General features: G+C 66.8%; 52 protein-coding genes and 1 tRNA gene (1 of these 53 cut by a window edge). 32 read left to right on the top strand and 21 right to left on the bottom strand.

Features of this window, described 5'->3' with window-relative positions; all coding sequences use genetic code 11:
- Both smc and zipA read left to right on the top strand, forming a co-directional pair.
- Window positions 1-1899: the 3' portion of a chromosome segregation protein SMC gene (gene smc / locus CKW06_RS15345; protein WP_024957231.1), read on the top strand. Its footprint begins 1605 nt before the window's first position; the window shows 1899 of its 3504 coding nt (coding positions 1606-3504); its start codon lies off the left edge, out of view; it ends in the stop codon at window positions 1897-1899.
- Window positions 1900-1945: 46 nt separating this feature from the next.
- Complete coding sequence (zipA, locus tag CKW06_RS15340; protein WP_024957230.1) at window positions 1946-2686, top strand: cell division protein ZipA; 741 nt, start codon at window positions 1946-1948, stop codon at window positions 2684-2686.
- Window positions 2687-2800: 114 nt separating this feature from the next.
- On the opposite strand, the gene CKW06_RS15335 is transcribed toward zipA, so the two are convergent.
- The gene (locus tag CKW06_RS15335; RefSeq protein ID WP_024957229.1) at window positions 2801-3925 is read right to left on the bottom strand and encodes a pyridoxal phosphate-dependent aminotransferase; all 1125 of its coding nucleotides are present in this window, start codon (window positions 3923-3925) and stop codon (window positions 2801-2803) included.
- A 248-nt stretch (window positions 3926-4173) separates the two neighbouring features.
- Here CKW06_RS15335 and ligA point away from each other — a divergent pair, with 248 nt between their 5' ends.
- The 8 genes from ligA to CKW06_RS15295 all read left to right on the top strand — a co-directional run bounded on the left by ligA (window position 4174) and on the right by CKW06_RS15295 (window position 16431).
- A complete protein-coding gene (gene ligA, locus CKW06_RS15330) occupies window positions 4174-6645 on the top strand; it encodes an NAD-dependent DNA ligase LigA (protein WP_024957228.1) in 2472 nt (823 codons plus the stop codon).
- 49 nt (window positions 6646-6694) lie between these two features.
- Window positions 6695-7180, top strand: a complete 486-nt coding sequence (locus tag CKW06_RS15325) for a GNAT family N-acetyltransferase (protein ID WP_024957227.1) — start codon at window positions 6695-6697, stop codon at window positions 7178-7180.
- Complete coding sequence (epmA, locus tag CKW06_RS15320; RefSeq protein ID WP_024957226.1) at window positions 7177-8133, top strand: EF-P lysine aminoacylase EpmA; 957 nt, start codon at window positions 7177-7179, stop codon at window positions 8131-8133. Before CKW06_RS15325 ends, epmA begins: the two co-directional genes overlap by 4 nt.
- Window positions 8134-8271: 138 nt before the next feature.
- Window positions 8272-9000 (top strand): DUF3011 domain-containing protein, encoded by a 729-nt coding sequence (locus tag CKW06_RS15315; RefSeq protein ID WP_024957225.1) that lies wholly within the window; start codon window positions 8272-8274, stop codon window positions 8998-9000.
- A gap of 47 nt (window positions 9001-9047) precedes the next feature.
- Window positions 9048-10112, top strand: coding sequence for an S-methyl-5-thioribose-1-phosphate isomerase (gene mtnA / locus CKW06_RS15310; protein WP_005413901.1), 1065 nt, complete (start codon window positions 9048-9050; stop codon window positions 10110-10112).
- Window positions 10113-10330: 218 nt separating this feature from the next.
- Complete coding sequence (gene gyrA / locus CKW06_RS15305) at window positions 10331-13045, top strand: DNA gyrase subunit A (RefSeq protein ID WP_024957224.1); 2715 nt, start codon at window positions 10331-10333, stop codon at window positions 13043-13045.
- 130 nt (window positions 13046-13175) lie between these two features.
- The gene (locus tag CKW06_RS15300; RefSeq protein WP_024957223.1) at window positions 13176-15704 is read left to right on the top strand and encodes a membrane-bound PQQ-dependent dehydrogenase, glucose/quinate/shikimate family; all 2529 of its coding nucleotides are present in this window, start codon (window positions 13176-13178) and stop codon (window positions 15702-15704) included.
- 244 nt (window positions 15705-15948) lie between these two features.
- Entirely contained in the window at window positions 15949-16431 is a 483-nt protein-coding gene (locus CKW06_RS15295) for an REP-associated tyrosine transposase (RefSeq protein WP_024957222.1), read from the top strand.
- 151 nt (window positions 16432-16582) lie between these two features.
- Here the strand turns inward: CKW06_RS15295 and CKW06_RS15290 are convergent, their stop codons facing one another.
- Window positions 16583-16984: a DUF3037 domain-containing protein gene (locus tag CKW06_RS15290; RefSeq protein WP_024957221.1), complete on the bottom strand. Its 402-nt coding sequence runs from the start codon at window positions 16982-16984 to the stop codon at window positions 16583-16585.
- Complete coding sequence (locus CKW06_RS15285) at window positions 16962-17738, bottom strand: HipA family kinase (protein WP_024957220.1); 777 nt, start codon at window positions 17736-17738, stop codon at window positions 16962-16964. The genes CKW06_RS15290 and CKW06_RS15285 overlap by 23 nt, the downstream gene beginning before the upstream one ends.
- Window positions 17739-17977: 239 nt before the next feature.
- Here CKW06_RS15285 and CKW06_RS15280 point away from each other — a divergent pair, with 239 nt between their 5' ends.
- From CKW06_RS15280 to CKW06_RS15270, 3 genes are all read left to right on the top strand, one after another.
- Complete coding sequence (locus CKW06_RS15280) at window positions 17978-18307, top strand: hypothetical protein (protein WP_005413891.1); 330 nt, start codon at window positions 17978-17980, stop codon at window positions 18305-18307.
- 167 nt (window positions 18308-18474) lie between these two features.
- Entirely contained in the window at window positions 18475-20937 is a 2463-nt protein-coding gene (locus CKW06_RS15275; protein ID WP_024957219.1) for a S9 family peptidase, read from the top strand.
- Between the two features lie 166 nt (window positions 20938-21103).
- Window positions 21104-21424: a hypothetical protein gene (locus tag CKW06_RS15270; protein ID WP_005410210.1), complete on the top strand. Its 321-nt coding sequence runs from the start codon at window positions 21104-21106 to the stop codon at window positions 21422-21424.
- A 10-nt stretch (window positions 21425-21434) separates the two neighbouring features.
- On the opposite strand, the gene CKW06_RS15265 is transcribed toward CKW06_RS15270, so the two are convergent.
- Entirely contained in the window at window positions 21435-22418 is a 984-nt protein-coding gene (locus tag CKW06_RS15265) for a hypothetical protein (protein ID WP_024957218.1), read from the bottom strand.
- A gap of 138 nt (window positions 22419-22556) precedes the next feature.
- Here CKW06_RS15265 and CKW06_RS15260 point away from each other — a divergent pair, with 138 nt between their 5' ends.
- Window positions 22557-23522: a DUF2268 domain-containing putative Zn-dependent protease gene (locus CKW06_RS15260; protein ID WP_024957217.1), complete on the top strand. Its 966-nt coding sequence runs from the start codon at window positions 22557-22559 to the stop codon at window positions 23520-23522.
- A gap of 49 nt (window positions 23523-23571) precedes the next feature.
- Window positions 23572-24360 (top strand): SGNH/GDSL hydrolase family protein, encoded by a 789-nt coding sequence (locus tag CKW06_RS15255; RefSeq protein ID WP_024957216.1) that lies wholly within the window; start codon window positions 23572-23574, stop codon window positions 24358-24360.
- Here the strand turns inward: CKW06_RS15255 and CKW06_RS15250 are convergent.
- Window positions 24335-25219: a LysR family transcriptional regulator gene (locus CKW06_RS15250; protein ID WP_024957215.1), complete on the bottom strand. Its 885-nt coding sequence runs from the start codon at window positions 25217-25219 to the stop codon at window positions 24335-24337. The two genes, CKW06_RS15255 and CKW06_RS15250, sit on opposite strands and share 26 nt — an antisense overlap.
- A 104-nt stretch (window positions 25220-25323) precedes the next feature.
- Between CKW06_RS15250 and CKW06_RS15245 the strand changes: the two genes are divergently transcribed.
- The gene (locus CKW06_RS15245) at window positions 25324-26457 is read left to right on the top strand and encodes an agmatine deiminase family protein (RefSeq protein WP_024957214.1); all 1134 of its coding nucleotides are present in this window, start codon (window positions 25324-25326) and stop codon (window positions 26455-26457) included.
- A 6-nt stretch (window positions 26458-26463) separates the two neighbouring features.
- Here the strand turns inward: CKW06_RS15245 and CKW06_RS15240 are convergent, their stop codons facing one another.
- A complete protein-coding gene (locus CKW06_RS15240; protein ID WP_024957213.1) occupies window positions 26464-27009 on the bottom strand; it encodes a thioesterase family protein in 546 nt (181 codons plus the stop codon).
- 69 nt (window positions 27010-27078) lie between these two features.
- Between CKW06_RS15240 and CKW06_RS15235 the strand changes: the two genes are divergently transcribed.
- Window positions 27079-27654, top strand: coding sequence for a TetR/AcrR family transcriptional regulator (locus tag CKW06_RS15235; RefSeq protein WP_024957212.1), 576 nt, complete (start codon window positions 27079-27081; stop codon window positions 27652-27654).
- 34 nt (window positions 27655-27688) lie between these two features.
- Here the strand turns inward: CKW06_RS15235 and CKW06_RS15230 are convergent, their stop codons facing one another.
- Window positions 27689-28000 (bottom strand): hypothetical protein, encoded by a 312-nt coding sequence (locus tag CKW06_RS15230; protein ID WP_225792049.1) that lies wholly within the window; start codon window positions 27998-28000, stop codon window positions 27689-27691.
- Between the two features lie 275 nt (window positions 28001-28275).
- Here CKW06_RS15230 and CKW06_RS23625 point away from each other — a divergent pair, with 275 nt between their 5' ends.
- Genes CKW06_RS23625 through CKW06_RS15215 form a run of 4 tightly spaced genes read left to right on the top strand, consistent with a single transcriptional unit; the run spans window position 28276 to window position 30729 of the window.
- Window positions 28276-28428 (top strand): hypothetical protein, encoded by a 153-nt coding sequence (locus CKW06_RS23625; protein ID WP_005410201.1) that lies wholly within the window; start codon window positions 28276-28278, stop codon window positions 28426-28428.
- A 51-nt stretch (window positions 28429-28479) separates the two neighbouring features.
- Complete coding sequence (locus tag CKW06_RS15225) at window positions 28480-29325, top strand: hypothetical protein (RefSeq protein ID WP_024957211.1); 846 nt, start codon at window positions 28480-28482, stop codon at window positions 29323-29325.
- Window positions 29325-30197, top strand: a complete 873-nt coding sequence (locus CKW06_RS15220; protein ID WP_038646165.1) for a hypothetical protein — start codon at window positions 29325-29327, stop codon at window positions 30195-30197. Before CKW06_RS15225 ends, CKW06_RS15220 begins: the two co-directional genes overlap by 1 nt.
- Before the next feature lie 13 nt (window positions 30198-30210).
- Window positions 30211-30729 (top strand): hypothetical protein, encoded by a 519-nt coding sequence (locus CKW06_RS15215; RefSeq protein WP_024958850.1) that lies wholly within the window; start codon window positions 30211-30213, stop codon window positions 30727-30729.
- Between the two features lie 46 nt (window positions 30730-30775).
- On the opposite strand, the gene CKW06_RS15210 is transcribed toward CKW06_RS15215, so the two are convergent.
- The 6 genes from CKW06_RS15210 to hutI all read right to left on the bottom strand — a co-directional run bounded on the left by CKW06_RS15210 (window position 30776) and on the right by hutI (window position 39943).
- Entirely contained in the window at window positions 30776-32887 is a 2112-nt protein-coding gene (locus CKW06_RS15210; RefSeq protein WP_038646168.1) for a TonB-dependent receptor family protein, read from the bottom strand.
- Window positions 32888-33080: 193 nt separating this feature from the next.
- Complete coding sequence (locus CKW06_RS15205) at window positions 33081-34517, bottom strand: serine hydrolase domain-containing protein (protein WP_024956377.1); 1437 nt, start codon at window positions 34515-34517, stop codon at window positions 33081-33083.
- 149 nt (window positions 34518-34666) lie between these two features.
- On the bottom strand, window positions 34667-36334 hold the full coding sequence (gene hutU, locus CKW06_RS15200; RefSeq protein ID WP_005410194.1) for a urocanate hydratase: 1668 nt from the start codon (window positions 36332-36334) through the stop codon (window positions 34667-34669).
- Window positions 36331-37185 (bottom strand): N-formylglutamate deformylase, encoded by an 855-nt coding sequence (gene hutG, locus CKW06_RS15195; RefSeq protein ID WP_024956378.1) that lies wholly within the window; start codon window positions 37183-37185, stop codon window positions 36331-36333. Before hutG ends, hutU begins: the two co-directional genes overlap by 4 nt.
- Window positions 37182-38723, bottom strand: a complete 1542-nt coding sequence (gene hutH / locus CKW06_RS15190) for a histidine ammonia-lyase (protein ID WP_024956379.1) — start codon at window positions 38721-38723, stop codon at window positions 37182-37184. Before hutH ends, hutG begins: the two co-directional genes overlap by 4 nt.
- A complete protein-coding gene (gene hutI / locus CKW06_RS15185; RefSeq protein ID WP_024956380.1) occupies window positions 38720-39943 on the bottom strand; it encodes an imidazolonepropionase in 1224 nt (407 codons plus the stop codon). The genes hutH and hutI overlap by 4 nt, the downstream gene beginning before the upstream one ends.
- Window positions 39944-40010: 67 nt before the next feature.
- On the opposite strand from hutI, the gene CKW06_RS15180 reads away from it, so the two are divergent.
- The 4 genes from CKW06_RS15180 to CKW06_RS15165 all read left to right on the top strand — a co-directional run bounded on the left by CKW06_RS15180 (window position 40011) and on the right by CKW06_RS15165 (window position 42815).
- Window positions 40011-41381, top strand: a complete 1371-nt coding sequence (locus CKW06_RS15180; RefSeq protein WP_024956381.1) for a formimidoylglutamate deiminase — start codon at window positions 40011-40013, stop codon at window positions 41379-41381.
- A 28-nt stretch (window positions 41382-41409) separates the two neighbouring features.
- The gene (hutC, locus tag CKW06_RS15175; RefSeq protein WP_005410189.1) at window positions 41410-42138 is read left to right on the top strand and encodes a histidine utilization transcriptional repressor HutC; all 729 of its coding nucleotides are present in this window, start codon (window positions 41410-41412) and stop codon (window positions 42136-42138) included.
- A gap of 94 nt (window positions 42139-42232) precedes the next feature.
- Entirely contained in the window at window positions 42233-42409 is a 177-nt protein-coding gene (locus tag CKW06_RS15170) for a type II toxin-antitoxin system HicA family toxin (protein ID WP_076738546.1), read from the top strand.
- A 13-nt stretch (window positions 42410-42422) separates the two neighbouring features.
- Window positions 42423-42815, top strand: a complete 393-nt coding sequence (locus CKW06_RS15165; RefSeq protein ID WP_005410188.1) for a type II toxin-antitoxin system HicB family antitoxin — start codon at window positions 42423-42425, stop codon at window positions 42813-42815.
- Window positions 42816-42961: 146 nt separating this feature from the next.
- Here the strand turns inward: CKW06_RS15165 and CKW06_RS15160 are convergent, their stop codons facing one another.
- The 3 genes from CKW06_RS15160 to CKW06_RS15150 all read right to left on the bottom strand — a co-directional run bounded on the left by CKW06_RS15160 (window position 42962) and on the right by CKW06_RS15150 (window position 45057).
- The gene (locus CKW06_RS15160; protein ID WP_024956382.1) at window positions 42962-43972 is read right to left on the bottom strand and encodes a restriction endonuclease; all 1011 of its coding nucleotides are present in this window, start codon (window positions 43970-43972) and stop codon (window positions 42962-42964) included.
- A gap of 237 nt (window positions 43973-44209) precedes the next feature.
- Entirely contained in the window at window positions 44210-44701 is a 492-nt protein-coding gene (locus tag CKW06_RS15155) for a phasin family protein (RefSeq protein ID WP_024956383.1), read from the bottom strand.
- Between the two features lie 80 nt (window positions 44702-44781).
- Window positions 44782-45057, bottom strand: a complete 276-nt coding sequence (locus tag CKW06_RS15150) for a polyhydroxyalkanoic acid system family protein (RefSeq protein WP_005410185.1) — start codon at window positions 45055-45057, stop codon at window positions 44782-44784.
- Between the two features lie 125 nt (window positions 45058-45182).
- On the opposite strand from CKW06_RS15150, the gene CKW06_RS15145 reads away from it, so the two are divergent.
- The 4 genes from CKW06_RS15145 to aroA all read left to right on the top strand — a co-directional run bounded on the left by CKW06_RS15145 (window position 45183) and on the right by aroA (window position 49910).
- Entirely contained in the window at window positions 45183-45989 is an 807-nt protein-coding gene (locus tag CKW06_RS15145) for an FHA domain-containing protein (RefSeq protein WP_024956384.1), read from the top strand.
- A gap of 194 nt (window positions 45990-46183) precedes the next feature.
- Window positions 46184-47269, top strand: coding sequence for a 3-phosphoserine/phosphohydroxythreonine transaminase (gene serC / locus CKW06_RS15140; RefSeq protein ID WP_024956385.1), 1086 nt, complete (start codon window positions 46184-46186; stop codon window positions 47267-47269).
- A 51-nt stretch (window positions 47270-47320) separates the two neighbouring features.
- Window positions 47321-48526 carry a prephenate dehydratase gene (gene pheA, locus CKW06_RS15135; RefSeq protein ID WP_024956386.1) on the top strand — a complete coding sequence of 402 codons (1206 nt, stop codon included), beginning with the start codon at window positions 47321-47323 and terminating at the stop codon, window positions 48524-48526.
- A gap of 76 nt (window positions 48527-48602) precedes the next feature.
- Window positions 48603-49910 (top strand): 3-phosphoshikimate 1-carboxyvinyltransferase, encoded by a 1308-nt coding sequence (aroA, locus tag CKW06_RS15130; RefSeq protein WP_024956387.1) that lies wholly within the window; start codon window positions 48603-48605, stop codon window positions 49908-49910.
- Window positions 49911-50084: 174 nt separating this feature from the next.
- Here aroA and CKW06_RS15125 read toward each other — a convergent pair whose 3' ends face one another.
- Both CKW06_RS15125 and CKW06_RS15120 read right to left on the bottom strand, forming a co-directional pair.
- Window positions 50085-50657, bottom strand: a complete 573-nt coding sequence (locus tag CKW06_RS15125) for an energy transducer TonB (RefSeq protein WP_024956388.1) — start codon at window positions 50655-50657, stop codon at window positions 50085-50087.
- A gap of 119 nt (window positions 50658-50776) precedes the next feature.
- The gene (locus CKW06_RS15120) at window positions 50777-51415 is read right to left on the bottom strand and encodes an energy transducer TonB (RefSeq protein WP_005410179.1); all 639 of its coding nucleotides are present in this window, start codon (window positions 51413-51415) and stop codon (window positions 50777-50779) included.
- 113 nt (window positions 51416-51528) lie between these two features.
- On the opposite strand from CKW06_RS15120, the gene serS reads away from it, so the two are divergent.
- Entirely contained in the window at window positions 51529-52809 is a 1281-nt protein-coding gene (gene serS / locus CKW06_RS15115; RefSeq protein WP_005410178.1) for a serine--tRNA ligase, read from the top strand.
- Between the two features lie 158 nt (window positions 52810-52967).
- Here serS and CKW06_RS15110 read toward each other — a convergent pair whose 3' ends face one another.
- The gene (locus CKW06_RS15110) at window positions 52968-53318 is read right to left on the bottom strand and encodes an SH3 domain-containing protein (protein ID WP_024956389.1); all 351 of its coding nucleotides are present in this window, start codon (window positions 53316-53318) and stop codon (window positions 52968-52970) included.
- 186 nt (window positions 53319-53504) lie between these two features.
- Window positions 53505-54092, bottom strand: a complete 588-nt coding sequence (locus tag CKW06_RS15105; protein WP_024956390.1) for an FMN-dependent NADH-azoreductase — start codon at window positions 54090-54092, stop codon at window positions 53505-53507.
- A 127-nt stretch (window positions 54093-54219) separates the two neighbouring features.
- On the opposite strand from CKW06_RS15105, the gene CKW06_RS15100 reads away from it, so the two are divergent.
- Complete coding sequence (locus tag CKW06_RS15100; RefSeq protein WP_005410175.1) at window positions 54220-55212, top strand: LysR family transcriptional regulator; 993 nt, start codon at window positions 54220-54222, stop codon at window positions 55210-55212.
- Window positions 55213-55284: 72 nt separating this feature from the next.
- On the opposite strand, the gene CKW06_RS15095 is transcribed toward CKW06_RS15100, so the two are convergent.
- Window positions 55285-56631 (bottom strand): DUF7256 domain-containing protein, encoded by a 1347-nt coding sequence (locus tag CKW06_RS15095; RefSeq protein ID WP_024956392.1) that lies wholly within the window; start codon window positions 56629-56631, stop codon window positions 55285-55287.
- A gap of 198 nt (window positions 56632-56829) precedes the next feature.
- Here CKW06_RS15095 and CKW06_RS15090 point away from each other — a divergent pair.
- A tRNA-Ser gene (locus CKW06_RS15090) sits at window positions 56830-56917 on the top strand.
- Window position 56918 lies beyond the last annotated feature (1 nt).

The following is a 56918-nucleotide window of genomic DNA, read 5'->3' as shown; positions in this document are numbered from 1 at the left end:
GGTTGGGAAAACGCGGTGGAAAGCGCGCTCGGCCAGTTGATCGAAGGCGTGCTGGTCGATGACCCGGCCAGCCTGGTCGACGCGCTGGGCGAACTGGGCGAGGGCCACATTGCGCTGGTCGCCAACGATGGCGCGGACCTGAAGGTCGCGCCGACCTCGCTGGCTGCACGCGTGCGTGGCCCGGCAGCGATCCGGCGCCTGCTGGCGCACCTGCACGGTGCCAGGGATCTGTCCGAGGCCAAGGTGCTGCAGGCCAGCCTTCCGGAAGGCGATTCGATCATCACCCAGAGTGGCGAGCGTCTGGGCCAGGGGTGGCTGCGTGTATCGCGCTCCGGTGCCGCCGCGCAGGGCGCGCTGCTGCGCGAACGTGAGATCCAGGAACTGCGTGAGCAGATCGAGCAGCTGCAGGACCGCGAGGCCGAGCTGGAAGAACAGCTGGCCGGCTTCCGAGAGCAGCTGCAGGCTGCCGAACAGCAGCGCGAAGACGCGCAGCGTGCGCTGTACCAGGCCCATCGCGCGGTGTCCGAACTGGCCGGCCAGCTGCAGGGCCAGCAGGGCAAGGTGGAGGCAGCGCGCACGCGCATCGATCGCATCGAAGGCGAGCTGAAGCAGCTGCAGGAAACCATTGAAGCCAACAACGAACAAGCGCGTGAAGCGCGCTCGCGGTTGGAGAACGCGGTCAGCAGCATGGGCGACCTGGAATCGACCCGGCAACGGCTGGAGGGCGAGCGCCGCCAGTTGACCGAGGCGCGCGACCTGGCTCGCGACGCCGCCCGTGCGGTACGCGAGCGCGCGCACTCGCTGGCCCTGACCCTGGAATCGCAGCGTGCGCAGCTGGCCTCGTTGAGCCAGGCGCTGGAGCGCATGGGCACCCAGCGCGGGCAGCTGGATTCGCGGCTGGGCGAGCTGCATTCGCAGCTGGACGAAGGTGATTCGCCGGTCGAAGCGCTGCAGGCCGAACACCAGAATGCGCTGGAAGAGCGCGTGCGCGCTGATCGCGTGCTGACCGAGGCGCGCACGCTGCTGGACGGCATCGACGCCGAGCTGCGCAACTACGAACAGACCCGCCACCAGCGCGACGAACAGGCATTGGCCCAGCGTGAGCGTATTTCGCAGCGCAAGCTTGACCAGCAGGCGCTGGTGCTCAGCGCGGATACCCTGCAGGCGGCGGTTGAAAAGGCCGGTTTCGTGCTGCAGGACGTGCTCAACGCGCTACCCGAGGACGCCCGCCTGGGCGACTGGGAGCAGGCCGTGCACCAGATCGATGGCCGCATGCGCCGGCTGGAGCCGGTCAACCTGGCTGCTATTCACGAGTATGGCGAGGCCTCGCAGCGCTCGGACTACCTGGATTCGCAGCACGCCGACCTCACCACAGCGCTGGAAACCCTGGAAGATGCCATCCGGAAGATCGACCGCGAGACCCGCGGCCGCTTCAAGGACACTTTCGACCGTGTCAACGCCGGCGTGCAGGCGCTGTACCCGCGCCTGTTCGGTGGCGGCCACGCCTACCTGGAATTGACCGGTGAAGACCTGCTCGACACCGGCGTGACCATCATGGCGCGCCCGCCGGGCAAGCGCGTGTCCAGCATCTCGCTGCTGTCCGGCGGCGAAAAGGCGATGACCGCAGTAGCGCTGGTGTTCGCCATCTTCCAGTTGAATCCGGCACCGTTCTGCCTGCTGGACGAGGTGGACGCACCGCTGGATGAAGCCAACGTCGGTCGCCTGGCCAACATGGTCAAGGAAATGAGCGAGAAGGTGCAGTTCCTGTTCGTCAGCCACAACAAGGCGACGATGGAGGCTGCGCACCAGCTGTCGGGCGTGACCATGCGCGAACCGGGCGTCAGTCGGCTGGTCAGCGTGGACCTGGAAGAAGCCGCACGATTGGCGGGCGCGGCCTGACGTGCCATCCTAATTACCTGAATGAACTAGCCGGAGAACCTATCGAATGTCCGACACGGCACTGTTGCGCATCGGCATCCTGGCCGCCGGCCTGCTGTTGATCGCTGCGATCTTCCTGTTTGGCCGTCCGAAGAAGAAGCCCCAGGGGCGTCGCGTGGAAAGCGCGGAACCGACCGGCGGCGAGCGTCGCGAGCCGGTGCTGGGCGATGATGGCGTCACTGTGGCCGATGGCCGCGTAGAGCCGGGCATGGGCTCGGAAGGCGAGCAGGCCGAGCTTGGCCTGGCCGACACCGACGCCGGCGCGGCCAGCGACCTTGGCAAGCGCGCCACCCAGGACTTCGACAAGATCGTGTCGCTGTTCGTGGCCGCTCGCGCCGGCGAACAGCTGCGTGGCGAAGACATCGTGGTGGCGGCGGAGAAGACCGGCCTGGTGTTCGGCCACATGAACGTGTTCCACCGCCTGGTGGAAGGCCACCCCGAGCGCGGCCCGATCTTCTCGATGGCCAGCATCATGAAGCCGGGCAGCTTCGACATGGCCAACATCCGCGCCATGGAGACCCCGGCCATCGCCTTCTTCCTGACCCTGCCGGGGCCGCTGACCGCGCTGGATGCCTGGGAGAAGATGCTGCCCACCGTGCAGCGCATGGCCGAGCTGCTCGACGGCGTGGTGCTGGACGACAGCCGCAACGCTCTCGGCCGGCAGCGCATCGCGCACATCCGTGACGAACTGCGTGCCTATGATCGCCAGCACCAGGCGCCGCCGCTGACCAAGACCCCGCGCTGGTGAGCGCCATGGTGTGCCGACCAACGGTCGGCACCCACCCCGACCAGCGGTCGGCACCCACAACAGTAGATCCACGCCATGCGTGGGGCGAACCAAGGCTCGCCCCCACCAACAGGGTCAGGCCGGTACGCCGGCGACCTTGGCAAATGCCCTGCGGAACGTGGCCATCTCGTCCTCGGTGCCGACGCTCACGCGCACGCGCTGCGGCCAGATCGGCCAGCTGCGGCCGATGATCACGCCGTTGTCTGCCATCGCCTTGGCAAAGGCGGCACCGTCGCGCTGCACATCCACCACGAAGCAGTTCGCTTCCGACGGCACGCAGCTGAAACCACGCTTGCCCAGCCACGCGATGGTGGCCTGCCGCACCTTGGCATTCTGCAGGCGCCGCTGCGCGATCAACTGAGGATCCTGCAGGCTGGCCAGTGCCGCGGCCAGTGCTGGCACGGGTAGCGGGTTGTCGCCCAGGCTGGCCAGTTCGCGCAGGCGGTCGGGATGCGCGGCCGCCACGCCTAGGCGCAGGCCGGCCATGCCATAAAGCTTGGAGAACGTGCGCAACACGATCAGGTCATCGCGCTGCGCCACCTGCGCGATCAGGCTCGGCTGCTCGCTGTACTGCAGGTAGGCCTCGTCGACCAGTACGCGGGTGGACGCAGGCTTGTGGGCCAGCAGCCAGGCGAGCTCATCCGGCGGGCTGATCGAGCCGGTCGGGTTGTTCGGGTTGCACACATACAGCAGGCCGGTCGAGCGCGCGTGTGCGGCGGCCACCATCGCGCGCAGGTCATGTGCGCCGTCGTCGTGCAATGGCACTTTCTGCACGTGCGCACCGTGTGCGGCCGCGACCTCGCCCAGCGTCTCGAAGGTCGGATCGGCGACTACCAGTCCCGCCTGCGGGCGGGTCCACAGCACGGCGGCACGGTTCAGCGGTTCGCTGGAACCCGGATAGAGCCGCACGTGATCGGCCGGAATGCGCCCCTGTTCGATGAAGGCGTCGCGCACCTGACCGGCCAGTGCGAAACGGTAGCGGCCGCAACCGGCGATGCTGTCGCGTGCCGCCTGCTGGGCTGCGGGCGAGGGGCCGTAGGGGCATTCGTTGAAATTCAGCAGCACCGCACCTTCGGCGGGGCCCGGGGCGACGGCTGTCGCGGGTTGGGCATGGCCGGGCCGCGGCAGCCCGCTGCCGGCGACGGCGAGGCCGGCTCCGGCCAGTTGCAGGAAGCGTCGACGGGAAGCGGGCAGGGTCACGGGCAGGATTCCGAAGGGCAGACCGTCGCACGCTAGCGCCGGCGAGGGTGGGCGGCAAGCTGCTTTTTGTGGCGTCGCGCCATGCAGATGTGCCAACCAAGGTTGGCACCTGCCGGAACGAGGGAGAAGGTTGGCACCTGCCGGAGCGGGGAGTGCCCGTCGAGCACGCTCGACGCTGCAAAGGCGGAGGCGTTACAGGGCCTGACGGCTGGGCGCGGTAGAATCCCCGGCCATCCCAGAACCACCGGATCCCGATGAGCCCCAGCCCCGCCGAACGCGCCGAAGACCTTCGCCGGCAGATCGCCCAGGCCAACCGCGCCTATCACGAGCTGGACGCGCCGGAGATCCCCGACGTCGACTACGACCGGATGGTGCGCGAGCTGGAAGCGCTGGAGCGCGAGCACCCGGAACTGGCCCGTGCCGACAGCCCGACCCAGCAGGTCGGTGCGCGCCCCTCTGGCCGCTTCCCGGAAGTGCGCCACGCGGTACCGATGTTGTCGCTGTCCAATGCCTTCAGCGACGAGGAAGTGGCCGATTTCGTGCGCCGCATCGATGAGCGCCTGGGCCGCCGCAGCCTGCGGTTCTCGGCCGAGCCGAAGATGGACGGCCTGGCGATCAGCCTGCGCTACGAGGACGGTCATTTCGTGCTTGGCGCGACCCGTGGAGATGGCAGTACCGGCGAGGACGTGACCGCCAACCTGCGCGAAATCGGTGACATTCCCAAGCGCCTGCACGGCAAGGACTGGCCGGATGTGCTGGAGGTGCGCGGCGAGGTCTACATGGCCCGCGCCGACTTCGAGGCCTACAACGAACGTGCGCGCCTGCAGGGCGGCAAGGTGCTGGCCAATCCGCGCAACGCGGCGGCCGGTTCGCTGCGCCAGCTCGACCCGAAGATCAGTGCGCAGCGCAGGCTGAGTTTCTTCGCCTACGGCACCGGCGAAGTGCAGGGCGGCGAGCTGCCGGACACCCATTCGGGCACCCTGGCCCAGCTCGGCGCCTGGGGCTTCCCGGTCAGTGAGCTGTGCAAAGTGGTGGAGGGCACCGACGGCCTGCTCGGTTACTACCGCACTATCGGTGAACGCCGCGACGGCCTGCCGTTTGATATCGATGGCGTGGTCTACAAGCTGGATGACCGTGAGGGTCAGCAGGCGATGGGCTTCGTCTCCCGTGCGCCGCGATGGGCCATCGCGCACAAGTTCCCCGCGCAGGAACAGAGCACCACGGTGGAGGCGATCGAGATCCAGATCGGCCGCACCGGTGCTGCCACGCCGGTCGCGCGACTGGCGCCGGTGGCTGTGGCTGGCGTGATCGTGTCCAACGCCACGTTGCACAATGCCGACCAGATCGCGCGCCTCGATGTGCGCGTTGGCGACAGCGTGATCGTGCGCCGCGCTGGCGACGTGATTCCCGAGGTGGTCAGCGTCATTCTCGACCGCCGCCCGCAGGGCACCACGCCGTGGCAGATGCCGACGCGCTGCCCGGTGTGCGGCTCGGAGATCGTGCGTGAGGAGGGGGCGGCGGCGTGGCGTTGTTCGGGCGAACTGTCCTGCCCGGCGCAGCGCAAGGAAGCCATTGCCCATTTCGCCTCGCGCCGCGCCATGGACATCGACGGTCTCGGCGACAAGTACATCGAAACCCTGGTCGACGCGGGCATCGTCAAGAGCGTGGCCGACCTGTACCGGCTCAGCCGCGATACGCTGCTGCACCTGAAGCTGGTGCTGGACGCCGAGGAGCCGTCGGCGCTGGCAGCGGCGCTGAAGCTGCACCTTCCCGCCGAGGGCAGTGGTGCGGTGCTCAATGCAGTGCTCAAGCTGGACGGCAACGATCCGGGCTGGCGCGCGCAGGCGCTGGCGCAGCCGGCCAGCTTCGAATGGAACACGAAGAAGATCGCCACCAAGTGGGCCGACAACCTGATCGCAGCGATCGACGCCAGTCGTGCGGCCACGCTGGAGCGCCTGCTGTTCGCGCTCGGCATCGAGCACGTGGGCGAAAGTACCGCCAAGGCGCTGGCGCAGTGGTTCGGTGACCTGGAGCTGATCCGTCACCTGCCGTGGCCGCTGTTCAAGCGTGTGCCGGACATCGGTGGCGAAGTGGCGCGTTCGCTTGGCCACTTCTTCGAGCAGCAGGGCAACCAGCAGGCCATCGATGACCTGCTGCAGGTCGGCCAGGTGCGCATCAGCGACGTGCATGCGCCCAGTGCCAAGCTGCGCGAAGGGCTGGATCTGGCGCAGTTGCTGGTCGAGTCGGAGATCCCCGGCATCACCCGTCTGCGCGCCGAAAAGCTGGTGGCTGCGCTTCCCGGCGCACAGGCGGTGCTCGACGCCGAGCATGGCCAGTTCGTCAACGCCGGTCTGCCCGATGACACCGCGCGCGGTCTGGCCGAATGGCTGGACGCTGATGGCCACGGTGCGATGCTGTTGGCCGCCGAGAACGCGATGCGGGAGATCCTGGCCAAGGCGCCGGCGCTGGCCGAGATCGTGGCGGGTCCGCTGGATGGGCAGACCGTGGTGCTGACCGGCACCCTGGCCCAGCTCACCCGCGATGCCGCCAAGGAACGCCTGGAAGCGCTGGGTGCCAAGGTCTCCGGCAGTGTGTCGAAGAAGACCAGCTTCGTGGTGGCCGGTACCGAGGCCGGCTCCAAGCTGGACAAGGCACAGTCGCTGGGCGTGCCGGTGTGGGATGAGGACCGCCTGCTGGCCTATCTTGCCGAACACGAATGATGACGCCGCCGGGTGCCCGGCACCCGGCATGAAGCACAAAGGAACACCGATGCAGACTGCCCCTCTGGATTTCCGCCTGGCCACCCGTGCCGACGAAGAACTGTTGATCGCGTTGATGCGCGAGTTCTATGCCGAAGACAGGATCGACTTCGACGACGCGCGCGTGCGTCGCGGCGTGGATGCGCTGCTGGCCGACCCACGCAACGGCGAAGTGCTGTTGTGGCTGGACGAGGCGGGCGAGGTGGTCGGTTACGCAGTGATCGCGATGGGCTTCAGCCTGGAACAGGGCGGCCACTTCATGCTGCTGGACGAGCTGTACCTGGCCCACCGTGCGCGCGGTCGTGGCCGCGGCAAGCAGGCGCTGGCCATCTGCGAACAGCGGGCACGGGGCCGCGGCGTAAGCCGCCTGCGCCTGGAAGTGAACCACCACAACGAGCTGGCCCGTCGCCTCTATCTGGCGAGCGGTTACATCGATGACACCCGCGATCTGCTGACCCTGCCGCTGGACCACCCGCGCCCGGAGGGCATCCTGTGAGCGAGGCCCTGCTGCGCGCGCTGCAGCAGCGCGCCGCGCTCAATGCGCTGGTCCGCCGCTTCTTCGCCGAACGTGATGTGCTGGAAGTGGAAACGCCGATCCTGTCGGTGGCCGGCAACACCGAGCCGAACATCGACAGCTTCCATACCGATTTCACCGGCCATGTCGATGCCGGCGGACGCCGTCGCTGGCTGCGCACCTCGCCGGAGTATCCGCTCAAGCGCCTGTTGGCGGCGGGCGTGGGTGACTGTTACGAACTGGGCCGGGTGTTCCGCAATGGCGAGGCGGGCGGCCGCCACAACCCGGAATTCACCATGCTGGAGTGGTACCGGGTTGGCTGGGATCATCATCGCCTGGTGCAGGAGACCGCCGAGCTGGTCGGCCAGGCGCTGGCGCTGGTCGGGCGCAGTGCGACCCTGCGCGTGCTGAGCTACCGCGAGCTGTTCCAGCAGCGTGTGGGCGTTGACCCGTTCAAGGCCGATGAGGCTGCATTGCGGGCCGCGCTGGGTGATGTGCACATCGATCCGGTCGGTTTGACCCGCGATGACTGGCTGGACCTGTTGATGACCCATCGCATCCAGCCGCAGTTTGATGACACAGTGATGACCGTGGTCCATGACTGGCCGGCCAGCCAGGCGGCGCTTGCGCGCATCCGTGCCGGTACACCGCCCCTGGCCGAGCGTTTCGAGTTGTACCTGGGCGCGGTGGAGCTGGCCAACGGCTATCACGAACTGAACGACGCCCACGAGCAGCGCGCGCGCTTCCAGCGTGACCTGCAGCGACGACATGAACGTGGCCAGGTGCAGCCGGCGCTGGACGAGGCGCTGCTGGCCGCGCTGCCATCGATGCCGGCGTGCGCGGGCGTGGCGGTGGGGGTCGATCGCCTCCTGATGGCGATGAACCGCACGCCGCGCATTGCCGACGTGCTGGCCTACGACTTTGCCCACGCATGAGCGACGTGCGTTCCTGAACGTCAAAGACTGAACGGAATTCCGCGATTCCGCGCTTGCTTCGGTAAGCAGGATGATGCTCTTATCACGGCAGATGCCGGACACTGGCACGCAGTTCATCCATTCCTGCTGGGGAAGGCTTTGGTCAAGTGGTTTGCGGTTGTCGCTGCACCGGTTTACTCCATCGCGCTCTGGGGTGCCTGGCTGCCGTCATCGGCATCTGCCCAGCAGGCCGGCTACGACGGTGAAGTGGTGACCTGCGAATCACGCGATATGGGCTGGGTGCATTGCGATATCGATGTCAGCAACGGCGTCGACCTGGTGCGCCAGCTTTCCAACAGCAGCTGCATCCGTGGCAGCGAATGGGGCACCGACCGCAGTGGCGTGTGGGTCACGCTGGGCTGCCGCGCCGAGTTCCGCGCACGCCGCGCTGCGGGTGCCGCGCCGGTGGCCAGCGAGGGCAAGCGCCTGGTCCGTCGCGTGGTGCGTTGTGAATCCAATGGTCGCCCGCAGAGCTGCCCGGTGCGCCTGGATGGCGCGCCAGTGCGCCTGCTGCGCCAGCTGTCGGCGCTGCCATGCCGCGAAGGGCAGGGCTGGGGCTACAAGCGCAATGAAGTCTGGACCAGCCGCGGTTGCCAGGGGGATTTCGAAGTGGCTGACGAGGACGGCCGATTCGTTGACGTACCACGCCGGCTGACCTGTGAATCGAAGTCGAAGAAGCGCCGCTTCTGCGGCGCCAGCATCTCGGTCGGTGCCGCCGTCTCCGAGCAGCTGTCCAGCACCCCGTGCGAGGAAGGCAACACCTGGGGCTGGAACCGCAACGGCATCTGGGTGGACGGTGGCTGCCGCGCCGAGTTCTCGGTGAATTGAGCCCGGGCGGGCTCCAACCCCGGGGGGCGTGGCCCTACAATGGGCCCATGAACACTGCCTCCGACATCGACTACGCCCGTTACGACCATATCCGCCCGATCCTGTGGACCGGCGATGCCCTGCAACTGCTGGACCAGCGCAAGCTGCCGTTCGTGGTCGAGCATGTGGTCTGCCATGACAGTGACGAAGTGGCTGCGGCCATCCACGCGTTGACCGTGCGCGGTGCGCCGGCCATCGGCATCGCCGCCGCCTGGGGCGTGGTGCTGGCCGCACGTGACGTGCAGGCCGCAGACGGTGCGCACGCGCTGCAGCAGCTGGAACCGGCGCTGCAGCGTCTGAACGCTTCGCGTCCGACCGCCGTCAACTTGGCCTGGGCGCTGGCGCGCATGCGCCGTTGCCTGAATGCCGCCGGTGCTGACTGGAAGGCGAAGCTGGAGGCCGAAGCGCAGGCCATCGCCGAGGAAGACCTGGCCGCCAATCGCCACATGGGCGCGCTGGGCGCAGGCCTGATCGAAGCCGGCAGCGGCGTGCTGACCCACTGCAACACCGGCTCGCTGGCCACCGCCGGCTTCGGCACCGCGCTGGGCGTGATCCGCGCCGGCATGGCCCAGCACCGCATTGCCCGCGTGTTCGCTGGCGAGACCCGTCCGTGGCTGCAGGGCGCGCGCCTGACCGTGTGGGAGCTGCAGCAGGATGGCATTGACGCCACGCTGATCGCCGATTCGGCCGCCTCGCACCTGATGAAGACCGGCGCTGTGCAGTGGGTGATCGTCGGTGCCGACCGCATCTGCGCCAACGGCGATACCGCCAACAAGATCGGGACCTACCAGCTGGCCATCGCCGCCCGCCATCACGGCGTGAAGTTCATGGTCGTGGCGCCGTCCTCGACGGTGGACATGGAGACCGTGGACGGCAGCCAGATCGAGATCGAGCAGCGCGATCCGGGCGAGCTGTACGGCGTGGGCGGCACCCGCACGGTGGCAGAGGGCATCGCTGCCTGGAACCCGGTGTTCGACGTCACGCCGGGCGAGCTGATCGACGCCATCGTGACCGAGCGCGGCGTGATCCTGAACCCGACCCCGGAGAACATGCGCGCCGCCTTCGGCGGCTGACGCGCGGGGGAGGGGCCGCGTGACCTCCGCCCCCCGGTGGTGCCGGCCGCGGGTCAGCAACCCCCTAAGTTCCTGATTTGTGCAGGTAAAATACCCGTAAAGGGAGGCGGAAAACGGCCTGTTGTGGTAATATCCGCAGGTTGAATCGAGGTTCCGGCACGACCCCCTCCCGCAGGGGGCTGCGCCGGACTGGACCGCTACCAGACAACGGAACCCGAATGGCAGAAACCGCCAAGGAAATCATCCAGGTCAACCTGGAAGACGAGATGCGCAAGAGCTACCTCGATTACGCCATGAGCGTGATCGTGGGCCGCGCGCTCCCGGATGCGCGCGACGGCCTCAAGCCGGTGCATCGCCGCGTGCTGTTCGCGATGAATGAACTCAACGCGCACAGCAACAAGCCCTACTTCAAGTCGGCGCGTATCGTCGGTGACGTCATCGGTAAGTACCACCCGCATGGCGATCAGTCGGTGTACGACACGCTGGTGCGCCTGGCACAGCCGTTCTCGCTGCGTTACATGCTGGTCGATGGCCAGGGTAACTTCGGCTCCATCGATGGCGACTCCGCCGCGGCAATGCGATACACCGAAGCGCGCATGTCGCGCCTGGCGCATGAGCTGATGGCGGACATCGACAAGGAAACCGTCGATTTCCAGCCCAACTACGACGAAAAGGAACTGGAGCCGACGGTCATGCCGACCCGGTTCCCGAACCTGCTGGTCAACGGTTCGGCCGGTATCGCGGTGGGCATGGCGACCAACATCCCGCCGCACAACCTGAGCGAATCGATCAACGCCTGCATCGCGCTGATCGACAACCCGGAAATCGACGTCGACGGCCTGATGGAGTACATCCCGGGCCCGGATTTCCCGACCGCCGGCATCATCAACGGCACCGCCGGCATCGTCGCCGGCTACCGCACCGGCCGTGGCCGCGTGCGCATCCGTGCCAAGGCCGATATCGAAGTGGCCGACAACGGCCGCGAATCGATCATCGTCACTGAAATTCCTTACCAGGTGAACAAGGCGCGTCTGATCGAGAAGATCGCCGAGCTGGTCAAGGAAAAGAAGATCGAAGGCATCAGCGAGCTGCGCGATGAGTCCGACAAGGACGGCATGCGCATCTACATCGAGATCAAGCGCGGTGAATCTGCCGAGGTTGTGCTGAACAACCTGTACCAGCAGACGCAGATGGAATCGGTGTTCGGCATCAACATGGTGGCGCTGGTCGATGGCCGCCCGCAGTTGATGAACCTCAAGCAGATGCTGGAGGCGTTCGTCCGCCACCGTCGCGAAGTGGTCACCCGCCGTACCGTGTTCGAGCTGCGCAAGGCGCGCGCCCGTGCCCACGTGCTGGAAGGCCTGACCGTCGCGCTGGCCAACATCGACGAGATGATCGAACTGATCAAGACCTCGCCGAACCCGAACGAAGCACGCGAGCGCATGCTGGCCCGCGTGTGGGAGCCGGGCCTGGTCGGTGCGATGCTGGGTGCCGCCGGCGCCGAAGCCTCGCGCCCGGAAGACCTGCCCAAGGGCGTGGGCCTGATCGAGGGCGGCTACCAGCTGACCGAGATCCAGGCCACCCAGATCCTGGAAATGCGCCTGCACCGCTTGACCGGGCTGGAGCAGGACCGCCTGACCGATGAGTACAAGCAGCTGCTGGAAGTGATCGCCGGGCTGATCCACATCCTGGAAGATCCCGACCGCCTGCTGCAGGTGATCCGCGAAGAGCTGGTCAGTGTCAAGGCCGAATTCGGCGACGAGCGTCGTACCGAGATCCGCCACAGCGAAGAAGACCTGGACATCCTCGACCTGATCGCGCCGGAAGACGTGGTGGTCACCGTGTCGCATGCCGGTTACGTGAAGCGCCAGCCGGTGAGCGTGTACCGCGCGCAGCGCCGTGGTGGTCGTGGCCGTAGTGCGGCGGCGACCAAGGAAGAGGATTTCATCGAACAGCTGTGGCTGGTCAACACGCATGACACGCTGCTGACCTTCACCAGTTCGGGCAAGGTGTTCTGGCTGCCGGTCTACCAGCTGCCGGAAGCGGGCTCCAACGCCCGCGGCCGTCCGATCATCAACTGGATCCCGCTGGAACCGGGTGAACGCGTGCAGGCCGTACTGCCGGTGCGCGATTACGCCGATGGCCAGTTCGTGTTCTTCGCCACCAAGAACGGTACGGTCAAGAAGACCCCGCTGGGTGAGTTCGCCTTCCGTCTGGCGCGCGGCAAGATCGCGATCAACCTCGATGAGGGCGACGCGCTGGTCGGCGTCGGCCTGACCGACGGCCAGCGCGACATCCTGCTGTTCGCTTCCAACGGCAAGACCGTGCGCTTCGGCGAGGACAAGGTCCGCTCGATGGGCCGTACCGCCACCGGCGTGCGGGGCATCAAGATGCCGGCCGGCGAGGAAGTGGTCAGCCTGATCGTGGCCGAAAGTGCCGGTGGCATCGAGGACGAGAACGAGGACGACAGCGGTGTCGAGGAAGCCGCCGGCAATGGCGATGCAGTGATCGACGGCGCCGACGACGCCAGCGTTCAGTACATCCTCACCGCAACCGAGAACGGCTATGGCAAGCGCACCCCGCTGCCGGACTATCCGCGCAAGGGCCGTGGCACCCAGGGCGTGATCGGCATCCAGACCACCGAGCGCAATGGCAAGCTGGTCGCCGCGGTGCTGATGGGCTCCAGCGACGAAGTCCTGCTGATCTCCGATGGTGGCACCCTGGTGCGTACGCGTGGCTCGGAAATCAGCCGCGTCGGCCGCAACACCCAGGGCGTGACCCTGATCCGCCTCTCCAAGGACGAGAAGCTGCAGGCGGTGGAGCGCATGGATGCCTCGATCGACGAGGACGAGGACGAGGTGGCTGCCGCCGCCCCGGCCACGACCGACGGCGCACCGGCTGCTGCCAGCAGCGAGGACGCCGCGCAGGAGTGATCCTGCCGCGAGCCTGAGGTACCGACGACGCCGGCCCTGCGCCGGCGTCGTCGTATCCGGGTGCCACGCATACGCGCGCGCTTCACGCAGGCGGTGGGATAAGGGCGCATGCTGCCCCCGGAGATCGACGATGTCCGCCACGCCGCAGTCCGCTCCTGCTCCCGTCCGCGCCTCCCGGCATCCCCTCGTCACCGTGCTGTCACTGCTGCTGGTCGTGCTCGGCCTGGTCATCGGTGGCCTCGGTGGGTGGCTGCTCAGCCTGGGTGGCTCGGCGTACTACGCCATCGCCGGGCTCGGCCTGCTGGCCAGCGGAACCCTGTTGTTCGGCAACCGCCGCAGCGGCGCGCTGCTGTATGCGCTGGTGTTCATCGGCACGCTGCTGTGGACCTGGTGGGAATCGGGCAGCGACTACTGGCGCTGGGTACCGCGGCTCGGGCTGGTGACTGCGCTCGGCATCGTGCTGGCGCTGCTGGCGCCGACACTGCGCGAGCCGGTTTCAAAACCCCTGTCGCGCAGCGTGGCGGGCGTGCTGATGCTGGTGTTCGTGGCCGCCTTCGGCCTGGCTTTCGCGCCGCATGGTGAAGTGGATGGGCATCAGCCGTTCCCGGAAGGCGCGGTCAGCGCCGGACTGGAACCTACGCGCGATACCACGGGCCTGCAGCCGGCTGACCAGCCCGCCGAGGGCGACTGGCCGGCGTGGGGCCGCAGCAATGCGGGTACCCGCTATTCGCCACTGCAGCAGATCACCCCGGCCAATGTGGCCACGCTGCAGCCGGCCTGGCAGTTCCGTACCGGGGATATGCCGAAGAAGCGCTGGGGTGCCGAAACCACGCCGCTGAAGATCGGCGACCGCCTGTACCTGTGCACCGCACGCAACCGCCTGATCGCGCTTGATGCTGCCAGCGGCAAGGAACTGTGGCGGTTCGATCCAAAGGTGAAGGATGCTTCGATTCCCTATACCGCTGCCTGTCGTGGTGTGAGCTATTACGAGCAGCCCAGCACGCCGACCCTTGCTGACGCGGCATTGGCCGATGTCGCTGCCGATCTGGCCCTGCCGGAGCCGCCGCCCAGCGTCACCCGCAGCGCTGCACCGGGCAGTCGTCCGGCGTGCTGGGCGCGCATCATTGAAGGCACGCTGGACGGTCGCATCATCGCGGTGGACGCGGACAGCGGCCGCCCCTGCGCCAACTTCGGCAACAACGGCCAGGTCGACATCACCCTGGGCATGGGCGAGGTGCCACAGGGTTACGTGTCGATCAACTCGCCGCCGGCCATCGTGCGCGGCGTGATCGTGACCGGCCACCAGGTGCTGGATGGGCAGCGCCGCGATGCGCCGTCGGGCGTGATCCAGGCGTACGACGCCATCACCGGCAAGCTGCGCTGGGCGTGGGACATGGACCAGCCCGAGCGCAACGGCCTGCCGCCGCGCGAGCAGACCTACACGCGCGGCACGCCCAACATGTGGACCACCGCCACCGGTGATGAAGCGCTGGGCCTGGTCTACCTGCCGCTGGGCAATGCCGCGGGCGACTACTGGAGCGGCTCGCGCACGGAAAACCAGAACCGCTATTCCACCTCGCTGGTGGCGATCGACGTGGCCACCGGCAAGCCGGCCTGGCATTTCCAGGCGGTGCGCAAGGATGTGTGGGACTACGACCTGGGGTCGCAGGCCAGCCTGATCGACTACCCGACGGCGGCGGGCAAGGTGCCGGCGATCCTGCTGCCGACCAAGCAGGGCGACCTCTATATCCTCGATCGCCGCAACGGCCAGCTGCTGACCGCGGCCGAAGAGCGCAAGGTACCGGTCGGCGGCGTCGAACCCGAGCAGCGTTCTCCCACCCAGCTGTTTTCGCTGTACCACACGCTGCGCCGCGAACATGACCTGACCGAGCGTGACATGTGGGGCATCACCCCGATTGACCAGCTGGTCTGCCGCATCCAGTTCCGCAAGGCGTACTACGAAGGGTTCTACACGCCGCCGAGCAGCGAGCGACATTCCATCGAGTACCCCGGCTACAACGGCGGCTCGGACTGGGGCAGCGTGTCCATCGATACGCGCCGCGGCGTGATCGTGGCCAACTACAACGACATGCCCAACTACAACCGGCTGGTGCCACGCGCGGAGGCCGACCGGCTGGGCTGGCTGCCACGCGAGAAGGTCCGGTTCGACAAGGGCGGTGCCGAAGGCGCGGGCGACCCGCAGGTGGGTACGCCCTACGCCATCCAGGTCAACGCCGGCTGGCGGCTGCCGTTCACTGGCCTGCTGTGCAAGCAGCCGCCCTATGGCGGTATCCGTGCCATCGACTTGCGCACCGGCAAGCTGCTGTGGGACCGTCCGTTTGGCAGTGCGCGCGGCAACGGACCGTTCGGCATCCGTTCCGGCCTGCCGATCGAGATCGGCACGCCGAACAACGGGGGTTCGGTAGTGACCGCCAGCGGCCTGATCTTCATCGCCGCCGCCACCGATGACCTGCTGCGTGCCATCGATCTGAAGACCGGCAAGGAGCTTTGGCACGCCAAGCTTCCTGCCGGCGGCCAGGCCAACCCGATGGTGTACGAGCAGGGCGGGCGCCAGTACGTGGTGATCATGGCCGGCGGCCACCATTTCATGGAAACCCCGAACGGCGATTACGTAATTGCGTTTGCGTTGCCCAGGTAGGGCCGACGGGGTAGAACCGGCTGGGTAGAGCCGACTGGATAGAGCCGACTGGGTAGAGTCGACTGTTAGTCGACTGCTCTTCTCTCCCATGCTGGAAAGCCCGCGCTTCGCGCGATAGTCGACTAACAGTCGACTCTACCCAGGCGACTCCACATCCCCGGACGCTGCATCAAGATGATCCCTGATCCTGACGTTGGCAGTGAACCGATGTCGAGCATCCATCCTGGCGGGCATTCTCGAACTCATGCCCAGCCCTCAACTGCTTGCCGGCCGCCGATCCATAGTCGGCAACGTCTACACCATCACCATGGTGTGCCGGAACCGCCATCGTGTTTTCGATAGCCCTGCCAATGCCGACCTTGCCATGCAGCTCCTCGGATCGATGGATCGGGAAGGCCTGACTGCATCGTTTGCCTGGGTGATCATGCCGGATCACATCCACTGGCTGGCTCAACTTCGTGGCCATTCGCTGGGCTACTGCGTGCAGCGCTTCAAGGCGCGCAGCAGCTTTCTAATCAACCGGCGGCGAGGGAGCCAGGGTGCAATCTGGCAGGCGGGTTATCACGATCATGCGATCCGCAGTGACGCGTCGCTGCACAGGCACGCTTGCTACATTCTGGCAAATCCCGTTCGAGCCGGTCTTGCCGCGCAGATCGGTGACCATCCGTACGGATGGTGCCGCTGGCCGTTGAGCGAGCTTGAGTCGGCAGGCGAACGCGCATGGTGATGGAACCGACCGGGCAGAGTCAGCCGGGCAGAGTCGACCGGGCAGAGTCGACCCGGTAGAGTCGACTGTTAGTCGACTGCCTTAATCAATGCCGCCGAAGAGCCCGCACTGCGTGCGTTAGTCGACTAACAGTCGACTCTACCAGTCGCCGCTACGCGTTAGGTGCCGGCACCCGCACCATCTTCGTCATCAAGTGTTCCACCACACCCGCAGGGTCCGCCGTGCGGCCCACATGCGTGCTCGACATCTGCACGATCGAGCTGCGCTTGGCGGTAAGGAAGTGGAAGCGGGCACGCGCGGGCAGTTGCGCGATCGGCCCGGCGCTGGCGTCGCCGCGGCAGATGGCCACGATCGCATCCAGCCATGGTTGCAGCGCCTCCTGGTCCAACGCCGGCGCGAAGGCACGCAGGCGCGCAGGATCGATCTCGATGGCCGCTTCCAGATGGCGCGCGCCAGGGCAGGAGACGATCACCCCGACGTTGATGAACTCCTCGCGTTCCACCCGCGGTACCACGCGGATGACCGCATAGTCATACGTGTGCAGCGTGGGCACGGATGGCCTCCTGCACGAACACCGCACGCACTTTCAGGCGGTGCTTGAGATAATCGATGTAACCCTGGCGGTAGGCTTGGGGGCTGTCGAACGCCGGCTCGTGGACCAGCCAGCTGTCCGGCACCAGGCCGACGATGCGTTCAATCTCGGCATCGGTCAGGCGCGCGGCCAGCTCGGCATCCACCTCGGCGATGCGACTGGCGAACGACAGCAGCACATGGTCGCGGATCAGCACGAACGGCTTTTCGCACGCATCGCCGGCGTTGGCCCAGTCGTGATGGAAGTACATGGCCGCACCGTGATCGATCAGGTACAGCTTTCGATGCCACACCATCAGGTTCGGGTTGCGCGTGGTGCGATCGACATTGCTGGTGAACGCATCGAACCAGACGATGCGCGAGGCCAGGTCGGCATCCACCGGCATCGCTGCCGGGTCGTAGTTGATCGCGCCGGGCAGGTAGTCCAGGCCCAGGTTCAGGCCTTCGCTGGCGCGGATCAGCTCCTGGATTTCCGGGTCGGGCTCGGTGCGGGCGAACTCGCGGTCCAGCTCGACGAACAGGATTTCCGGAATCGGCAGGCCCAGCGTGCGTGCCATCTCGCCGGCGATCAGCTCGGCGATCAACGCTTTCGGGCCCTGGCCGGCGCCACGAAACTTCAGCACGGCCATGCCGTCGTCGTCGGTCTCGACCACGGCCGGCAGGGAGCCACCTTCCCGCAAGGGCGTGATGTAGCGGAGGGCATGTACGGTGCGCATGCGTGCATTCTAGCGTGGGTGCAGGCGCAACCCTCTGACCGGCGAGGACCGATTTCGGCCTTCACCTGTCCCTTCCGCCTGCGATGGCAGCATCCTGCTACAGGAACCCTTGGGTTCATGGGCGTACTGGCACTCTCGATGCAGAGGCTCCAGGCTGGGTACCTGCTCGGCTGCCAGCGACGCGCACTGCGAAGCGGAAACCTCATCCACGATGTCCTGCAGGCTACGGAGGTGCACCGATGAGCGACGAATTCACTCCCATTCTGCCGACCTTGGACGATGCCAAGGCGGAAGAAATGATCGGCAAGGTCGTCCTGGTCGGGGTCACCCGCTATGGCGGCGACGGCCAGGTGAAGGGGCTGGAGCAGTACGCCGGCACGGTGTTGCGCATCAGCGCCGACGAGGGCGTGGTGCTGGCCGACGAGAATGATGGCCACGAGCGCTACCTGCCACCGATGCTGGACCAGTACCAACCAGCCGAACCCGGCGAGTACCGCATGCGCACCAGCGGCATGATCGTGGTCGACCCCGACTACCTGGCCACCTGGGACCTGCACGCGCAGCAGTAGTGCCAGGCCATGCCTGGCAGGTGCCGGCAGTTCCCCGGCACCTCCCGGAGCCGCACTTTGCCCCATCCGGCCACTAGTCCTTCCGGCCCATTCACGACAACCCCTGCGGTGCTAGATTCGGGTCCATGCCCGATTCCGGGCGCCCATTCACACCCCAGGGGATAAGGATGCTCATCCGTCGAACCTCTCTGGCGGCGGCTGTTGCCGTTGCCACCGTCGGCCTGCTGGCCGCTGGCCCGGCGCTTGCCGATTACGCGAAGCCGCCGGAACACCTGCTCAAGGTGTTGAAGGCACCGCCGCCGCCGGCGCCGAACGTGGCCCCGGGCGGCCAGCGCCTGCTGCTGACCACCGCGCAGACCTACCCGTCGATCAGCCGCGTCGCCCAGCCGTACCTGAAGCTGGCTGGCGTGCGCCTGGAGCCGAAGAACCGCAGCCGCCATGACACGCCCGGTGGCTACGGCATTCCGGCCTGCGTGGCCGACTTCACCCTGGTCGACATCGGCAGCGGCAAGGAGACCAAGGTCAACCTGCCGCAGGGCTGCGCCACCGGCGCGCTGTGGTCGGCCGATGGCAGCCACTTCGCCTTCCAGAATGCGGTCGATACCAGCGTGCAGCTGTGGGTGGGCGATGCGGCCACCGGGCAGGTGAAGCAGGTGCCGAACGTGCAGCTGAACCCGATCTTCGGCTACACCGTGCAGTGGCTGGGTGGCAGCCAGAACCTGCTGGTGAAGCTGGTACCGGCCAATCAGGGCCCGGCACCGTCCAACGGCGGCGTACCGACCGGCCCGGATGCACAGGAGTCGCTGGGCAGCAGTGGCGAGAGCAGCACCTACGAGGCCCGCGACACGCTGACCAGCGTGCATGACGAGAAGCTGTTCGCTTATTACGGTGCCTCGCAGCTGGCCGTGGTCGATACCGCCGCCAACAGCGTGCGTCCGGTCGGGCAGCCGGCGCTGTTCAACGAAGTCAGCGCCGCACCCGATGGCGTGCACGTGCTGACCGAATCGATCAAGGCGCCATACTCGCATGCGGTGACCTACCAGCGCTTCGCCAACGACGTGGCCGTGCTGGACATCGCCAGCGGCAAATCCACGCCGATTGCCAGCCTGCCGCTGGCCGACCGCGTACCGGTGCATGGCGTGCCGGAAGGCCCGCGTGGCTTCGACTGGCGTGCCACCGATCCGGCCACCCTGGTCTATGCCGAGGCACTGGACAAGGGCGACTGGAAAGTCAACGTGCCGCACCGCGACCGCGTGCTGATGCTGAAGGCCCCGTTCAACGGCAAGCCGACCGAAATCACCCGTACCGCGCAGCGATTTGAGGGCTTCGCGTGGACCGCCGATCCGGCCGTGGCGTTCCAGTACGAGAACGACGAGAACCGCCACTGGATGCAGACCCGCATCGTCGATGTGGACCAGCCGAAGAAGGAAGGCCGCCTGCTGTGGGACATGTCCAGCGACGAGCTGTACGCCAACCCCGGCAACCTGGTCTTTACCCGCTTGCCGAATGGTGCGCAGGTGGTGCGCCGTGAGGGCAACCATGTGTTCCTCAGCGGCCGTGGCGCGTCGCCGCAGGGCGACCGTCCGTTCCTGGACCGCCTGGACCTGGGCACCCTGAAGAGCGAGCGCCTGTTCCGCAGCAGTGCCGACGCCTACGAACAGTTCCTCGGTTTCAGCAGCACGCCGGGGCGCTACCTGACCTGGCACCAGTCGGTGATCGATCCCCCGAACGCCTTCATCCGCCAGCAGGGTGAGGCAGTGGCTGATGCGAAGACCGGCGAGGCGCAGTTCGCGTCCACCGCGACCGCGCTGACCAAGCTGGTCGACCCGACCCCGGAGGTGCGCCAGATCAAGAAGCAGCTGGTGACCTACAAGCGTGCCGACGGCGTGGACCTGTCGTTCACCCTGTACACGCCGCCGGGCTACAAGGAAGGCCAGCGCGTGCCGGCGATCCTGTATGCGTACCCGGCCGACTTCGCCAATGCCGCGCAGGCCGGCCAGGTGTCCGGTTCGCAGCAGACCTTCACCCGTCTGCAGCCGTACCGCCTGATGCTGCTGGCCGGCTACGCGATCATCGACAACGCCTCGTTCCCGATCGTGGGTGACCCGAAGAACGCCTACGACACCTACCTGGAGCAGCTGGAAGCCGACGCCAAGGCGGCGGTGGACAAGGCCGTGGACATGGGCGTGGTCGACCGCAACCGCATCGGCGTGACCGGTCACAGCCACGGCGGCCTGATGACCGCCAACCTGATCGCGCACACCAAGCTGTTCAAGGCCGGCGTGGCGACCAGCGGTTCGTACAACAAGACCTTCACCCCGTTCGGCTTCCAGAACGAACGCCGCTCGGTCTGGCAGGCGCAGGACGTGTACCTGAAGGCCTCGCCGTTCTTCTATGCCGACAAGATCAAGCTGCCGCTGCTGCTGGTCCACGGCGAGGACGACGCCAATCCGGGCACCGAGCCGTTCCAGTCGCGCAAGCTGTACCAGGCGATCCGCGGCAACGGCGGTACCACCCGCTTGGTGATGCTGCCGAACGAGCCGCACTGGTACACCGCGCTGGAGTCGAACGAGCAGCTGGTATCGGAAATGCTGAACTGGTTCGACACCTACGTGAAGAACGCCAAGTGAAGGAACAGGAAGGCCACCTCCGGGTGGCCTTCCTGCATCCTGCTGTAACCAGCCGCACGCGCTCTGCAATCAACTGTGGAGACTCGGTAACGACGTGTTACCGGCACATTCGCGTGCCACGCAGATGGGCTAGGCTGGCCCTGTGAGTTCGTCCCGGGTCGGTGCAATGAAAGCCATCGTTCTTGCTGCAACGTTGTCGTTGGTCCTGGTTTCAAACGCCCATGCCCAATCGCTGCCCACCGAGCTGGCGCAGCTGGGGATCATCGCCGGCATGCCCTACGCCAAGGCCAAGCGCCTGCTGGATGCTGCGGGATGGCAGGTGAAGCCGGCGCAGGGCGCGCCGGAATCGCTGGAGGGCTTTCCGGAAGTGGGGTGCCAGAAGGGCGGGAAGCAGTGCGCGACGACCTTCGAGAAGGGTGAACAGCAGATTGCGGTGCGGCTGGGCACTACCCTGGCAGGGCAGCCGTTCGTGCAGAGCGCTGATTGAGCACCCGAGCTCACGCCAACGGCAGGCGGTCCTGCGCATGCGCCAACCGGTCATGCAGTTCGCGCACGTGCTCGGCCTTGGCATGGATGCGCGTGGTATCACCGAAACTGCGCAGGTAGGCGCACGCGGCGAAGCCGGCACTCTTCTTTTCGTACTCGGCAATCCAGGCCAGGCGATCCGGGTTGTTGGCCTGCTCGGCTGACCACGCGGCCACCGGCGGACGGATGCGGTACCTCAGGCCAACGCGCCACGGCTTTGGTGTCAGGCGCGCACGGAAGCAGTGCTGCAGCCGGCACATGCGCGCGTACAGGGTGTCGGCGCCCAGCGTTCTGAAGAACGCCTGCAGCTGCTCGTCTTCGGGCAGGAACGTGGCGTGCATGGCCAGCACGCGCAATCCAGCCGGCGTGCGGTACGTACGCAGATGCCAGTCCGGATGCTGTTCGCTGAAGGCCGCGACCCGCTGCAGGGCCACGCCTTCGGCGCCACCGGCCGCGGCCAGGCGCCGCTTGCGCTGCATCAGCATCGCCGTGTTGACCAGCAGCACCGCTGCCACCCCCAGCACCAGTCCCACCAGCCAGTGCCAGAGCAGAGTGCCGATGACGGCGCCAGCGAACAGCAGCACTGCGGCGATGATTGCAGGCATCACGCAACCGGCAGGTGGCTGCGCATGATCGATGTCGGCGAACAGCACGTCCGGGGTGTTCAGGCACAGCGCACCGTAGCTGTTGCGTGTAATGATGACGTCGCCGTCGCGCTGCACGATCTGCTCGCGGATCGGCACGCCCTCCACGCCGTAGTTGCTGCGCACTTCGCGTCGCGGAAGCGCCTGCCCGGCGAGGATGGCATTGAGGGCTTCGTTGGCGCGGCGGTCGGCGTGCACCTGCGCCTCGGCAGGGCCTTCGTCGGACCAGCCGAAGCGGCGCACGACCACCGGCCGGCCACGGAAACGGGCCTGCAGGCGGGCTTCGGCCCAGTACGCGGGAACGATCATCATCGTGCGGTGCTCCATCTTCCATGGCAGGTGCCGAAGCGAGTCTGGCACAGCGCCGGTGCGCCCGCATCCGCCTGCTGCAGTGGGCCGGGCGGAGTGATAGATTGCGCGTTTCGCATGCACTCCACCAAGGACGGAGCGATGTTCATGATCCTGCGCGGCCTGTTGGCCCTGGCCTGTGCCGGGGCGGTAGGCGTGGCCACCGCAGCGGTACCGGCAGGGCCGCAGATCCTCACCGAGGATGTCAGCCGTTTCTATGCACTTTATGACAGCGCTGGCGGCAAGCCCAGCGTTGCGCAGCTGCGTGGATACCTGGCCGAGGGTTCGGCCGGCCTGGCCGAACTGGCCAAGGCGCGCCGGGTCAGTCCTGAACGCATTGCCGAGTCCATCGCCAGCCAGCCCGAGCTGTATGCACAGGGACGAAACTGCCTGGCCGAACTGCCCGCGGTGAAGCAACGCCTGACGCAGGTGTTTTCCAACCTGCAGGCGATCTACCCGCAGACCCGGTTCCCGCCGGTGACCATCGCGGTGGGCCGCGGCCGGCCGGTCGGGCTGACCTCGAAAAGCGGCGTGATCATTGGTCTGGAAGCGCTGTGCGCGGCCGACTTCATGAATGCCAATGTGCAGGATCGCTTCGTGCATGTGATCGCACACGAATACGTGCACATCCAGCAGACCGGCCTGATCGACTTCGAGCCGGGTGACCCGCGCGCGACAGTGCTGCGTGTTTCGCTGGGCGAGGGCATCGCCGAGTTCATCGCCGAGCTGATTTCCGGCAACGTCGGCAATGGGCGTCACGCGGCCTGGACCCGTGGCCGGGAAGTGCATATCGAAAGCGCGTTCGCGCTGGATCTGGACAGCACCGATCTGTCGCCGTGGCTGTACAACTACAAGCCGGGCTCGCAGGAACCCTACGACCTGGGGTACTGGGTGGGTTACCGCATCGCCAAGGCCTATTACCTGCAGGCCAAGGACAAGCGTGATGCGGTGCGTGCGCTGATCCAGCAGGACAACCCGAAGGCGATCCTCGCTGCCAGCGGCTGGACGCCGGGCATGTGGATGCCGGCGAAAGTCACGGGTGTGGCGGCGCGTACGGCTGCACGCTGAGCACAGGGCGGGGCGTTAGACTGCGGAAGATGATTTCAGGAGTACTCGCATGCGTGGATCTGTTGAGCTTGCCGCTGCCACCGTCGTGACGCTGGGCCTCGCGTTGGCTTCTCCGCTGGGCGCTGCAGAAGCCGTCGCAGTCAATCCGCTGCTGCAGACGCCGATCGACCAGTTGCGCCCAGACGAGGTTCGTTTCATGCAGCAGCGCCTGGCCGATTTTCCGGAGTTGCAGCGCTATCGTGATGCCAACGCGCGACTGCCTGCGGCCGTGCCGGGCGAGCCGCGCGTGGTGTTCTTCGGCGACTCGATCACCGAAGGCTGGGGTGCGGAAGGCAGCGCTGGATTCTTCCCCGGCAAGGGCTGGCTCAACCGCGGCATCAGCGGCCAGACCACGGCGCAGATGCTGGTGCGCTTCCCGCAGGACGTGCTGGCACTGAAGCCACAGGTGGTGGTGATCCTGGCCGGCACCAACGACATTGCCGGCAACACCGGCCCGTCCACGCAGGCGATGATCGAAGACAACCTGCACGCGATGGTGGACCTGGCGCGTGCACATGGCATCGCCGTGGTGCTGGCATCGGTGCTGCCGGTCAACGATTACCCGTGGCTGCCGGGAACAGCGCCAGCGCCGAAGGTGCGTGCATTGAACACGGCATTGAAGCGCTATGCCGATGCGCAGCAGCTGGTCTATCTGGACTACTACACGCCGATGGCCAATGCCGCCGGAGGACTCGATCCGCAGCTGGCCGAGGATGGCGTGCATCCCACGGCGAAGGGCTATGCGGTGATGGCGCCGTTGGCCGAGGCGGCGGTCAAGCGCGCGCTGCAGCAGAAGTAGCTTCTGCGGGCAGACTCGCCAGCAACCACTCACAGAAACTGATCACCAGCGGATCGGCCGCGCTGTCCTCATGCACCAGCCAGCTCCAGCGCGGGCCGCGCACGCATGCCTCATCCAGCGGCTGCAGCAGCCCCTGATCGCAGGCGCGTGCCGCCAGCAGCTCGCTGACCAGGGCGATACCCAGCCCTTGGCAGGCAGCATCCAGCAGCTGCCCGGGTTCGGAGAAGTTCATGCCTTCGCGGCGCTGGCCGACATCGGCGCCCCCCTGTACCTGCCACTGGCTCCAGTCCATTTCGCGCTCGCCATGCAGGGTGAGGCGTTCGTGCACCGGCGTGGCGAGCAGGGCCGGATGGCAGGCCGGAAAGAGGCGATCCTGCAGCAGCACGCGATGCTGGCACTGCGCCTGTGAGTCGAGGTCATCGCGTACCGCCACGTCCAGCGTCTGCGTGGTCATATCCGGTGCCTCCTCGCTGGTCAGCAGCCACAGGTCGGCGTCGGGATGCAGGCGGTGGAAGCTGGCCAGGCGCGGCACCAGCCAATGCCGGGCAAAGGCTGGGCTGGTGTTGACGATCAGTTGATTCGGCTTGCGGTACTGATCGAGCCGGCGGATGCCGCTGGCCAGCTGCCGCAGCAGTGACTGGGTGGTTTCCAGCAGGTCGATGCCGGCGTCGGTGAGGGTGACGCTGCGGCCCTGCCGGAAGAACAACGGCTGCTGCAGCGAGGCTTCCAGGCCCCGGATCTGCTGGCTGATGGCCGACTGGGTCAGATGCAGTTCCTCGGCGGCCCTGTGGAAACTACCCAGGCGGGCGGCGGCCTCGAAACCACGCAACGCGTTCAGCGGTGGCCAATGCCTCAGCATCTCAGATAAGTAAAACTGTTCAATTGATGGCTGAATCTATCGTTTGTTCTTATCGATACGCAAGCGCAGCATAGGTCCATCCCACACCGGCCATGGAGCCTGTCATGAACAGCCGTCGTCACTTCCTCACCCAACTGGCCGGCGCCGCTGGTCTTGGCGGCCTGGCCGCCCTCGGCCTGGCGGGGCTGCCCGCGCGCGTATCCGCAGCGGGGCCAGCAGCGGGCGTCTGGCGGATGCCCGACGAGCACGGCCCGCAGGAGCGCGTCTTCCTGGCCTTTGCTGCGCAACCGCGGGTCTGGGGTGCGCAGGCCGACGCGGTGAACACCGCCGTCGCCCGCCTGGCCCGCACCATCGCCCGCTACCAGCCGGTCAGCGTGCTGTGCCGCCCGGCGCAGCGGAAGCTGGCGCAGGACCGCTGCGGCCGCGACAACATCGAGTTTCTCGAAGTGCCGCTGGATGACATCTGGGTGCGCGACTACGGCGGTTGTTTCGTCACCGATGGCAAGGGCGGGCTGGGCCTGGTTGATTTCAACTTCAACGGCTGGGGCGGCAAGCAGAGCGCACGGAACGATGGTGCGGTGGCGCCGTGGCTGGCGCAGGTGACCGGCGCGACGCTGCTGGAAAGCGATCTGGTGGGCGAGGGTGGCGGCATCGAAGTCGATGGCCATGGCACGGCCATCCTCACCGAAAGCTGCTGGGTGAACCGCAATCGCAATCCCGGCTGGTCGCGCGCGGATATCGAGGCCGAGCTGATGCACCACCTCGGCCTGCGCAAGGTGATCTGGCTGCCCGGCATCGCCGGCGAGGACATCACTGACGCACACGTGGATTTCTATGCGCGCTTCGTGCGTCCGGGCGTGGTGATCGCCAATCTGGACGACGATCCGGAGTCCTACGACTACGATCTGACCCGCGAGCACCTGGAGATTCTGCGCGGCGCCACCGATGCCGATGGCCGTCGTCTGCAGGTGCACACGCTGCCGCCGCCGCTGGACGGGCGCGACAACGTGCATACCCGCGACAACGATGATCTGGCGATGGGCTACATCAACTACCTGCCGATCAACGGCGCGGTGGTCGCGCCGCAGTTCGGTGACGACGCAGCCGATGGCTACTGCCGTGAACTACTGGAAGACATGTATCCCGGTCGTGTGATCGAACAGGTGGACATCGATGCGATCGCCGGTGGCGGTGGCGGCATCCATTGCGTGACCAAGAACATGCCGAAGGTAGGCTGAGGTGCCTCAGGCGTCGTCCTGCTTCAACGCCGCATCGGCCGCCAGCAGCGCCTCGGCGGCTGCACTGAGCGGCGGCGACGGCGGGGCAACCACACCGATCGCTTCCATCATCTTCGGCATGCCCAGGAACTGGCGCGCGCGACGGTCGTAGATGCCGGTGACCAGCAGCGCACGGGTGGCGATCTTCTGCTCGGGCCCGATCAGCACGCGCTGCTCCATGATGCCGCGCGAGCCGATCCAGCCGACCAGGCGTGTTTCCAGGGTGAAGCGCTGGAACGGCTTCAGTTCACGGCGGAACTGGATGGTGCCAGCGCCGACGATCGGTGCCCACTTCTCGCGCAGCGCCACCCGGCCCAGGCCCATCCGCAGTATCAGGTCCAGCCGGCCCAGATCGAAGATGTTCCAGTAGCGGCCGTTGGTCATGTGCAGGTTGCTGTCCAGGTCGTTGGGCAGTACCCGGAACTGCAGCCGCGAGACCCCGAACGGCGCCTCCAGCTTCGGCCGGAACAGGCTGCACAGCAGCAGGTGGATCAGGCGGAACCAGAGATTCATGGTTATGACGACTGTTATAGAATCGCCGATACGCTAATTTATGACGACTGTCCTGGCAAGGAGCCTGCCGTGAGCCCGCGCCCCTCTGATGCGCCACAACGCGTGATTGATGCTGCGGCACAGATGCTGGCGCGCGTGGGTCTCAATGCCACCAGCATCCGTGAGGTGACCAAGCTGGCCGAGGCGCCGCTGGGTTCCACCTATCACCACTTTCCCGGCGGCAAGCAGGAGCTGCTGGCGCGCGCCACCCACATGGCTGGTGACAAGGTGGAGGCGCTCCTCGTTGAGTTGTTGAAGGGCGGGGCCGTGCAGGGCCTGCAGCAGTTCCTGGCGATGTGGCGCGAGCGCCTGCTGCGGTCCGGGTTCCGCGCGGGTTGTCCGGTGCTGGCCGTTGCCGTCGAAGAGCCGGTCGAGGCGGTTACCAGCCAACCGCGCGTGGCCGCCGCAGAGGTGTTCGTGCGCTGGCAGGGGCATCTGGCCGCAGCCTTCATTGCCGACGGCCACGAACCTGCGGCGGCGGATGGACTGGCCAGCCTGGTGATCGCCAGCGTGGAAGGCGCCGTGGCGATGTGCCGCGCACTGCAGGACATCGCTCCGTTTGATCGGGTAGCAGCGCAGTTGCTGAAGGCGGCCGCGCCTCCTTGATCCGGCTATACGTGTGCGGAAGACGCGCAGCAGGTCATCGGAAGATCATCAGGTAGCCCCAGCCGAGCACGATGGGCAGGAAGGCAGCGATGGCCGACGCGCCAAGCCAACGCAGGTAGCTGCGGGAGGCGGGGCATCCCTGCCGCTTGAGGGCCCAGGCATGCGTCGGGAGCACCAGCAACGCCTGCACCGCAAAGGTGGCCACGGCGGCAAGCCATGCCACCAGGACGCCGAGGCAGCCATCGCTGAAGCAGCGGCTACCAAACCACGAACCCCAACCGGCGAGGCCGATCATTGGAACGAACATCACGAGCGCGGTGGCGCGGGTGAACTGGGAGGCGTGCATGCCGTGGCGCATAGCTCTTCTGGTGGAAAATCATAATCCAGCCGCCGGCGCGCGGGTACAAGGCCGGCGCCAGTGCGGCCTGTGGGTGATGGACCCACGGCCCCATCGCGCTAGAATCCGTCCACCACCGCCTACGCGTGCCCGGCAAGGATGTCCGCATGCAGTATCAGGTTTCTGAGGTCCCTGGCCGCAATGCCACGCGCCCGCTGGCGGCGGCATGAAGAACTCGCGCCATTTTTCAATCAGTGCATTGAAGTTGCCCAGGAGCCGCGGCAGTGAAGTCGTGCGTGCGGCTGGCCGCGCACGCGGTGGCCATGATCGTCGCGTTGACCGGCGCCACCGTTTTCCATGCCTCGGGTCTGCAGTGGGCGGCCGCTGTCGATGCAATGCCGCTGCGCTACCCGATGGCGGTAGTGCTGGCCGGGTAGTACTGCAATTCCGGGCGATTTCCTCTGTGCTTCACTTTTTCCAGGATCTTCATGCGACAGCGCATTGCAAGGAAACGCGTCCTGGCCACAACGGTCGTTCTATCGATGGTTGCAGTCGTAGCGCTGATGGTCAGCGTGCGCCCGCAGTGGCGGCGGGAAGTCGGCCCGCCTCCGATCAATCTGGGAACGGCACGGATGCAGGCCGAAGTGATGGCAGAGCTCATCGACCTGCGACCGACACCGCCAGGAAAGCCGCCGGTTCCACCGATTCCAATGAGAGGAGTCTCCTCCCCGATGCTGGCCGGTAACAGTGGGTTCGCGACCGCAGCGGTGCGGTTGGAAGACGTCGCGCCAGCACACTTCGAGCCGCGCGGCTGGGAGCCCGACATTCCATTCGCTGTGATGGAATGGACTGCGCCTTCCTGCGGTGAAGGATATCCCGCCCCGGTCTGCCAGGTTCGTCACAGCGTCGTCGAGTGGCGCGATGATGACAGTGCGGCGTCCTTTCAACTGCAGCAGCATCTGGAGTCGATGCTGCAGGTTGCGAACCGCCGGGCTTCACGGGTACCCGGTCTCGCGTTCGAGCTTGCACACGTGCGGGCGCAACGGATGACGTGGGACGAGCTTCAGCAACGGCGCGCGCGCGGTATCGAGGGATGCACGGGTGGCCCGGGCAATCCGGATCTGGGCGTTGTCTATCTGCAGCGTCCTGTGTTCAGCCTGGATGGGAACTGGGCAATGGCATCGGTCGCCTCGGATCTGTGCAGTGGAGGAACGGCGATGCGTGTCCTCTACCTTCTGCATCGCAGGAAGGGCGGCTGGGAGCGTGTTCGAGTGGAGCCTGTCCGCCATATGAGCTTTGGACAGGGCCTGTGGCCCGCGTTGCCGGAGTCGTGATGATAGATACCTCGTTCAAGCCAAACCGTGACTGCCAACAACGGATCGCCTGGCGACGCATTGCATCGCTGGCGGCGGCGCTGTCGGCCTTGGCGCTCATGGCCGGGATCTGCAGCCTGCGCCCGAGGTGGCAGCAGGAGATCGGTCGGCTACCGATCAACCTGGGAACAGCGCAGATGCAGGCGGAGGCGATGGCGCTGGCGATCCGGCAGAGCCCCCCATTCCCCCCTCCACCCCCGCCAGTGCCGCAGCCAACGCCAGTTCTGCCATCGTCGCTGAGCGAGGTGCCCAGCGCACCGCAGACACCGTCCACGCGCGTTGATCAATGGCGCCCGCAGGAACAGCCGCAGTTGACCGACCCGGTGGGGGAGGACATCTACGTGATGGAGCAGACCTTGCCCTATTGCTGGCCGGGCAGCAGTGCCTCCATCTGCCAGGAGGTGGACGACCTGGTCCTGCCGCTGGACGACCGGTGGCCGCCGGACATCCATGCGCTGCGGTTGCAGCTGCAGGCGGACCTGGTTCCCGTCAATCGCCGGTCCACGCCAGTGCCTGCGGCCGCATTGGCCGGTGCGCAGCGGATGGACGGCGCGGGGCTTCGAGCGCTGCGGGAGCAAGGGTGCGGGGCAACGGTGCATGGGCCGACTCGGACATACGACCACGTCGCCTATCTGACCCGGCCTGTTTTCAGCGTCGATGGGCAGTGGGCTATGATTGCGGTCGCCTGGGATTCGTGTTCCGACGATTTCGTCTACCGGGAGCTTGTCGTGCTGCATCGGGAACAAGAACGCTGGATGGCCGAACCCCCGGAACGGGGTCTGGGCGGCGTATGGGACGGCCGCATACTGCGGCCCTGGACGTACAACCACTGACGAGGAAGAGCGCATGGACGTCGCTGCACGCAGGAACAGGACGTTGTTTCGTTGGATCATGGTGACGCTGCTGGCAGTATTGATGCCGTTTGCGGCACTGGCGCAGCCCGCAGCCGGGGAGGCCGATGGCGCCGAAGCCGCCACTGCCGCGGAAGAGGCGCGATGCCGCGCCTGCACCTACGAGCGTATCGGGCACAAGGTCGATATCGGGCTGGTTGCACTGGTGTCGCTGCTGGTGGTGAGCCTGCTGGTAGCGGCGTCCCGCGAGTGGGGCACCACCTCGCAGCGCTGGACCTGCCGCACGCTGGCTCTGTTGCTGGTGGGTGTCGGTGTGGCATTGCTGTGGTGGGCTGGCAGCGTCGTCTACCTGGGCTACAACCCGTGGCAGGAAATGGCCGCCCCTGTCGATGGTTCGCTTACCTCGACACTGCTCAACACCTCACCGAAGTGGCTGGCGGCGCTGGCGTTGATTGGTTTCGCACCTTCCATCTGGAAGCGCAGCGAGCGCCTGCCGGCCTGGCGTATCGGCTGATCCTGGAACGACGGCGCCGGATCACACCCGGCGCCGCCTGCGGTCATCAGTCAAAGCGCCAGCGCACGCCCGCATAGACGCCACGCCCATCGCCCGGGGTCGAGCGCGCGACATCCTTGCCGGCGTCGTCGTAGCCCGGCGTGACCGTGGCGGCGTAGTGGCGGTTGCCGAGGTTGCGCATCTCCGCCCAGGCCTGCCAGCGGCCACCGGGTGCGTCGTAGCCGATGCGGCTGCCGAAGATCACGTGGCTGTCGGCCCAGTAGCTGTTGGCGTAGTCCACGGCGATGCGCGAGACGTATTCGGTATTGAGCGCGGCGTACAGGCCGGATGCATGATCGAAGCGCAGCTCGGCCTGGTAGGCGTGGCGCGGCAGGCCGGGCAGGCGGTTGCTGCCGAAACGCGCGTCGTGGCGATAGCGGAAATCGCTGAAGGTATACGCCTGGCGCAGCGACAGGCGGCCCGGTGCAGCCTGCCACAGCGTGCTGTCCAATCCGGCCTCGATGCCGCGGTGAACGGTGGGGCTGGCGTTGTTCTCGGCGATGAACAGGTTCGGCACCGGTTGCAGTTCGACGCTGAGCAGTTCGTGGTTTACGTGCGCGTAGTAGCCGGTCAGTTCCCAGCGACCCAGCGCCGCGTCACCGCGCGCACCCAGTTCCAGCGTGGTGGCGGTCTGATTCTGCATCGGCACCGGCGCGCGCTGGCGGCCGGTAGACGGGCCATTGCCTGGACCGAAGTACTGGTTCGAGCCCCAGATCATCGACCAGGGGTGCGGCGCCTCCACCGAGCGGCTGAGGTTGCCGAACCACTGGGTCTGGGCGCTGTGCTGCCAGGTGAAGCCCAGTCGCGGCGCATAGTCCCAGTCGTGGTCGCGCAGGCGGCCACCGCTGCTTGGCCAGGTCACCTGCACATCGCGGCGGGTTTTGATCAGCGCCAGCCCGGTCTGCATGCGCAGGCGGTCATTGAAGGTGAGGGTATTGCTGACGTGCAGCGTGCTGTCGGTGCCGTGGTGCCGGAAGTCACGCGTGCGCGTACCCGCGGCATAGCCGTTGCTGGCAAAGCGCAGCGACTCGCGCACATCGGCGTCCAGATCGTGGGTGACGCGCAGGCCGACCGTGGTCTCGCTGTCCAGGCCGAACAGCCGGTGGCGGCGGCGGTAGTCCAGCGTGGCGTTGAGGTTGGCGTAGTCCAGCTGCTGCCGGTACAGGCTCTCGTTCAAGTCCATCGGGTACTTGTGATAGACCAGCCCGGCCTGGAACGAGGAGTCCTCATCGATCTGCAGCGTGGTGACATTGCCCACCCAGGTGCTGCCCGGCTGCGGGCGACGCGCATCGATGGCCAGGTTGGCCGCATTCGCGGCACGCGGATCGTTGCGGATCTGGTCGCGGGTCAGGCGGCCGGGCGTTTCATGATTGGTTTCGCGATAGCGCACGAAGAAGCGCGTCTGCAGGTCGGGCGTGATCTGCCAGCCGATGTTGGCCATCGCACCCTTGCCGTCGCCGCGCGCATGACGCTGGTAACCGTCGAACTCGGTATCGGTGTAGGCCAGGAAGTAGTCGACATCACCACTGACGCCGCCCCAGCTGATGCCGCGCTTCTGGTAGCCACGGCTGCCGGCTTCGTAGTGCAGCTGCACACCCGCCGAATCACGACCGCTACGGCTGACGTAGTCGATGGCACCACCCAGCGCCAACGCACCGCGCTCGAAGCCGTTGGCGCCGCGCAGGACTTCCACGCGCGACAGCCACAGCGGTTCCAGCAGCTCGTAGGGCGTGCCGCCCGGGCCGGTCAGTGGCAGGCCGTCGATCGACACCGCAATGCCCGAGGCGTGCGCGCCCGGGCCACGGTTGATGCCCGAGCCACGGATCGAGATCTTGGTGCCCTCATTGCCCGGCGACTGCGCGCTGATGCCCGGTTGGTAGGCCAGCACATCGGCGCTGGTGGACAGTCGGCTGTCGGCCTTGGCCACGTCGATCAGGTTGCTGGCGCCGGGAACGCGCTTCAGCGCCTCGCGCGCCTGCGCGCTGGCATCGGCGGCAGCGGTGACCTGCACGGCATCCAGCGTGGTGGCCTGTGGGGCCGCAGCGGCGGTGGAAGAGAGGCCGAGGGAAACGGCCAGGAACAGCAGCGAGGGGGTGGGGCGGTACGACGATAGCGGCATGCGGGAATGCTGTAAACCACAAAAGTGGCGCGCAAGTTAACAGTTCGGCGGCGTCACGTCACCCACCGGCGGCGTATGGCCGCCCGCAACATCCATGTAGAGCCGAGTCCATGCTCGGCTATCGCGCGCAGCGCGGGTCTCCTGAGATTGCAACGAAGAGCAGCCGAGCATGGGGTCGGCTCTGCAGCAGGGTTTAGGGCGAGGGCTTCGCCAGCGCCTTGGCCTTCGCGTACAGCGCCTTGGCAATCTCTGCATCGCCCAATGCCGCATGGCACTCGGCCAGGCTGTCCCACGCGTTGGCCGAATCCGGATACAGCTCGGCGTTGAGCGCGAACACTTTCAGTGCCTTGCTGGCACCCAGACTCTCGCGGATGGCGTAGCCATCGGCATTGATCGCACGTTCCAGTTCGCCGGTGGGAACGCCATTGCTGTCGTGCAGCCAGCTACGCATCTGCGGTTTCGCATCGGTGCTGTCATCCAGCGCATAGCCGATCAGCCGCTCGGACAGCACAGCGTGCGGAAACTCCCCGGGCGCAACCACCGCCATCGTGCTCTCCACCAACGTGCTGGACCAGACATTGCGGGCGCTGCCGTTGGTCAGGTACACGAACACCCAGTAACCGCTGGCCAGCCTGCCCTTGTAAGCCAACCGCGCACGAACGCGGGTGCCGCCATCGTGGCCAACCTGGGTGTAGCCGTCGCTGCGCGTGGTGTCCCATCCCGTGGAGAAGAAATTGTTGCCGCCACCGGCCAGTTTCTGCGGCTGCCAGAGTTTTTCCAGGGTCGCCGTGCGCACCAGCTTGCCGGTCGCCAGCGCCTGCAGGAAACGGTTCATGTCACCCACGGTGGTCTGCAGATCGGCATGGCCCCAGCCGTAGTCCGGCCAGGGATCTTCATTGGCGGGCTGCAGGTGGCCGTCCTTGCCGATGTAAGGCACCGCCGCGCGCGTGGCTGGCACGCTGGCACCGCCCCACGAGGTGCTGGCCATCTTCAATGGCTGCAGGATGCGTTCGTGCGCGATGGCTGGGTAAGGCTTGCGGTAATGCGCTTCCAGCAAGGCGGTCAGCACCAGGTAGTTGGCCTGGGTGTACTGCACGCGGCTGCCGGTGGCGAACTGCATCGGTGTCGCGCCGGCCACCTTCAGTGCTGCTGCAAGGTCCGGCGCCACTCCGGTGTAGCCCTTACTCACCCAGCGGTTGTCCACCCGGTCGTAGTACTCGCCGATACCCGAGCTGTGGTTGAGGAAATCGCGTACGTGAATGGTCTGCCATGCTGATGGCAGGTCCGGCACATAGTGGCTGGCCGGCGCGTCCAGATCCACCTTGCCCTGGTCGACCAATTGCATCACCAGCGTGCTGGTCAGCAGCTTGGCCATCGACTGCGCGGCGAAGATGGTCTCGACGGTGGCGGGCGCATGGGTAGCGGGATCACTTTCACCGCTGGCGCCCTGGTACAGCACCTGGCCGTTGTGGGCGACCAGTACCGCCTGGCCGGCGATGCCGTAGCGTTCGCGGTTGGCCTGCAGCTGGGTGCTGAGCTGCTTGGAAAGATCGCCGGCAGTTTCAAGCGCCGAAACGGGTGGGATCGCAAACAGCGTGCAGAGCAATGCAGCAGCCAGGGTGCGGTACATCGCGGTGATCCGTCAGCGGTGATGGCGCATGTTGGTCACGTCGGAAGAGCGGGTCAAGGGCACCGATTCCCGCATCAGGGAGAGCCGGCCAGCGGCCGGCACTACCACACGTTTTCGGTAGTGCCGGCCGCTGGCCGGCACCCCTGCGATCAGCCGAGGATGCCCGGCAGATCCAGTCCCTTTTCCTTCGCGCAGTCGATCGCGATGTCATACCCCGCATCGGCATGGCGCATCACGCCGGTGGCCGGGTCGTTCCACAGCACGCGGCCAATCCGCTTGGCCGCCGCCTCGGTACCGTCGCAGACGATCACCATGCCGGCGTGCTGCGAGAAGCCCATGCCGACGCCACCACCGTGATGCAGCGACACCCAGGTCGCGCCGCTGGCGGTGTTGAGCAGGGCGTTCAGCAGCGGCCAGTCGGACACCGCGTCGGAGCCGTCGGCCATCGCTTCGGTTTCGCGGTTCGGCGAGGCGACGCTGCCACTGTCCAGGTGGTCGCGACCGATCACCACCGGCGCCTTCAGTTCGCCGTTGGCGACCATCTCGTTGAACGCCAGGCCAAGTCGATCACGATCACCCAGGCCGACCCAGCAGATGCGCGCCGGCAGGCCCTGGAACTTGATCTTCTCGGCGGCCATGTCCAGCCAGCGGTGCAGGTGCGGGTTGTCCGGAATCAGTTCCTTCACCTTGGCATCGGTCTTGGCGATGTCTTCCGGGTCGCCACTCAGTGCCGCCCAACGGAACGGGCCGATGCCGCGGCAGAACAACGGGCGGATGTAGGCCGGCACGAAACCCGGGAAATCGAAGGCATTGGCCACACCTTCTTCCAGCGCCATCTGCCGCAGGTTGTTGCCGTAGTCCACGGTCGGCACGCCCAGCGCGTGGAAGCCGAGCATGGCGCGGATGTGGTTGGCCATCGATGCGCGCGCGGCCTTCTCCACTTCCTTGGGGGCGGAAACGCGCTTCTCGTCCCACTGCTCGACCGTCCAGCCCTGCGGCAGGTAGCCGTTCACCGGGTCGTGCGCGGAGGTCTGGTCGGTCAGCAGGTCCGGCTTCACGCCGCGCTTGAGCAGTTCGGCCAGCACGTCGGCAACGTTGCCGAGCAGGCCCACCGATTTCGGCGTACCGGCCTTGCACGATTCATCGATCAGGCGCAGCGCTTCGTCCAGGTTGTCGGTCCAGGTATCCAGGTAGCCGGTGCGCAGGCGCATGTCGATGCTGCTCTTGCGGCACTCGACGGCCAGGCAGGAGGCGCCGGCCATCACGGCAGCCAGCGGCTGTGCACCACCCATGCCGCCGAGGCCACCGGTGAACAGCCACTTCCCGGTCAGGTCGCCGCCGAAATGCTGGCGCCCCATTTCCACGAAGGTCTCGTAGGTGCCCTGCACGATGCCCTGCGCACCAATGTAGATCCAGCTGCCGGCGGTCATCTGGCCGTACATGGCCAGGCCCTTCTTATCCAGCTCGTTGAAGTGGTCCCAGTTGGCCCAGCGCGGCACCAGGTTGGAATTGGCGATCAGCACGCGCGGTGCATCGGCGTGGGTGCGGAACACGCCCACCGGCTTGCCGGACTGCACCAGCAGGGTCTGGTCATCGTCCAGGCGCTTGAGCGTTTCGACGATGGCGTCGAAGCTTTCCCAGTCGCGTGCGGCGCGGCCGATGCCGCCATACACCACCAGTTCCTGCGGGCGCTCGGCCACGTCCGGGTGCAGGTTGTTCATCAGCATGCGCAGCGGTGCTTCGGTCAGCCAGCTCTTGGCGTTCAGCGTGGTGCCGGTCGGCGCGGCGATGGTGCGGGACGGGTCGTTGCGGGTCATGCGGCGCTCCGGTTCGTAGCGAAATCAAGGCAGGCGTTGAGCACCTGCGCCAGGGTGTGGCGCAGTGGTGCGGCGAGGTCGGGGTCGAGCGGGGTGGGCCAGCTGTGTTCGTCCACCTGGTCCGGCAGGGGTTCGTGCATGTAGCCGCGGCAGGCCAGTTCCATCTGCAGGCTGTGCACGCCGCCGGCGATGTTGCTGTAGTGGCGGGTGATCCAGCCGCCCTTGAAGCGGCCGTTGCGCACCTGGCTCATGCCGCTGATCTTCAGCAGGTTTTCCACCACGTCGCTCAGGGCGTTGTCGCAGGAGGTGTCCGGTGCGCCGGACGGACCGGCAGTCCCCAGGTTGAACTGCGGCAGTTCGCCCTCGAACAGGTGCGGGATATGCGAGCGGATCGAGTGCGCGTCGTACACCACCACGGTGCCGTGGCGTGCACGCAGGCGCGTGATCTGCGAAGCCAGCGCATCGTGGTAAGGCAGGAAATACGTGTCGCGACGACGGGCGATTTCTGCTTCGTCCGGTTCGCGCCCGGCGTGGTACAGCGGCTGGTTGTCGAAGGTGGTCAGCGGACACAGGCCGGTGGTGTTCTGGCCCGGGTACAGCGACACGCCGCTGGGATCGCGGTTGAGGTCGATCACCGAACGCGAGATCGCCGAGCGCACCGTGGTCGCGCCCATGCCGCGCACGAAGTCGTACAGCTCGTGCACCCACCAGTCGGCATCGCGGCGGGCCAGCCACGGCGAGTGGTAGTCGCCGATCAGGTCGTGCGGCAGCTCGCTGCCGGTATGCGGGAAGCTGACGATGAGGGGGGCATCGCCCTCGTGCACCGTCAACCATTCAGGAAGGGTCGTCATGCCTGCGGTTCCACAGTCGGCAACAGATCGCCCAGGCCCTGCGCCAGCGCGCCACTGCGCACAAGATTCGTGGCGGTCACCATGTCGGGGTGGAAATAGCGGTCTTCTTCCAGCGTCGGCACCTGCGCACGCAGGGTGGCGCGCACCGTTTCCAGCGCGGCGCTGGAGCGCAGCGGCGCATGGAAATCACAGCCCTGCGCGGCGGCCAGCAGCTCGATGCCGATCACGTTGGCGGCGTTCTCGGCCATCTGCATCAGCCGGCGCGCGCCATGCGCGGCCATCGACACATGGTCTTCCTGGTTGGCCGAGGTCGGAATCGAATCAACGCTGGCCGGGTAGGCGCGCTGCTTGTTTTCCGAGACCAGCGCGGCGGCGGTCACCTGCGGAATCATGAAGCCGGAATTCAGGCCCGGGCGCGGGGTTAGGAACGCCGGCAGGCCGGACAGGGCCGGGTCCACCAGCATCGCCAGGCGGCGCTCGCTGATCGAACCGATCTCGCACACCGCCATCGCCAGCATGTCGGCGGCGAAGGCCACCGGCTCGGCGTGGAAGTTGCCACCGGACAGCGCTTCGCCGGTGTCGGTGAACACCAGCGGATTGTCGGACACGCCGTTGGCTTCAATTTCCAGCGTGGTCGCGGCCTGGCGCAGGATGTCCAGCGCCGCGCCCATCACCTGCGGCTGGCAGCGCAGGCAGTACGGGTCCTGCACGCGCACGTCGTTGTCGCGATGCGACTCGCGGATGTCCGAGCCCTGCATCAGCGCGCGCAGGGTGGCGGCGGTGGCGATCTGCCCGCGCTGGCCGCGGATCGCGTGTATGCGCGGGTCGAAGGGCGTGTCGGAACCCTTGGCAGCTTCCACCGACAGCGCGCCGGTGACCAGTGCGGCCTGGAACACGGTCTCGATCTCGAACAGGCCCGCCAGCGCATAGGCGGTGGAGAACTGGGTGCCGTTGAGCAGCGCCAGGCCTTCCTTCGCGCCCAGTTCGATCGGCTGCAGGCCGGCACGTGCCAGTGCGTCGGCTGCCGGTAGGCGCTCGTCACCGATGAAGGCTTCGCCAACGCCCAGCATCACGCTGGCCAGGTGCGAGAGCGGCGCCAGATCGCCCGAGGCACCCACCGAACCCTGTGCGGGCACCACCGGCAGCACGCCCTTGACCAGCATCGCTTCCAGCAGCAGCAGGGTCTCCTCGCGAATGCCTGACGCACCCTGCGCCAGGCTGACCAGCTTAAGCGCCATCATCAGGCGCACCACGCTGGCCGGCATCGGCTCGCCCACGCCGGCGGCATGCGAGAGCACGATGTTCCGCTGCAGGGTGGCCAGATCTTCGCGCTCGATGCGCACGCTGGCCAGCTTGCCGAAACCGGTGTTGATGCCATACACCGGCGCGCCCTTGGCGACGATGGCGGCCACCGCCGCAGCACTGGCGCGCACCACCGGCAGCGCGGCCGGGTCCAGTGCAAGCGGCGCACCGCGATAGACCTGCCGCCACTGGGCAAGAGTGACATGGCCGGGGCGAAGAACCAGGGTGTTGCTCATGTGTTGCTCCAGGAGGCAGGCAGGTCGGGCTGTCCGCGCACCACGCGCGCGTGCAGCGGGTTGAATCCAATGCGATAGACCAGGTCGGCGGGGGCATCGATGTCCCAGATCGCCAGGTCGCAGTCCAGGCCCACGGCGAGGCGGCCGATGCGGTCGCTGCGTCCGAGCGCGCGCGCCGCTTCACGGGTGAAGCCGGCGATGCACTCATCCACGGTCAGGCGGAACAGGGTGGCGCCCATGTTCATCGCCAGCAGCGGGCTGGTCAGCGGCGAAGTGCCCGGATTGCTGTCGGTGGCCAGCGCCAGCGGCACGGCGGCCGCACGCAGCGCAGCGATCGGCGGCAGGGTGGTATCGCGGGTGAAATAGAAGGCGCCAGGCAACAGCACGGCGACGGTGCCGGCGGCGGCCATCGCGGCGATGCCGGCATCGTCCAGATGTTCGATATGGTCGGCCGAGAGGGCACCGAAGCTGGCGGCCAGTTCGGCGCCATGCTGGTTGCTCAGCTGCTCGGCATGAATCTTCACCGCCAGCCCGTTGGCGCGCGCCGCTTCGAAGACCTGCCGCGCCTGCGCCGGCGAGAAGGCGATGTTCTCGCAGAATACGTCCACCGCTTCGGCCAGGCCTTCGGCGGCGATGGCCGGAATCATCACGTTGCACACCTCGCCGGTGTATTCCTGCGCCTCGCGGCCTGGCGGAATCGCGTGTGCGCCGAGGAATGTGGTCACCACGTTGACCCGGCACTCCTCGCCCAGCGCACGCGCTACCTGCAGCTGCTTGCGTTCGTCGGGCAGGGTCAGGCCGTAGCCGGACTTGATCTCGATCGTGGTCACGCCTTCGGCACGCATCGCCAGCAGGCGCGGCCGGCTTTCGCTGGCCAGCTGTTCCGGGGTGGCAGCACGGGTGGCGCGCACGGTGGAGACGATGCCGCCGCCGGCACGGGCGATCTCGGCATAACTGACGCCCTGCAGGCGCTGCTCGAATTCGTTGGCGCGGTTGCCGGCGTAGACCAGGTGGGTGTGGCAGTCGATCAGGCCGGGCGAGATCCAGCGGCCTTCGCCATCGATGCGGGTGGTCGGCTGCAGGTGGGCGTCGCTGCCGGCCGGGCCGACATGGACGATGCGGCCGCCAGCGCAGGCCAGTACGCCATCGCGGATGACACCCAGCCCCTCGCCATCGAGGGTCATCAGGTGGACATTGGACCAGAGGGTATCGACGTGCATGGCATCCACAACGCGGCTGTGCTTATATGTCTATACAATATAGGCGTCCATTTCGGGTTGTCCAGCCATGTCCGATTCGCGTTCCCCACACTGTTTCCATGCCGCCCACGCCCTGCTGGCCGAGGGCTGGGCCCGCGATGTCCGCCTGCAGATGCAGGACGGCCGCATCACGGCGATCCACATGGGGCAGGGCGCCCAGCACGGCGACACCTGCGTCGGCATCCTGGTGCCGGGCCTGCCCAACCTGCACAGCCACGCCTTCCAGCGCGGCATGGCCGGGCTGACCGAGATCGGCGGCGGTGACGGTGACAGCTTCTGGAGCTGGCGTGAGCTGATGTACCGCTTCCTGGCCCATCTGCGCCCGGACGCAGTGCAGGCCATCGCCGCCCAGGCCTACATGGAAATGCTGGAAAGCGGCTTCACCCGCGTCGGCGAATTCCATTACCTGCACCACGACGCCGATGGTCGCGCCTATGCCAACCGCGCCGAGATGAGTGCACGGATTGCTGCCGCCGCCGATCAGACCGGTATCGGCCTGACCCTGCTGCCGGTGTTCTATGCGCACGCCGATTTCGGTGGCGCGCCGCCGAATCCGGCGCAGCGTCGCCTGATCCACGATGTGGACGGTTTCGCGCAGCTGCTGGACGCCGCCAAGCCGGCACTGGCCGCGCTGCCGGATGCGGTGCTCGGCATCGCGCCGCACAGCCTGCGTGCAGTCACCGGCGAGGAATTGAGTGCGTTGCTGCCGCTGACCGACGGCCCGGTGCACATCCATATCGCCGAGCAGGTGCGTGAAGTCGAGGCCTGCCTGGCCTGGAGCGGCCAGCGTCCGGTGCAGTGGCTGTACGACCATGCACCGGTGGATGCGCGCTGGTGCCTGGTGCACGCCACCCACATCACCGACGATGAGCGCGCCGCCATCGTGGCCAGCCAGGCCGTGGCCGGCCTGTGCCCGATCACCGAAGCCAATCTGGGCGACGGCCTGTTCCCGATGCAGGCGTTCGCGCGCGAGGGCGGGCGCTTCGGTGTCGGCTCCGATTCCAATGTGCTGATCGATGCGGCCGAAGAACTGCGCCTGCTCGAATACGGCCAGCGCCTGACCCTGCGTGGGCGCAACGTACTGGCCCCGGATGCCACCCGCAGCACCGGCCGCTTCCTGTTCGAAGGCGCACTGCACGGTGGTGCACAGGCGCTGGGCGTGGCCGCTGGCCTGCAGGTGGGCGCCAGTGCCGACCTGGTCGAACTGGATGCCGGGCACCCGGCGCTGCAGGCGCGACAGGATGACGCATGGCTTGACAGCTGGGTGTTCGCCGCACGTAATGGCGCGCTGCGATCGGTCTGGCGCCATGGCCGCCAATGCGTGGCCGAGGGCCGCCACCTGCAGCGCGAGGCGATCACCACCACCTTTACCGCCGCCCTGCGTGGCGTGCTGGGCTGATCGCCTCCCGCCACCGAGACCCCATTACGTGAAGGCCAGCAAGTCCGCCACGCTCAACCAGCGTATCCGCAGCGATCTGGAAAGCCGCATCCTCAGTGGAGAGTGGGCGCCGGGCTTCCGGATTCCGTACGAACACGAGCTGATGGAGCAGTACGGCTGCTCGCGGATGACGGTGAACAAGGTGCTGACCGCGTTGGCCGAGAGCGGCATGATCGAGCGTCGCCGCCGTGCCGGTTCGTTCGTGGCGCGGCAACCCCCGCACCTGGAGCAGGTGGCGCTGGAGATCCCCGATATCGCGATGGAGGTTGGCTCGCGCGGCCACCAGTACACCTATCGCCTGCTGCAGCGCGACCTGCGCCTTGCCGATGCCGGCAATGCCGGTGAAGTCGAGCTGGCCGGACAGGAAAACCTGCTGGCGATGCGCTGCCTGCATCTGGCCGATGGTCGCCCGCTGGCGCTGGAGCATCGCCTGATCAGCCCGGTGGGCGTGCCTGAGGTACTGGAAGTCGACTTCAGCACTACCGCGCCGGGCAGCTGGCTGCTGCAGAACGTGTCGTGGACCCGTGCCCAGCACCGCATCAGTGCCTGGGGGGCAGATACCGCCACCGCCAAGCTGCTGGACGTGAAGCCCGGTACCGCCTGCCTGGTGATCGAACGCCTGACCTGGCGTGGCGAACAGCCGATCACCCGCGTGCGCCAGGTGTTCCTGGGGGATGCCTGGGACCTGGTGGCGCGCTTCGCGCCGGGCGCGCGATAGGGATTCCATCCACGCATGGCGTGGATCTACTGGGCCGGAACGACTGTCGCCTTGAACTCTGTCGGGGCGTGTGTGCGATGTGTATCGTCCCTGCATGAAGAGCAGGGACCTCATCCGGGATCTGGAAGCGGCATGTTGGATCTGTCGTCGGATCCGCGGATCCCATCATGTATTCGTGCACCCGCAGCACCCTCACATCATCACCGTTCCTCACCCAAGGAAGGATCTGGGGAAGGGCTGGTGCAGGCGTTGCGGAAGCTCGCAGGACTGACGTAGGAGGGCCCATGCGATATCCAGTCCTGATCGAGGCAGGCGATGAGCGCACCGCGTGGGGTGTGGTCGTTCCAGATCTGCCGGGGTGCTTCTCGGCGGCCGACACGCTTGATGATGCGCTCAGCGCTGCCGAGGAAGCTGCACTCGCCTGGATTGATGCGGCCCTGGATGAGGGGCGCTCGATTCCGACACCTTCCGCGCCACAGAAGATCGCCGCCGAGGCATCCAAGGACATCCGTTGGATTCTTGCGTACATCTGCATTGATCCGGCTCTGCTGGACGATACCATCGAGCGGGTCAATATCAGCCTGCCACGCCGGATCCTGGCGAGGCTGGATGCGCAGGCCAGAGCGGCGGGTGAATCGCGCTCCAGTTACATCGCCCATCTCGCGGCATTGGGCTGAGCTGGCGCCATGTGGAGCCGAGCCGATGCTCGGCTGCTGTTCGCGTGTGGCTCAACTCTGCAAAGGCATCCACGCGTGGCGTGGATCTACCAAGGGGTCGCGCATCGGGGTTCAGTAAATCCACGCCACGCGTGGATGCGGCCCCATCAGTACGTGGCGCACTGCCGCCAGCGCACCGGCTCATCCACGCCGGGGCGGGCGTTGAGCTGGATGCGCACGTTGCGCAGGGCGGGGTAGTGCAGCACTTCCTCGCAGACCTGCGGCCAGACCGCGTCCAGCTCGCCCGTGCGGTTGATCGCCAGCGTCTGCCGGGTCAGCCAGACCCCGCTGGCGATACCGGGCTTGCCGGCCAAGGCGCGGGACAGATCGGCCTGGAAGCGCTCCAGCGTGGCGGCATCCGGGTTGGGGTTGCTGCGCGCGTCGGCTGAGGGCGCGGCCGGTGCAGGCGCAGCGGCCGGCGGCGTGGTGGCGGGGGCCGGCGCCGGTTCGGGCGCCGCTTCAACCGCAGGTGCAACCGGCGCGGGGGTGTCCGCCACCTCGGCAACAGGCGGGGTGTCCTGCACATGCAAGCCTTGCAGGCTCAATCCCACCAGCAGGCCCAGCGTGACCGCGCCGAGCGCGGCAATGGCGATCCGGCGCAGGGCTTCATGGCGGGCGCTGGCACGCACACGGGTTTCGATTTCCGCCGGCAGGTAGGGCTGCAGCAGCGGCCACAGGCGTGGACCGTCCAGCACCTCGACCGCCTGCTTCTCGGCAGCGCTGCGCCCGTCGCGTTCCATCCGGCCTTCGGTCAGCAGCACGCCGCCCTTGGCGCCGGCCAGGCGCGCAGCAGCCCCCAGCTCGTTCACTGCGGCGGTGCCGATACGGTAGGCAAGGCCATGCTTGCAGGACACCAGCCACTGGTTGGGGCCGTCGCTGAGCAGGAAGTCGCTGCTTGGCTCGCGGGACTCCTCCGCCGGGTCATTCAGTTCACGCAGGCCGCGCTGTTCGCGCAGCATGCGCTTGACCAGTACCGAGAACTCGCGCCAGTGCATGCCGGCCAGCGCTTGCAGGCCGAGTTGCATCTCCTTCTGCCGCCGCTTGATCCACCACAGATAGACAACAGCCAGGGAACAGGTAAGCAGGGCCGACAGCAGGGCCAGGATCCAAGGGAGCATGCAGGAGGTGCGCGGAAGGGGCGAATGCGGAAGACGACAGTGTAAAGGTCGCACTATCCGGCTGGGTCAGGACGTTCCTGACAGGAAGCGTGATGGAACGCTCAGATCGGCATACGGCGAGCACGAAAAACCCGCCAATCCTGAAGCCGTGAGGGGAGGGAACAAACGGCAGCCGAAGTGATTGGCGGGTTGCTCGCGATTGTCAATCAAATTTTATTGCATTGCAACAATGGCCGGTCAGGGCACGCTGCCTGGCGACTGATGGCTGCCCGGGGCGGGAGCATCGGCGCCCGAGGCCGCACGGTTTTCCAGCTTGGCCAGCCGCGCGTGCAGGGCGTCGATACGGGCTTCCAGCGCGGTCACCTCGTCCGCAGTTGGGACATGCAGGCGCTTGAGCACGCCCTGCACCTGGTCATCGAAGGCCTTTTCGACCTTGTTCCAGGTGCCAGAGGCCTTCTCGCGGGCCTCATCCAGCGAGGATTCCACGTTGTCGCGCCAGCCCGGACCCTGTTCGCCGTGGCGTTCACGGCGGCGGGCCTCCCAGGCTTCGCCTTCCTTCACCAGGCCGTCGAAGAAGCGGCTGCCTTCGGCCTGTGCACGGCCAAGAGCGCCCAGGCCGGCCAGCCAGACCTGCTGCGCCGAGTCACTCAGCTTGCGCGAGAAGCGCTCGGCCTGGTCACCGAACGAGGCGTCGTCGTTGCGGCGGTCATCGTTTTCGTACTGGTTCATCGCACTTCCCGTGGGAGTTGGGCCTGCCCCGAGAGTAGCGCGCACTGGCGTTGCACGGCCGTGACGGCCGCCGCCGGGGTTCAGCCCAGCTTTTCCTTCAGGACGCGCTGGATCTCGCCCTCGACCATGCCCTTCATCGCCGACAGCAGGAAGCCCAGCTTGGCGGTCACGCGCACGGCGCCCGGCTGCAGTTCGATCGCACCGTCCACGCCGCTGCCAGAGAAGTTCAGCACGTCGGCGGCCCAGGACGACTTCAGGCCGAAGCGCTCGGACAGCTTGGCGGCGACCTGTTCGATCGCGGCGCGTGCCTGTGCGTCGGGCAGGGCGTGGGCGTGGCGGACATCGATGGTGGACATGCAGGCTCCTGGCGCAGGGCGGGGATGATCAATGAGGGCGAGCATTGTGCGCATCGAGGGCCGTCGCGCCAAGCACTCATCGCAGGTTCTTCTTCGTTGGCGGCCAACCTGCTAGGCTGCGCCGCGTGCAGAACCTGCTTGTTCACTTCAGTCAACAACAACAGCCCGACCAGCCGCTGCGGCCCGGGGTGCAACGCATCGTGCGCCAGGCCAACGGCAGCGTGCGGCTCGGCGACGCCGGCCACGGCGCCCTGCTGCTGGCGCAGTTCTGCATGGACGATCGCGGCCTGTGGCTGCAGGTCGGCAACGGTATCCGTGGCATCCACGTGAATGGTAGGCCGGTGCGCCGCATGGCGCTGCTGCGTGCAGGCGATGCGGTCTATGTGGACGGCGTGGAGATGGTGCTGCAGGGCGAGGTCGAGAGCCTGCTGCAGGCACCCGCGCCGAAGAACGACGATGGCACCGATGAGCAGCAGCGCCTGCTGCGCGGTGTCGGCGGCCTGCATCATGGCCGCAGCTATACGCTGTCGCGGGCACGGTTGATCGGCCGCGGCAGCGACGCCGACATCGCCATCGACGATCCGGCCTTCGCCGAACAGCACGCCCGCGTGGAAGTGCACGGTGATCGTGTGCTGCTGCGCGACCTCGGCAGTGCCGACGGCACCCGGGTCAGCGGCGTAGCCGTGCGCCACTGCTGGCTGCAGGCCGGCGACCAGGTGGTGTTCGATGGCCAGCATCGTTTTGTGCTGGAAGTGCCGCATGATCCACGTCGGCGGCCGTTGCCGGCCGAGGACGAGTCCGGCGAGGACGCGGAACAGGCGCCGGTGCTGCCGGTGACGCCGCGCAGGGTCCGGCGCTGGCCGTGGCTGCTGGCCAGCGCCTTGTTGCTGGCGGCAGTGCTCAGCCTGCTGCTCTGGTTCGGCGCGCGCTGACGGTCGCGCGGTGACGGTAGTGCCGGCCGCTGGCCGGCAACCGCCGCCCCGAATCCATGAGGTTGCCGGCCAGCGGCCGGCACTACCCGGTCGCGTCGCCAATGGATTCCAATGAAACCAAATTTCCCTTGCGCCACAAGGCCGCAAGGCTGGTGCACTGCGGCATACTAGGGGTCTTGCCCCACAGGTGTGACATGACGCGCGCGTTCAACTTCAGTGCCGGCCCTGCGACCTTGCCGGAATCGGTCCTGCGCCAGGCGCAGGCGGAAATGCTGGACTGGCACGGGTCCGGCGCTTCGATCGTGGAAATGAGCCATCGCGGCGCGGAATTCATGTCCGTGGCTGCCGAAGCCGAGGCCGACCTGCGTCGCCTGCTCGACATCCCCGACGACTATGCGGTGCTGTTCCTGTCCGGTGGCGCCACCACCCAGCAGGCGCTGATCCCGCTCAACTTCGCCAGCCCCGGCCAGCGTGCCGACTACGTGGTCAGTGGTCACTGGGGCAAGACCGCGGTCAAGCAGGCCGGGGTCTACGTCGACGTCAACATCGCCGCCAGCAGCGAGGCCCACGGCTACCGCGAGCTGCCGGCGCGTGCCGACTGGCAGCTGTCGCGCGATGCCGCCTACGTGCACATCACCGCCAACGAGACCATCCACGGCGTCGAATTCCGTGATGTGCCCGATACCGGCAACGTCCCGCTGATCGCCGACTTCAGCTCGTCCATCGCCAGCGAACCGCTGGATGTGCGCCGTTATGGCGTGATCTACGCCGGCGCGCAGAAGAACCTGGGCCCGGTCGGCATCGCGGTGATGATCATCCGCCGCGACCTGCTCGAGCGCAGTGGCCAGCCGCGCGCGGACATCTTCGATTACCGCTCGCACGTCGCCCGCGATTCGATGCTCAACACCCCGCCGACCTGGAACTGGTATCTGGCCGGCCTGGTGTTCAAGTGGATGCTGGCCGAGGGCGGCGTGACCGAATTCGCCAAGCGCAACGCCGCCAAGGCCGCGCTGGTGTACGGCGCCATCGACGGCTCCGGCGGCTTCTACCGCAATGAAGTCGCACATGCGGCCCGTTCGCGCATGAACATTCCGTTCTTCCTGCCCGATGCCGAACTCGACGCCCGCTTCGTCGCCGAAGCCAAGGCCGCTGGCCTGCTGGCGCTGAAGGGTCACAAGGTGGTCGGCGGCATCCGGGCTTCGCTGTACAACGCCATGCCGCTGGCCGGGGCCGAGGCGCTGGTCGCCTTCATGGCCGATTTCCAGCAGCGTCACGGTTGAGCAATGAACGGCGCGCACCGTCGGGTGCGTGCCCCGCAACAGGGAATTCCGATGGCAAGCAGCAAATCCAGCAAGAAGGTGCCGAAGAAGGCCGAACCGGCCAAGGACAGCGCCTCCACCAAGGCCAAGGGCAAGAGCACGTCCAAGGCTGCGTCGAACCCGGCGCCCACCCTGGCGCCGCTGGCGCTGGCCGATGTGCGTTCGAAGATCGACCAGATCGACCGCGACATCCAGAGCCTGATCGCCGAGCGCGCACGTTTCGCCCACCAGGTCGGCAAGGCCAAGGGCAAGCTGGCCGCTGCCGTCGACTACTACCGCCCCGAGCGCGAAGCGCAGGTGCTGCGCATGGTGGTGGACCGCAACGAAGGCCCGCTCAGCGATGAGCTGCTGGTGCACGTCTACCGCGAGATCATGTCGGCCTGCCTGGCCCAGCAGGAGCCGCTGAAGATCGGCTACCTCGGCCCGGAAGGCACCTTCAGCCAGCAGGCGGTGCTCAAGCACTTCGGCCGCTCCGCGCTGGGCCTGCCGATGGCCAGCATCGAGGAAGTGTTCCAGGAAGTGGAAGCGGGCAACGCCGATTTCGGCGTGGTGCCGGTGGAGAATTCGGGGCAGGGCACCATCCAGATCACCCTGGACATGTTCCTGACCTCCAACCTGAAGATCTGTGGCGAAGTGGAACTGCGCGTGCAGCAGTACCTGATGTCGCGCAGCGGCCGCATCGAGGACATCGAGCGCATCTACGCACACCCGCAGTCGTTCATGCAGACCTCGGCGTGGCTGCGCGCCAACCTGCCGAAGGCCGAGAAGATTCCGGTATCCAGCAACGCCGAAGGTGCGCGCCGTGCGCGCAACGCCGACGACGCGGCTGCCATCGGCGGCGAGAGTGCCGGCCACGTGTACGGCCTGAAGAAGGTGGTCACCAAGCCGATCCAGAACGATGCCGACAACACCACCCGCTTCCTGGTGGTGGGCCGTAACATCTTCCCGACCTCCGGCCACGACCGCACCTCGGTGCTGGTGTTCATCCATGACAAGCCCGGTGCGCTGTTCGACGTGCTCAGCCCGTTCGCCCGCCACGGCATCAGCATGAACCGCATCGAGTCGCGGCCTTCGCACCACGGCAAGTGGGAGTACGGCTTCTTCATCGACCTGGCCGGCCACATCGACGACGCGCCGATGCAGGCCGCACTGGCCGAACTGGAAGCGCACTCGGCGCAGATCAAGGTGCTGGGCTCCTATCCGGTGGCCGTGCCCTGAGTGCTGCTGCGGCGGCCATGGCCGCCGCTCCCTGATGCATCGCCGGCGCTGCCGGTGTTTACGGAATGATCGAACGATGAGCAACGCGCAACACTGGATTGCCCGCAAGGGCCAGCCGCTGCAGGGCAGCCTGACCATTCCCGGCGACAAGTCGGTCTCGCACCGCTCGGTGATGTTCGCCGCGCTGGCCGATGGCACCTCGCATATCGAAGGCTTCCTGGAAGGCGAAGACACCCGCGCTACCGCGCGCATCTTCAGTCAGCTGGGCGTGCGCATCGAAACCCCCAGCGCGTCGCAGCGCATCGTGCACGGCGTCGGTATCGACGGCCTGAAGGCGCCGGATGCGCCGCTGGACTGCGGCAACGCCGGTACCGGCATGCGCCTGCTGGCCGGGTTGCTGGCGGGCCAGGCGTTCGACTGCACGCTGATCGGCGATGAGTCGCTGTCGGGCCGACCGATGCGCCGCGTCACCGGCCCGCTGTCGCAGATGGGCGCGAAGATCGACACCCAGGATGACGGCACGCCGCCGCTGCACGTGCATGGCGGCCAGACGCTGCACGGCATCGACTTCGCCTCGCCGGTGGCCAGCGCGCAGATCAAGTCGGCGGTGTTGCTGGCAGGCCTGTACGCACAGGGCGAAACCAGCGTTGTCGAGCCGCACCCGACCCGCGACTACACCGAACGCATGCTGTCCGCGTTCGGCGTGGACATCGAATTCTCGCCGGGCAAGGCGCGCCTGCGCGGCGGCCAACGCCTTCGTGCCACGGATATCGTGGTGCCGGCCGACTTCTCGTCTGCGGCGTTCTATCTGGTGGCTGCCAGCATCATTCCGGGCTCCGAGCTGCGCCTGAAGCAGGTTGGCCTGAATCCGCGCCGTACCGGCCTGCTGCACGCGCTGCGCCTGATGGGTGCCGACATCACCGAAGAGAATCCGGCCGAGCAGGGCGGTGAACCGGTGGCGGACCTGGTGGTGCGCTATGCCCCGCTGAAGGGTGCACGCATTCCGGAAGAACTGGTGCCGGACATGATCGACGAGTTCCCGGCGCTGTTCGTGGCGGCAGCTGCTGCAGAAGGCCAGACCGTGGTGACCGGCGCCGCCGAGCTGCGGGTGAAGGAATCCGATCGTCTCGCAGCGATGGCCACCGGCCTGCGCGCGCTCGGCATGCAGGTGGACGAAACCGAAGATGGCGCCACCCTGCATGGTGGCGTGCGCCTGGGCAGCGGCACCATCGAAAGCCACGGCGACCACCGCATCGCCATGGCGTTCGCCATTGCCGGCCAGATCAGTGACGGGGAAGTGCGCATCAACGATATCGCCAACGTCGCCACGTCCTTCCCGGACTTCGACGGCCTGGCCCGCAGCGCCGGATTCAACCTGGCCTGATCGTCACTGCATCCGCCGGGTCATGCCCGGCGGATCGCAATGCCCGGCAGGTGCCAACCTTGGTTGGCATGCTCACATCTTCTGGTAGGTGCCAACCTTGGTTGGCATGCTTTCCCGCATAAAAGGACGGAGGCCGAAGCCTCCGTCTAAACATCACGAACCCCTCGTCCGCGATCAACGCTGCTCGGTACGGAAATCCACCGGGACCCGCACTACGCTTGCTACTGCGCGGCCGTCATGCACCGCCGGCTGGAACTTCCAGTTCTGCACGGTATTGAGCACCGCACGATCCAGATCGCGACTGCGCTCGCCGCTGCGCGAGACGATCGCAGCGCTGGCGACATTGCCGCGGGTATCGACATTCAGGCTGGCGATCACGCTGCCCTGCACGCCGCTACGCAGCGCGGCGGCGGGGTAGGTGGGCATGCGGTTGCTGGCCAGCGGGCGGGCTTCACGATTGCGCACTACCGGCGCGGCCTTCCGCGAAGCAGTAGCCGGGGTTGCCTGGCGCGCGGCAGGGGCCGCTGCATCCGTCACCGCGGGCTGCTCAGGGGCCGGCAGCATGCGCTCACCGACCGGCGCCGGTGCCACGTCTTCCTGGTTCGAATGACGCAGCCAGAGCAGGGCGCCGGCAAACATCGCCACGATCAGCGCGATCCACATCCAGAGCGACGTGGGCTTGTGCTGCGCGCTTGAATCCTCCGGCAGCTGCGGCGAATGAAGGTCTTCGTGGGTGGTGGCGGTCATCGCAAACTCCTTCCGTCAATGGACGACGTGGGCAGTGTTGCCCGAGCCACGGACGGGAAGTGTCAGCGTTGCGTCAACGCCACCGGCAGGGTTCAGTTTGCCTGCCGGGAAGTGTTCAGTTATTGCGTCTTGAAGTCGAACGGCACTTCAATGCTGCCGGGTACGGCCTGGCCGTTGCTCTGCGCCGGAGTGAAGCGCCAGCGGCGCACAGCGTCGGTGGCGGCACGGTCGAGCTCGCGTGAACCGCTGCGCTGGATCACCGTGGCATTGTTCGGATAGCCGGTGGCGTCCACGTCCACGCGTACCACCACCGTGCCGGTTTCACCGGCGCGCAGGGCGGCGGCGGGATAGGACGGCGGCGGCGACTGGCCGGCAATCGGCATCGGCTGGCTGTTGCCGGTGGCCGCCGGCGCAGGGCCCGGTGCAGCCGGAGCCGCTTCAGCCACGGGAGCGGGCGGTGGCGGGGCCGTTTCCACCAGCTTCGGCGCTTCTTCCTCTACCGGTGCCGGCTTGGCATCGGGCATGTCGCTGGAACCGGCGGCAGCGGCCAGCGGTTCCGGCAGGGGCTCGATCTGGGCGGTTTCCTGCGGGGTCTGGGCAGCCGGATCGGCGCGGAAGAACTCCTTGTCGCGACCGGTCAGCCAGACCAGCACGAACAGCAGTACGCCCACGCCGAAGGCGATGCCGGCGATCTTCAGGGCGTTGCGCGGGATATGCACAGTGAACGACTTGGCGGACGACGAGCGGGGTGCAGACATGGACCGGACCAGTACGGAATGGCTCGATTCTGCCACGGCGGGAATGAACCGGGCGGCAGAAATCCGTATAACAAGCGATAATCCCATCCCTGATACCCACCACGACACCTGCCATGCTTGATCCAGCCCTGCTCCGCCACCAGCCCGCCGACCTCGCCGAACGCCTGCGCACCAGCCGCGGCTTCGAGCTCGACGTGTCTGCCCTGGAGTCCCTGGAGGCTGATCGCAAGCGCATCCAGGTGCGGACCCAGGAGCTGCAGAGCCTGCGCAACAGCCGTTCCAAAGCCATCGGCCAGGCCAAGGCCAAGGGCGAGGACGTCTCGGCCATCATGGCCGAGGTCGCAGCCTTCGCCGACGAGCTGAAGGCCTCGGAAGTGGCGCTGGACGAGCTGCGCGAGAAGATCGAAGCGATTTCGATGGGCATCCCGAACCTGCCGGCCGATGACGTGCCGGCCGGTGCCGACGAGAACGACAACGTCGAGCAGTCGCGCTGGGGAACCCCGCGCCAGTTCGATTTCAAGGTGCTCGACCACGTCGAACTGGGCGCCCGCAACGGCTGGCTGGACGGCGAGACCGCGGCCAAGCTGTCCGGCTCGCGCTTCACCGTGCTGCGCGGCCCGATCGCGCGCCTGCACCGTGCGCTGGCCCAGTTCATGGTCGACCTGCACACCGGCGAGCACGGCTATGAGGAAACCAACGTGCCGCTGCTGGTCAACGCCGATTCGCTGCGCGGCACCAGCCAGCTGCCGAAGTTCGAGGACGACCTGTTCAAGACGGCCGTGGGCGATTCCACGCGCTACCTGATCCCGACCTCGGAAGTGCCGCTGACCAACATCGTGCGCGACGAGATCGTCGACGCCGAACGCCTGCCGTTGCGCATGACCGCCCACTCGATGTGCTTCCGTGCCGAGGCCGGCAGCGGTGGTCGCGACGTGCGCGGCATGATCCGCCAGCACCAGTTCGAGAAGGTCGAGCTGGTCTCGATCAGCCGCCCGGAAGACAGCGATGCCGAACACCAGCGCATGACCCGCTGCGCCGAAGTGGTGCTGGAAAAGCTGGGCCTGCCGTACCGCAAGGTGCTGCTGTGCACCGGCGACATGGGCTTCTCTGCGGTGAAGACCTACGACCTGGAAGTCTGGCTGCCGTCGCAGGAGACCTACCGCGAGATCTCCTCGTGCTCGAACTGTGGTGATTTCCAGGCCCGCCGCATGCAGGCGCGCTGGCGCAACCCGGCCACCGGCAAGCCGGAACTGGCGCATACCCTGAACGGCTCGGGCGTGGCCGTCGGCCGCGCGATGATCGCGGTGATGGAGAACTACCAGAACGCCGACGGCAGCATCACCGTGCCGGAAGCCCTGCGGCCGTACATGGGCGGACTGGAAACCATCGCCTGATTCCCTGATCGGGCGGTGCTGCGGCTCCGGTGGGTGCCATGCTTGCATGGCACCGAATCCACGCATGGCGTGGATCTACTGGAGGATGTTGCAGGCGCTCGGCATGATTTCACCGATGCCCCAGCAGATCCACGCCGTGCGTGGATGAACCGCCGTGATCACTCCACAGCGCGCAACTTCTCCAACGGCACCCATCCCGGGTCGCCGGCCTCCGGCACGCACCACGCCCAGCCATTGAGCGTGCGCTGCCCACGCAGCAGCTGCCCGGGATCCACATCCAGTTCCCGCGCGCAGTAGTCCTCCGTGGCAAACGCGCCACCCTGCGCGTCGCGACCGATCACCGGCGCCGGCACGAAACCGGGGTGCTGCCCCTCGGCCTCGCACAGGAACCAGTCATCCCAGCCCTCCGGGCCTTCATGGCGTTCGCCCACTACCAGCGCCTGGCCGCGGCGCAGGGTGATCGGGTGCCGAAATTCGCTGCGGTGCGCAGTGGTCACGATGTAGTTCATGGCCCCAGCCTAACGTGCTGGTGAGCGCCGCGCATGGCACCGATCCACGCATGGCGTGGATCTACTGATGCAAAAAAAACGGCCCCGCAAAGCGGGGCCGCCAGGGTGGGCCGGGATGGGGGAGGGGATCCACGGCCCGCGTTCAGCGCCTCGACGAGGAGAGAGCGGCGCCGAACGCTGGAACGCTTATGCAGCGACGGCTTCGACCACTTCGTGCGACGGCAGGGCTGCCAGTGCACCGGCAATCGCGTCTTCGCGGTGCTGCGGCGAGTAGGCGATGCCCTCGGCGCGCACGAACTCGACCTCGTTGACGCCCATGAAGGCGAACACCTGGCGCAGGAACGGCTCCTGGAAGTCGGCCGGCGAGTCGGTGTAGATGCCGCCGCGGCTGCTGGCGATGATCACCCGCTTGCCACCGGCCAGGCCCACCGGGCCGTTCTCGGTGTACTTGAAGGTGCGGCCGGCCACGGCCACGCGGTCGATCCAGGCCTTCAGCGTGGAAGGAATGCTGAAGTTGTACATCGGCGCGCCGATCACCACGATGTCAGCCTCCAGGAACTGCTGCATCACCTGTTCAGCATCGGTCGCCTCGGCGGCATCGGTCTTGGCCAGCGAGCTGCTGCGCAGATGCGGTACCGGATTGGCGTCAAGATCGCGATAATCGACCTGCAGGCCATCGATCTGGCCCGTGAAGCGGGCGACCACGGCGGCCGACAGCTGGCGCGAGACGGAATTGTCGCCAAGCACGCTGGCGTCGAGATGCAGAAGCTTCATGGCAGTCACCTATGTTCTGGAGGGAAGGGGCGGGGTGGCCCCGCCGACGGAGAGAACGATAGGTTGTTGCAAAGGCGGGATAAAGGTGATTGAATGCCACGTATTGTTCTAGATATGGAACTCGGGCATGCATGACCTGAATGATCTGTACTACTTCGCGATGGTGGTCGACCACGGCGGATTCGCCGCCGCCGAGCGCGCCTTGGGTATCCCCAAGTCGCGACTGAGCCGCCGCATCAGCCAGCTGGAAACCGACCTGGGCGTGCGCCTGCTGCAGCGCTCCACGCGCCGTTTCGCGGTCACCGATGTCGGCACCAGCGTGCACCGCCATGCGCAGACGATGCTGGCCGAGGCCCAGGCCGCGCGCGAAGTGGTGGACCGGCTCAGCGCGGAACCGCGCGGCGTGGTCCGCGCCAGCGTGCCGGTGTCGCTGGCGCAGATGCAGCTGCCCAAGCTGCTGCCCAAGTTCCTTGAGCAGTACCCGAAGGTGCGCCTGCAGCTGAACATCAGCAACCGCCGCGTGGACATCATCAATGAAGGCTACGACGTGGCCCTGCGCGTGCGTTCGCGCTTGGACGATGACGGCAGCCTGGTGATGCGCAGCTTCGGCCAGGTGCAGGAATTGCTGGTGGCCAGCCCGAAGTACCTGGACCGCGCCGGTCGCCCCAAGGACCCGGAAGAGCTGACCCAGCACGTCACCCTCAGCATCAGCGAAGACGAAGCCCGCCAACGCTGGGAGCTGCACGGGCCGGAAGGCGAAGTGCGCCGGGTCGACCTGCAGCCGCGCGTGGCCGGCTTCGACTTCCCGTTGCTGCAGAGCATGGTGAAGGACGGTTTCGGCATCACCATGCTGCCGGAAACCGTGTGCGCCGACGCCGTGCGCAACGGCGAGCTGGAAGTGGTGCTGCCGGACTGGTCGCTGCCGCAGGGCGTGTGCCATGCCGTGTTCGCCTCGCGCCGCGGCCTGCTGCCGGCGGTACGCGTGTTCATCGACTTCCTGGCCGAACATCTGCCGCCGCAACTGGAGGCCTCGCGTCTGGATTGCGGTGGCGCCTGTGAAAAGGCCAAGGAGCGGATCAAGGCCAGTGCGCTGGGCGCGTTGGCGGTGGACGCGGGCTGAGGGCTGCTGCACCGCTTCCGTGAAGAAAAGCCCCGGCGAGGTTCCGGGGCTTTTTGCTTCAATGCGACGGTGTCATCCGCACGCCCAGTCGATCTTCATCTGCTGCAGATCCAACTGTGCGTTGCCGCCACCGAAATTGAAGCCGCCAAAACCCTCCTCGAATTCGAGGTAGTAGGGGCCGAACTCAGGGTAGCCCTGCTGGGGCTGCATCGTTCCACCGAGGTGGGCAATGGAATCCCATCGACTCAGGTTCAGTTCCTCACCGCGCTCGCTGAATGCTTCGATGTATCCACTGATGGCGCATTCGCTTTCCCACTCCCGCGGTGATCTCCCAACGTTGGGATCGTCAGCGCGGATGCCTGTGCTGATCGGCAATGCAACGGCCTCGCTGGAGACGCCTCCGATTCCTGCGCCCGGGATGACGGCATTTCCGTTCCCGGTGTACAGCCATCGCTCGTAGAAATAGCTCGCGTAGTCCTGCCCGATCCAGCTCGGAGGGGCATCCAGCAGGGCTGAATTCAGCTTGGGCGGCAGGCTCAGCTCGCCATCAAACTCCTGCTGTGTAAGGCAGATGGCGCAGAATTGCGTTCCAAGGATGTCTTCCATGCTGCGGCTGTGCGCATGCTTGGCTTGGCGATGCTGCCAGAAGGGCAGCAGGTCGCTACCCTCTGGCGGGGTTGTGGAAAGGGGAGAGGCGAAGTACTTCGCGATTTCCTCGACGGTGCAGAGCTCCTCCTGCTGATCGTCGACGAACAGGGAGATAGCAACCAGATCATTTCCCTTGGTTCGGTACTCCGAGGGCAGGTGCAGCGTAAAGGCGTGCCGCAGCGGGTGCCCGTTGCTGGAACTCAAAGGCCATTGTTCAGCGGTGATGCCTGGAGGAAGGCCCAGCGTCCAGCCTCCGGCCCATTCGCTGCCCCGGCCTGCTTTGGGGAGCACGCGCTGGGGGCCAAGCGCTATGTCAAAGGCCTTGGTCAACGTCGGATCGAATATGGGCGATGCAGGCTCACAGTAGGTGGCGTTCGGGTTCTCTAGACGAATGCTCTTTACCGTGTTGTCCCGCGTGTTCACGTTCGCGGCCACCTGCAATCCGTCATCCGTGATGAAGCCGTAGGTCGCCCATCCCTCGCATGCGTCCTCTGGCTCTTCCGGCAGTACAGCGAGACGAGGAGTGTTGGCGAGAGCGTCGCCGATGGCCATGCCCGTACGCAGGTCCTCGACCAGCACCGTCTTGGGCATTGAACAGGCGAAAATGACGTATCCAATGACTCGATCGCTATCCAGTCGAACGAAGACGTCCTTGCTCAGGCAAGTCAGATGACCTTGTTCATCCGGCTCCTTCCATCGGGCGCCCAGAAGTTGGGCCAAGGCGCCTGAAGGCATGCCCGGGCGTATGTTCAGGAGGCTGGAGTTGTCCATGCGGGTGGAACTAGAGGGAATTGGTCACTCTAGCCAGCCGGGGCGTGGGAAGGCTATCGGATTAGTTGCAGATGGACGTGGCGTAGGGGTCTTGGGCAAATCGCCCGGCCGTGCGAGAATGCGTGCCCGGCCAGCAGGCTGGGCCGATGCGGAGAGATGGCCGAGCGGTTTAAGGCACCGGTCTTGAAAACAGTTGTAGGAAGCTTGGCAGAGTGGTCGATTGCACCGGTCTTGAAAACCGGCAACCCGCAAGGGTTCCAGGGTTCGAATCCCTGAGCTTCCGCCAA

The organism is Stenotrophomonas maltophilia (assembly GCF_900186865.1).
Classification (GTDB): domain Bacteria; phylum Pseudomonadota; class Gammaproteobacteria; order Xanthomonadales; family Xanthomonadaceae; genus Stenotrophomonas; species Stenotrophomonas maltophilia.
Note: the sequence above shows the minus strand (reverse complement) of the source record. Positions and strands in the feature narration are given on the sequence as shown.

Bases quoted from the DNA above. Each gene is read 5' to 3' on its own strand.
- CKW06_RS15110 (WP_024956389.1), bottom strand. From the start codon at position 53,318: ATGAACTACATCGTGACCACTGCGCACCGCAGCGAATTTCGGCACCCG.
- CKW06_RS15295 (WP_024957222.1), top strand. From the start codon at position 15,949: ATGCCCAGCCCTCAACTGCTTGCCGGCCGCCGATCCATAGTCGGCAAC.
- CKW06_RS15215 (WP_024958850.1), top strand. From the start codon at position 30,211: ATGGACGTCGCTGCACGCAGGAACAGGACGTTGTTTCGTTGGATCATG.
- CKW06_RS15270 (WP_005410210.1), top strand. From the start codon at position 21,104: ATGAAAGCCATCGTTCTTGCTGCAACGTTGTCGTTGGTCCTGGTTTCA.
- CKW06_RS15095 (WP_024956392.1), bottom strand. From the start codon at position 56,631: ATGGACAACTCCAGCCTCCTGAACATACGCCCGGGCATGCCTTCAGGC.
- CKW06_RS15265 (WP_024957218.1), bottom strand. From the start codon at position 22,418: ATGATGATCGTTCCCGCGTACTGGGCCGAAGCCCGCCTGCAGGCCCGT.
- hutH (WP_024956379.1), bottom strand. From the start codon at position 38,723: ATGAGCAACACCCTGGTTCTTCGCCCCGGCCATGTCACTCTTGCCCAG.
- mtnA (WP_005413901.1), top strand. From the start codon at position 9,048: ATGAACACTGCCTCCGACATCGACTACGCCCGTTACGACCATATCCGC.
- serS (WP_005410178.1), top strand. From the start codon at position 51,529: ATGCTTGATCCAGCCCTGCTCCGCCACCAGCCCGCCGACCTCGCCGAA.
- CKW06_RS15230 (WP_225792049.1), bottom strand. From the start codon at position 28,000: ATGCACGCCTCCCAGTTCACCCGCGCCACCGCGCTCGTGATGTTCGTT.
- CKW06_RS15225 (WP_024957211.1), top strand. From the start codon at position 28,480: ATGCGACAGCGCATTGCAAGGAAACGCGTCCTGGCCACAACGGTCGTT.
- CKW06_RS15280 (WP_005413891.1), top strand. From the start codon at position 17,978: ATGAGCGACGAATTCACTCCCATTCTGCCGACCTTGGACGATGCCAAG.
- CKW06_RS15240 (WP_024957213.1), bottom strand. From the start codon at position 27,009: ATGAATCTCTGGTTCCGCCTGATCCACCTGCTGCTGTGCAGCCTGTTC.
- hutG (WP_024956378.1), bottom strand. From the start codon at position 37,185: ATGACGACCCTTCCTGAATGGTTGACGGTGCACGAGGGCGATGCCCCC.
- aroA (WP_024956387.1), top strand. From the start codon at position 48,603: ATGAGCAACGCGCAACACTGGATTGCCCGCAAGGGCCAGCCGCTGCAG.
- CKW06_RS15250 (WP_024957215.1), bottom strand. From the start codon at position 25,219: ATGCTGAGGCATTGGCCACCGCTGAACGCGTTGCGTGGTTTCGAGGCC.
- CKW06_RS15275 (WP_024957219.1), top strand. From the start codon at position 18,475: ATGCTCATCCGTCGAACCTCTCTGGCGGCGGCTGTTGCCGTTGCCACC.
- serC (WP_024956385.1), top strand. From the start codon at position 46,184: ATGACGCGCGCGTTCAACTTCAGTGCCGGCCCTGCGACCTTGCCGGAA.
- CKW06_RS15170 (WP_076738546.1), top strand. From the start codon at position 42,233: ATGAAGAGCAGGGACCTCATCCGGGATCTGGAAGCGGCATGTTGGATC.
- CKW06_RS15260 (WP_024957217.1), top strand. From the start codon at position 22,557: ATGTTCATGATCCTGCGCGGCCTGTTGGCCCTGGCCTGTGCCGGGGCG.
- CKW06_RS15160 (WP_024956382.1), bottom strand. From the start codon at position 43,972: ATGCTCCCTTGGATCCTGGCCCTGCTGTCGGCCCTGCTTACCTGTTCC.
- hutU (WP_005410194.1), bottom strand. From the start codon at position 36,334: ATGACCCGCAACGACCCGTCCCGCACCATCGCCGCGCCGACCGGCACC.
- CKW06_RS15125 (WP_024956388.1), bottom strand. From the start codon at position 50,657: ATGACCGCCACCACCCACGAAGACCTTCATTCGCCGCAGCTGCCGGAG.
- hutI (WP_024956380.1), bottom strand. From the start codon at position 39,943: ATGCACGTCGATACCCTCTGGTCCAATGTCCACCTGATGACCCTCGAT.
- CKW06_RS15300 (WP_024957223.1), top strand. From the start codon at position 13,176: ATGTCCGCCACGCCGCAGTCCGCTCCTGCTCCCGTCCGCGCCTCCCGG.
- CKW06_RS15205 (WP_024956377.1), bottom strand. From the start codon at position 34,517: ATGTACCGCACCCTGGCTGCTGCATTGCTCTGCACGCTGTTTGCGATC.
- CKW06_RS15245 (WP_024957214.1), top strand. From the start codon at position 25,324: ATGAACAGCCGTCGTCACTTCCTCACCCAACTGGCCGGCGCCGCTGGT.
- CKW06_RS15100 (WP_005410175.1), top strand. From the start codon at position 54,220: ATGCATGACCTGAATGATCTGTACTACTTCGCGATGGTGGTCGACCAC.
- zipA (WP_024957230.1), top strand. From the start codon at position 1,946: ATGTCCGACACGGCACTGTTGCGCATCGGCATCCTGGCCGCCGGCCTG.
- CKW06_RS15180 (WP_024956381.1), top strand. From the start codon at position 40,011: ATGTCCGATTCGCGTTCCCCACACTGTTTCCATGCCGCCCACGCCCTG.
- CKW06_RS15325 (WP_024957227.1), top strand. From the start codon at position 6,695: ATGCAGACTGCCCCTCTGGATTTCCGCCTGGCCACCCGTGCCGACGAA.
- CKW06_RS15255 (WP_024957216.1), top strand. From the start codon at position 23,572: ATGCGTGGATCTGTTGAGCTTGCCGCTGCCACCGTCGTGACGCTGGGC.
- CKW06_RS15285 (WP_024957220.1), bottom strand. From the start codon at position 17,738: ATGCGCACCGTACATGCCCTCCGCTACATCACGCCCTTGCGGGAAGGT.
- CKW06_RS15220 (WP_038646165.1), top strand. From the start codon at position 29,325: ATGATAGATACCTCGTTCAAGCCAAACCGTGACTGCCAACAACGGATC.
- CKW06_RS15105 (WP_024956390.1), bottom strand. From the start codon at position 54,092: ATGAAGCTTCTGCATCTCGACGCCAGCGTGCTTGGCGACAATTCCGTC.
- pheA (WP_024956386.1), top strand. From the start codon at position 47,321: ATGGCAAGCAGCAAATCCAGCAAGAAGGTGCCGAAGAAGGCCGAACCG.
- gyrA (WP_024957224.1), top strand. From the start codon at position 10,331: ATGGCAGAAACCGCCAAGGAAATCATCCAGGTCAACCTGGAAGACGAG.
- CKW06_RS15210 (WP_038646168.1), bottom strand. From the start codon at position 32,887: ATGCCGCTATCGTCGTACCGCCCCACCCCCTCGCTGCTGTTCCTGGCC.
- CKW06_RS15150 (WP_005410185.1), bottom strand. From the start codon at position 45,057: ATGTCCACCATCGATGTCCGCCACGCCCACGCCCTGCCCGACGCACAG.
- CKW06_RS15165 (WP_005410188.1), top strand. From the start codon at position 42,423: ATGCGATATCCAGTCCTGATCGAGGCAGGCGATGAGCGCACCGCGTGG.
- CKW06_RS15155 (WP_024956383.1), bottom strand. From the start codon at position 44,701: ATGAACCAGTACGAAAACGATGACCGCCGCAACGACGACGCCTCGTTC.
- CKW06_RS15120 (WP_005410179.1), bottom strand. From the start codon at position 51,415: ATGTCTGCACCCCGCTCGTCGTCCGCCAAGTCGTTCACTGTGCATATC.